The following is a 55,881-nucleotide window of genomic DNA, read 5'->3' as shown; positions in this document are numbered from 1 at the left end:
CCGTCGGGCGAGCCGATGGTCACCGGTTCGACGACATCCGTCGGAATCACCGTCGTGGCGAGATCCTTGAGCTCGCCGTTGACGCGCATTGCGACAACGGACCGGTCGGTGAATAGCTCAAAGCCGTCAGCCACGTGTATTACTCCTCAGTATTGTTCGAACCCCAATAACTTTAGCGGCGCGCCTCGACCACGACGGGCACGGCCATTTTGGGCAAAGAAAAACCCCCGGGTTACCGGGGGTTTGCCTGTGGGCGATACTGGGATCGAACCAGTGACCTCTTCCGTGTCAGGGAAGCGCGCTACCGCTGCGCCAATCGCCCATTCTCTGAAAAGACTTTCCAGAAGTGGAGGTGGATACGGGATTCGAACCCGTGTAGACGGCTTTGCAGGCCGCTGCCTCGCCTCTCGGCCAACCCACCACGTAAGATTCGTACCAAAAAGAACCGGCCTTGCGGCCGATTCCATTCGAGCGGATGACGAGATTCGAACTCGCGACCCTCACCTTGGCAAGGTGATGCGCTACCACTGCGCCACATCCGCACTTGTCAACGTTTCCGCTGACTTGAAAGACTCTAGCCGATTCCGGCCGAACCCGCCGCACCCTCCCCGGCGATTCATCGCGGCGAGCCCGAGGAAGGCCCGACTTCACCTGGATTTCCGGCGCTGTGCGGGCAAAAAAACCCCCACTTTACCGGGGGCTTATCTGTTTCCCAACTCTGTGGGCGATACTGGGATCGAACCAGTGACCTCTTCCGTGTCAGGGAAGCGCGCTACCGCTGCGCCAATCGCCCATTTCCTGAAAGTCATTCCTGTATTGTGACTTCCGGGATTGGAGGTGGATACGGGATTCGAACCCGTGTACACGGCTTTGCAGGCCGTTGCCTCGCCTCTCGGCCAACCCACCACTTGGGATTCATACCGAAAGGAACCGGCGTTTCGGCCGATTCCATTCGAGCGGATGACGAGATTCGAACTCGCGACCCTCACCTTGGCAAGGTGATGCGCTACCACTGCGCCACATCCGCAACTGCCCGCATTTCTGCGCGCTTGGAAGACTCTAGCCGATAGTCCTGTTCATATTCAAACCGAGTCGTTCCGGCGTGTTGAGGCCGCCACGATGTGCGCCTTCCACCCGGTCTGGGTTAGTATCGAGACTCGTGGTTACAGTACGAGGCCACAGGGGCGATTGGCGCAGTTGGTAGCGCGCTTCCTTCACACGGAAGAGGTCATCGGTTCGAGTCCGGTATCGCCCACAGCTAAGAAAAAGCCCCGGAGATCCGGGGTTTTTCCTTTTCTCGGTACGGGTCGGAGACTACCTGCGCGGCGCGGTCAGGCCCGCTTCCCGGAGATCACCCGGGCAAGCCAGACGATCAGCGCGATCACGGCGAGCACGATGCCAACCCAGATGAGGAAGTTGAGCGACTCGACGAACCCTCCGGTGAACAGAAGCGCGATGGCGATGATGGCAACGATGACGAGGAGTACGTTCATCCTGCTCGCCGTCCTTTCTTTTGATTGACGTGCACTGATGGTGTGGAGATGTGGATTCGACTCAATCCGTGACGGCGTCCTTGACGTTCTCTCCGGCCTGCTTGAGGTTTGCCCTGGCCTGTTCAGCCTTGCCCTCGGCTTCCAGCCGCTCGTTGTCGGTCAATTTGCCGGCGGCCTCCTTTGCCTTGCCCACGGCTTCCTCGGCCGTGTTCTTCATCTTGTCCGAAGCACTCATGGGGACCGTCCTTTCACTCGTATCCAGCTTTTGCGGTCAGTATAAAGCTCCCGCCCAAGGTAATCTAGGCTGAAATCCATGGACGGGCTTGTCGATCTCTGGGGGCAACTCTCCGCCCGAAACGAGCCTCTGCCCGCGGTCACGGCCTGGCTGACCATCGCGGCCGCTGCCGTGCTCGTGCTGGTTCCGGCCGCGTGGCGGGTCACCCGCCACGTCATCACGATCGCGCACGAGGGCGGCCATGCGGTGGTCGCGACGGTGAGCGGTCGCCGGCTCGGCGGTATCCGTCTGCATTCCGACACCTCGGGGTTGACCGTCAGCAGCGGACGCCCGCGCGGACCCGGCATGGTGCTGACCCTGCTGGCCGGCTATACCGCCCCTGCCCTGCTGGGGCTCGGCGCCGCACGGATGCTCAGCCTCGGCTACGACATCGGCCTGTTGTGGCTGTCGCTGGCGGCCCTGGCACTGCTGCTCGTGCAGATCCGCAACTGGTTCGGACTGTGGTCCGTCCTCGTTACCGCTGGTCTGGTCTTCGGCATCACCTGGTTCGGCACTCCTCCGGTGCAGAGCGTCTTCGCCCTGCTGATCACGGCGTTTCTGCTGCTCGGGGCTGTGCGCACCGTGGTCGAGCTCCAGCGGTCCCGGTCGCGGAGCCGCGGTACCGCCTCCGACGCCGACCAGCTGGCCCGTCTGACCCACATCCCGGGCGTGGTCTGGGTGGCCGTGTTCTTCACCGCGACGATCGCGTGCGCGGGGTCCGCCGGACGGCTCCTCGGCCTGCTTGCCTGATCCTGCCCCGCGGGGGTGCTGCCGTCAGGAGACCGTCGGCACGGCGTGTTTGAAGCCCACGTGGGACGCGGTGAAGCCCAGCCGTTCATAGAACCGGTGCGCGTCGACGCGCGCTGCGTCCGACGTGAGCTGGACGAGTTGAGCCCCGAAGGCCGGGGCATTCTGCACGGCCCACCGAATCATGGCTCCGCCGAGCCCGCGGCTCCTCTGATCCGAGCGAACCCGGACGGCCTCGATCTGCAACCGGGTGGACCCGACCCGGGCGAGCCCAGGGATGACGGTGAGCTGCATGGTGGCCAGCACCTCGCCCAGGAGCGACGTCGCGACCAGCAGCTGTTGGGCCGGATCTGCGTCGATTGCGGCGAATGCCCGTTCGTAGGCGACGCGATCTTCCGGTCGGTCGGCGTCGCCTCGGGAAGCGCTGATGGAGTCGTCGGCGAGAAGCCCCACGATTGCAGACAGGTCCTGGGACAGGGCGCGCCGAAGGAGCACAGCGCCGGCGGGAAGGGTGAGGGTGACGTCGACCATTCTCCGAGTATCCCAAATGCCGCCTTCGCGTCTGTGCTCAGGTGAGCTGGGCCCGGGTCTGGGCCCAAGCCCCAGCCCGAGTTCCAGCCCCAGCCCTCGCATGCTGACAACTGATCTCGCCCGACTCCAACGCGGCGCGGGCCAGCCCGAAGCGACGCCCCGCCTCGACCGGTTCCGCCCGCCGGGCGAACGCCCCGCCCTACCTTGCCTCGATAGGGTCGGCCCGCGACTCAGCCGGCGGCGCCGAACCAGGTGGTGACCCCGGGCGAATACAGCACGGAATCCGGCTCGCGTCCGGCCAGCCCGGGGAATCCCGCCACGGCGAGCAGGGTGTCGTCAAGGCTCACCAGTTCGGCCTCGAAGAGCTCCCACGGCTCATGGTGGTTGCGCAGGTGCACCGTGCGGCCACGCGTACGGGTGAATAGAGCCCAGCGGGCGGTCAGGAAATCGGCGAGCGGGTCGCCGACGACCGGGCGGGCAGTCGGCCGCACCACGATCTCGGTGTGCGCCCCGGCGGCCAGGTGGCGGCGCGCGGTGTAGCGGTACTCCCCCGCCCCGACCTCAAGCTTGGTGCGGGACCACATGTACGGGATCGAGAACAATGCCCGGGCCGCCAGCACAGCCGCCAGCCGGGAGGCCTCCAGCGAGACGAAGACCACGCCGCGGTGCCCGTTCGCATCCACCGCGTACAGGCGCACGTTCACCTCAACGAAGGTGCCGAAGTAGGGAATGGGCGGACTGCCGAAGACGGTGGCCCGGTCCAGCACGAACGGGATCAGCCCAACCCAGCTAGCGCCGTCGAATTCGTCGGGCACGAGACCGTCCGGCAGCAGCGGAGCCAGGAGAGCGGCGTCCACGCGCCAGTGCACGAACATCAGATTCGACCAGCGCTGGCTCGAGGACGCTCGCCCGGCCAGCAGGGGCGCAACGGCCGAGACCGGGTCCATCGCGGCATCCGTCATCTGGAAATCTCCCCTTGTTCCCGAGCCCATGCGGACCGGACTGCGGCATTCTGTGAACATCAACGGTACTCGCACCGGGACCAGGTCGACGCCTTCGAAATGCGAGCGATCCAGGCGCGAAGGCCTGAATCAGCGCCCGACCTGACTGCGCGCTATGCCTCGACGGCCGGCGCGGCCAGAGCGCTGTCGACGTCGGCCTGCTGGGCGGTCGTGAGTGAGGCCTGTGGCTTGGCGGTTTTGGTCGCGGCCGCTCCGACAGCGGCTCCACCGACGAGGTTGCCGAGCAGTTCCCGGATGCCGATACCCATGGTCGACTTGAGCACGCCGTCGACCTCGGTGATACCGGAAGCGACATTCTTGGTCAGTTGGCTGGCGCCATCCGTGGAGATGACCGTCAGGTTGTCGATGTTCGACATCGGAGCGGCCAGCTCGCGGGCGATCTCGGGCAGCATTTCCACCATGCGAAGCTGGATCAGCGCCTCACTCTGCTCGGCGACGGCCTCGGCGGACAGCCGGGTAGCGGTCGCCTCAGCGGTACCGCGGGCGAGGATGGCGTCGGCTTCGGCCTGCCCCTCCGCGCGGAGGGCCTCGGCGTTGGCGATGCGGCTGTCGCGGTCGGCGTTCGCGCCGGCCACGGCGGCCTCCGCCGCCGCGATGGCGGTCACCCGGATGCGGTACGCCTCGGCGTCGGCGATCGCGTTGACCTCGGACTCAAGCTCGGCCTTGCGGAGAGATGCGCGCCGCTGGGCGGTGAGCTCCTGCTCCTGCACGATGGCCTGCTGGGCCTTGGCCTCGGCCAGCGGCTTGGCCGCGGCGGCTTCGGCGGCGGCCTTGTCGGTGTCCAGCTGCAGCGCCGCTTTCCGAAGTGCGAGCGTGTTCTGGGCCTCGGCGATGGCCTGCTCGGCCAGAATGGCGGCCTCCTGTGCCTCCCGGTTGGCCGCGTGCTCGGCAACCTCGGCCTGGCGCCGCACCTTGGCCTGCTCGGCGCGTCCGAGGTCCCGGATGTAGTCGTTCTCGTCAGTGATGCCCTTAATCTCGAACGAGTCCACGTCGACGCCCTGGTTGGCCAGGGACTCCCGGGCGGTCGCCAGCACCGAGGAGCCGAGCTCGTCGCGCTTCTGAATGATGGTCATCACGTTCGTGCCACCGATCGACGACCGCAGAGATCCCGACAGTACTTCCTGTGCGAAGCCGTCGATGTTCTTGTCCTGGCCGAGAAACCTCTGCGCGGCGGCACGAATGGCGGCCGGGTCGTCGCCGACCTTCACAATGGCGACTGCTTCCACAGTGAGGGTGACGCCGTTCTGGTCCTGGGCGACGGCCGTGATCTCGATCGCCCGGCTGCGCAGGCTGATCTTGAACGCCTTCTGGAAGAACGGGGTGATGAACACACCCTGGCCGTGCACGACGCGTTGCCCGGATTCCTCCAGCGTGGCGCCGTCGACTATGGTCTTCTTCGATTTCTTGCCGGTGATGATCAGGGCTTCGTCCGGCCCGGCGTTCTTGTAGACGCTCTTGGCATAGAACAGGCCGATCAGGAAGACGACGATACCCAGCATGATGAGACCGGGGATGGGGCTGAGCAGGAATTCAAACATGGGGTCCTTCCGTTCCGCCGGCACGAAGATCATGCACGTGGCCTGGCACTTCGCGCGGCGCGCGCGGGCACGAGACCCTCGAAGCCTAGTGGTCCGGGTCAGGCGGAACCATTCCCATTTGGGGGGTGCAGGTCAGAGCAGGCCGCGCTCCTGAGCAATAGTCACGGCCCGGGCGCGGTCGGTGTCCTCAAGCTTCTGATAGATGTTGCGCAGATAAGTTTTGACGGTGTTCGGGCTCACATTGTGCTTGCGGGCGATGTCCGCCACGGATTGATGGAAGGGCAGCTCGCGCAGCAGCACCCGCTCCCGCTCGGTGAGCGGTGCGACCGGGGCAGGGGCCGGGGCTGGAGCTGGGCGATTCTCCCCCGGCGCCTGAGCGGACCGAGTCAGAATCCGGCTTGCAAAACCGTCGAGGTCCCCAACCGCCCGACCCTGGTGCCGAGAAGCGACACCCCGAGCCCGCCCACGGCCAGAAAGGCTCTCTCGACCCGCAGCTGCTCAGCCAGGCGCGGCGCCCGAGGAAGACGGGCATCCGCTTCGGCAGATCGTTCACCCTCCTCGGCGATGCCGGCGAGCACGATCCAGGCGCTCACGAGCGTGGACCCGCGCCAACACCGGGCGGCCGGCGTTGCGGCGGCTTCCAGCCGCCCACCGGCGCCGTGGCGGCCCGGGGCCGGCGGGTACGCGAGGGAGCGGAGCAGCACGGCCTCCAACGAGTCCGCACCCAGCACGTTCTCCACCAGGAGAGTGACACGTCGGGCCTCGGCCCGCCCGTCCAGCGCACCGGTCAGCTCGAACCAGGGAATGCAGCACAGGCTCAGCACACGCGGGTGGGCGTCCGCATTCTCCCGCATCAAGCCGTTCAGACTCTCGAGCACCGATCGCCGCCTCGGGTCCGCCGCCGGTGCCGACAGGGACAGGAAGGTCTGGGCGGGCACGATCAGTCCGGAATCGCACACTAGAGGGTCGGCCGTGACAAGCCGTTCCAGCACGCCCTGCTCGATCGGCTCGCAGCGTTCATACCGGCGGATCTGGAGCGAGACCGAGGCGCGGGCCGCTGCGCGGTCGAACGCCGCCCCCGCCACGGATGCCGAGGCACCCGTGGCCGGGCGCGCTGCGGCATCCGTCGCCCGAGCGAGTTGATCGTCGATGAGGCCGGCGCGGGCCCAGTCGCCCCGGCGGGAGGCCGACACGGCGGCGAGGTCGCCGGCAAGCAGGAACAGCCATTGGTTACCGGCATTCCGCGCGGTCACAGCCACCATTCGCAGTCCCGCTTCGGCTCGCTCCGCCTCGCCCAGACCGGCGCGGCACCAGGTCTCCGCGGTGGCGGCCAGCAGGTCGACACCGAGGTCTCCCCGCCGCCCCGGTGCGGTGCGGACGGCGCCCAGCCTGGCCAGACGGTCGCGGATTTCGTCAGGCGTCGCTGCGAAGAAGGCGGCAAGCGCGTCGATCACGACGGTCAAGATCTCCGCACTGCCGCCGGACGCAAGCCCCACCGCCTCGAGCTCCGCCAGCAGGTGGTCGGCCTGCCCCCGGTCGGGAAAGTAAGGCGCGTCCAGGAGCAGCCTCAGGGACGCCGCCACGGATGCACCTGGGTTCCCGGCGCGCGCGGCCGACTCTGCCAGGGCACGGAGGACGAGGTCTGGCGTTCCCCTGAGCACGAGATCGAGACCGAAAGCATCGAGCATCTCGGCGGCGAGGACGGGCAGCTCGGCAGCAAGCGCCTGCTCGAGAGCGTTTTGACCGTCGGCGCGGCGCGCGAACCACCGGGCCGCGGTCTCGTGAGCCGCCGCCGCCGCCACGAAGTCACGTCGCCGCGCCTCGCCCTGCAGATAGGCCAGCAGGATCGGGTGGATGCGATACGCCCTGGTGTCGTCGCCGCTCTCCCTGGTGATAAGTGCGCTGGGCCCGGCCAGCCGGTCCAGCACAGCCCCGGCATCCGCTCGCTTCGTCACCTCGACGGCCAGGTCGACCGAGAGGGCAGGCCTGACGGCGGCGCGCAGCATCGTGTTCTCGTCACCATCAGCTCAGCCGTCGATGATCTCCGACCGGAGGAAACCGGCCACCGCCGGATCGTCACCGTCGAAATCCACCACCAGCCGTGCGGAATCGTTCCTCCCGTGCAGGAACGGCACGATCAGCATCAGACCGGTCACCCATCCCGCGGTGCGCTGCAGCAGGATCGTCGTCTCCTCGTCCGTCAGGAGGAGACGATGCCCGGCGGCGAGCGCCAGCAGCTCGCTCCGATCGAACGCCAGGTCCGCCGGCGACCACGAGACGGATGTCCTCGGGCGCCGACGCGACCGGCTCGCCCACCAGCCCCGGCCGATCCGCTTCGACACGGTCCAACCCACCGATGAACACGTACCGGGTGTCCCCGTCGCCTGACACCCCCGAGCGCCGCCCGACCTGCCGCCAGACATCAGCGGGACGGAACCGGCCCGGCTGCGCGCGTACCCAGGTGACCGACTCCCCGTTCCGGTGAAGACGGCCAGCCCAGGAGGCCAGCAGGGTCATCTTCCCGGAGCCTGCCGCAGCCCAAACGCAGACGCAGCGCACTTCGCCGGCGATGAGCCGATGAAATGCACCATCAAGCCGCGGCCGTTCCACCTCAGCGGTCGACGGAGCCGGGATCGGCGTGCCGACCCCCGGTGACGGTGCAGCCGGTGACGACGCTGCAGGTGTCACGGCTCCCGGTGTCAGGGCTGCGCCCGGAAGCACCATCTGAGCCGGTACCCGATGCGAGGTCATAGAGACACGTCCTCCATTCGCGGTCCCGAGTGGTCGTTCAGCCTCGTCACCGTAGCTCTCGGCCTGCCCCACGGCTAGGGTGCCCGGTGCACGCCGCACCGCCTGCAGCGGGTTCGAACGTTTGGAATTCACCCGTTTCGGGTGAAGGTGGTCCGGCCGCCTGGACGTAGAACAGTGGCACCCGTCACATTGTGTCGTGGTCGACGCTCAACGCAGGAAAACGGCAGTGCCCGAAGATGAGGAGAAAGTGCCATGGACTTCTGGGAAAACCTGTGGGGGACGATCTGGTTCTTCTTCTGGACCTTCGCGATAGTTTCGTAATTCTTTGCTCTCTTCGGCGTCATCGTCGACCTGTTTCGGGACCGGCAGCTCGGCGGCTGGGCGAAGGCGGCGTGGTTCCTCGTCCTGTTCTTCGTTCCCTTCCTCACCGTGCTGATCTGCGTGATCGCCCGCGGCAAGGGCATGGCGGAACGCAGTTCCACGGAGTCGAGGGAGTACCAGGCGCAGACCGATCAGTACATCCGCAGTGTCGCCGGAACCAGTGCCGGGCCCACGGAGGAGATCGGCCGGGCGAAGGCCCTGCACGATGCGGGCGCGATCACCCCGGCCGAGTTCGACGCCCTGAAGTCCCAGGCGCTGTCGAGGTCGTCCTACACCGAATAGGACAGCCACCCAATAGGACAGCCACCGAATAGGACAGCACGCACAGAGCGGTGGCCTCATCCGTTGAACCGGATGCGCCCACCGCCCTGTGCGTGACCTGATCGAGTGGGGTGCTGCTTCATGGTTAGACGGCGTCGAGCGCGTAGCCCTCTTCACCGTGCACGATGGTGTCCACTCCGGCCACCTCGTCTTCGTTGTTGATTCGGAAGCCGATCGTCTTCTGAATGATCACGCCGATGCCGTAGGCCATCACGAAGGAGAAGATCGCGATGCCGAAGGCTGCGACAAACTGCACCCAGAGCTGGTTGAGGCTGCCGGTGTCGAGCAGGCCGATGCCCGACCCGAAGATACCGATGTAGAGCGTTCCGATCATGCCACCGATGAGGTGGATGCCCACCACGTCGAGCGAGTCGTCGAAGCCCCACTTGAACTTCAGGTCGATGGCAACCGCGCACACCGCTCCGACGAGGACTCCGAGGACGATCGCCCAGAACGGGGTAAGGATGTTACAGGCAGGGGTGACGGCGACGAGCCCGGCGACGGCACCCGAGGCGGCACCGATCGAGGTGGGCTTGCCGTCCTTGATCTTCTCGACGATCAGCCAGCCGAGAATACCGGCGGCGGGAGCGACGAGCGTGTTGATCCAGGCGAGGGCGGCGACACCGTCGACGGCGGCTTCGGAGCCGGCATTGAAACCGAACCAGCCGAACCACAGGAGCGAGGCACCGAGGAGGGTGAGCGGAACGTTGTGGGGCTTGGAGATGCCCTTCTTGAAACCCACCCGCTTGCCGAGCACCAAGGCGAGAGCCAGACCGGCTGCACCGGCGTTGATGTGCACGGCGGTGCCACCGGCGAAGTCGTTGACCCCGAGAGCGGCGGGAGCCCAGCCGTCGGCGAGGTTGAAGACCCAGTAGGCGACCGGGAAATACACCAGGGTCGACCACACGGCGGCGAAGATCAACCAGGCGCCGAACTTGGCACGGTCGGCGATCGCACCAGAGATCAGTGCGACGGTGATGATGGCGAAGGTGGCCTGGAAGCCGGCGAACGCCAGCCCGTTCAGGTCGGGAGAGAGAAATCCGTCTTCCCCGGCGCCGAGCAGCCCACTCAGGCCGAGCAGCCCGGACGGGTTGCCGAGGAAACCGGGGATCAGCGGCGGGCCGAAGACGAGCCCGTAGCCGTAGAGCACCCACAGCACACCGACAACGCCCATCGCGCCGAAGCTCATCATCATCATGCTGATGACGCTCTTCGCCTTCACCATTCCGCCGTAGAAGAAGGCAACACCGGGAGTCATCAGAAGCACGAGGGCGGCCGCGACGAGGAGCCACAGGGAATTGAGATTCAGGGCTATTTCATCAGTTGTGGCGTCCAACAGGACTGACAGTTCAACCATGGATATGGTTACCTCTCGCTACTAACAGTGATTGCCGTCGACGTGCACAGGGTGAGCGGTTGATCGTGTCTCGGCGGGTACAGAGTCAGTTTGGAGTTGTCAGGTTTCGGTGAGTGCGCGCGGATGTTTCGCCCGCGTTACGCGCCGAGCGACGGTGTTAACATCGCGTTTCCGGCAGGCAGAGCGGTGGTCCGGCCCCGATCAGTCGTGGATCAGTCGTGCGGTGGAAGCTCACCTGTGGTCAGCGCCACGAGACGGGACTGGGACCGCTGGTACTTCTTTCGGTAACCGCCGGAGAGCATCTCCTCGTCGAAGACCTCGTTCAGGGGCTGCCCGTTTGCGATGATCGGAATCTCCGCGTCGTAGACCCGGTCGATGAAGGCGACCAGCCTGAGGGCATCCGTCTGGTCGGTCAGCAGGTACACATCGGTCAGGGCGATGACGTCGATGCCGTGGATCAACTTGATGTACTTCGACGGATGCACCGTGCTGAGATGTCGGATCAGGTCGCCGAAGTCGTCCCGGGTCACCGTGGAGCCGCGTTCGACCAGGGCGGGCACCAGCTGGTCCACTTCGTCCCGGGGCACGGCGATGGCGTGGCCCTCGATGTCGCGCCTGCGGTAGTCGAGGCCGTCGATACGCACGATCTCGAAGTTCGCGGACATCGCCTGGATCTCGCGAAGGAAGTCGATCGCGGCGAAACGCCCCTCGCCCAGCGAATTCGGCGGCGTGTTCGACGTGGCGGCGACGCGGGTACCCGAGGCCACGAGCTCGCCCAGAAGCCGGGTCATCAGCATAGTGTCGCCCGGGTCGTCGAGTTCGAACTCGTCGATGCAGATCAGGCGGGCGCCGGAGAGCTGCCTGACGGTGGCTGCGTAGCCGAGTGCTCCCACCAGTGCGGTGTACTCGATGAAGGTGCCGAAGTATTTCGGTCCCGGGGCGGCATGCCAGAGCGCGGCCAGCAGGTGGGTCTTGCCGACGCCGAAACCACCGTCCAGGTAGATGCCCGGCAGCTCCGGCTTGGGCTTGCGGGTGCGGGAGAAGAAGCCGCTGGGCCGCTGGGCCAGCCAGGCTCCGGCAAAGGTGCCCAGCCGTTCCACGGCCTCGAGCTGCGAGGGGAAGTTCAGGTCAGGTCGGTACGACGCGAAGGAGGCGTGCTCGAACTGGGGCGGCGGAACCAACTCGGCCACGATCTCCGGCCCGGTGATGCTCGGAGAGCGATCGGCCAAACGTTGCACCTGGCTGAGAGCTTGTGGAGCCATGCTGTAGTACCCGGTTTCTGTGTCGGACTGATAGTCCCGGTCGGAGCATCATCGTTGAAGAACGACCGCGGATGCGATCAGGACCCATACCGCGTAGATTCGAAAACGCGGACCGGTAACCAGCCTAAGCCGCGCCCATTTGATTCCAGTGTCCATCGGACGCCACCAGGAGGTTCCCCCCATGTCTGTTGATCTCGATCCGGCACCGAAGTTCATGGCCTACGCCCACCCCGAACGTCTGGTCAGCACCGAGTGGCTGCAGGCGCATCTCGAAACCCCCGGTCTTGTTGTCGTCGAATCGGATGAAGACGTTCTGCTCTACGAAACCGGCCACATCCCGGGAGCCGTGAAAATCGACTGGCACACCGACCTCAATGATCCGGTCGAGCGCGACTTCGTCGACGGTGCCGCCTTCGCCGCAATGCTCGGTGCCAAGGGCATCTCCCGCGACACCACCGTGGTCATCTACGGCGACAAGAACAACTGGTGGGCGGCCTACGCCCTGTGGGTGTTCACCCTATTCGGCCACGAAGACGTCCGCCTGCTCGACGGCGGCCGTGACAAGTGGGTGGCCGAGGAACGAGGCCTCACCCGGGACAAGCCCGTTATCACCCCGACCGTGTACCCGGTCGCCCCGCGCAACGATTCCGCCATCCGCGCATTCCGCGAGGATGTCTTCGCGCACTTCGGGAACCCGCTGATCGACGTGCGCTCCCCCGAGGAGTACACCGGCGAACGCACCCACATGCCGGCCTACCCGGAGGAGGGCGCCCTGCGCGGCGGCCACATCCCGTCGGCAGCGTCGGTGCCGTGGGCGCGCGCCGCTGCACCGGACGCCACCTTCCGCACCCGCACCGAGCTGGACGCCATCTACCGTGACGAGGCCGGCCTCTCCGACGGCGACAACGTCATCGCCTACTGCCGGATCGGCGAGCGGTCCAGCCACACCTGGTTCGTCCTGACCCACCTTCTCGGCTTCGAAGGCGTGCGCAACTACGACGGGTCCTGGACCGAATGGGGTAACGCCGTGCACGTGCCGATCGCGATGGGCACGGAGCCGGGCGCCGCACCTCAGCCCCGCTGAGCCGGCCGGCCCACTCGGATTCCGGGGCCTCACGGCCCGCGCATGGCAGAATGAGTGTTGATGACCGCCACCGAACTTCCCGCCAAACTGGCCGAGATCCGCGATGACTTCCTCGAACTCGAGGAGTCCGACCGGCTGCTGCTGCTGCTTGAGTTCGCCGACGAGCTGCCGGCGCTTCCGCCGCGCTACGCGGAGCACCCGGACCTGCTCGAGCGGGTCGTTGAATGCCAGTCCCCCGTCTTCATGTTCGTCGAGGTGGACGACGAGTCCGCGGTGCACCTCTACGCGACCGCTCCCCGGGAGTCGCCGACGACCCGGGGCTTCGCCTCGATCCTGGCCCAAGGTCTGGATGGGCTCAGCGCCCAGGAGGTGCTCGATGTGCCGGATGACTATCCGAACACGATCGGATTGACGAAAGCGGTGTCTCCCCTGCGCATCCGCGGCATGTCAGCCATGCTCGCCCGCACCAAGCGCCGCCTACGCGAGGGCGCTGCGTGACCCTGACACGGGTGTTTCCGGAGCCGGACGCGGGCGGCGATACGGTCGACCTGCCGCGGAGCGTCGACGGGCTCGACCCGGACAGCCGGGATTGGCTGTTGCGGCGCTACGCCCCGGCGCCGGGCGCGTACCTGCGGGTCAACATGATCGCCAGCCTGAACGGCGGCGTGGCCGGGACCGATGGCACCTCGGATTCCCTCTCGAGCCGCCTCGATCGCCGCATCCTAGGTGTGATCAGGGAACTTGCCGACGTCGTCCTGGTCGGCGCCGGCAGTGTCCGTGCGGAGGGGTACGTCGTGCCGGCCCGGGCGGCCCTCGCGGTCGTCACCTCCAGCGGAAACCTGGCCGGTCATCGGCTCGAGCACTTTACGCACCGGGACTCCGCACACCCGGAATCCGCGCATCGGCAGCCGGTGTTCATCCTCTGTCCGCGCATCGCAGTCGGCCGGGTGGAGGCCGCCACGGTCGGGGCCCGCACGACCGTCGTGCCGCTCGACGATGAGAACGGTGTCCTCACTCCGTCCACGATTCTCGCGGCCCTCTGCGCCCTCGGCCTCCCGCGCATCGTCTGCGAGGGAGGTCCGGTGCTGGCCGGGCGATTCTTCGCGGCCGACCTGGTCGACGAATTCTGCCTGTCCACGAGCCCCCAGGTAGTGCTCGGCGGCCGGGGGTTGCTCGAATCGGCCACGGCCGGATCCACCGGATTCAGGTTGCGGCAACTTCTTCTGGACGACCAGGGAGCGACTTACGCTCGGTGGGAGCGATCTCGACCAGCCAGTTCGTGATGGCCTGATTCCAACCCTCGCGGTCGTAGTTCCACAGCTTCGTGTGCCGCGCCACCGCGAACGGCAGAAAGGTCACGATGTCGGGTCGGCGCCCGGCCAGGGCGCGGGAGCCGGTCGCGGGCACGAATCCGTCGTCGTCGCTGTGCATCAGGAGCACCGGTAGGTCGAGCTCGGCGGCGCGCGTGACGAAATCGAGGCGTCCGAAGTCGATCGGTTGGGTCTGACCGGTGACGATCTTGCCCCAACGCCGTCCCAGGACCTCCAGAGCACCGCTGGCGATGACCGCGGGCAGGCCGAGCAGGCCGCCGTGGAAGCGCGCGACATCCGCCCAGTCGATCACGGGCGAGTCGAGCACGATGCCGACGATCCGGTCGCGCAGCGTTGATCGCGTCGCGCTCTGCAGCACGATCGCGCCGCCCATGGACCACCCCATCAACACGATCTCGGTCGCACCGCGGTGCACCGCGAACGCGATCGCCGCATCGACATCCTGCCACTCCGCGTCTCCGAGGGAATACCGGCCGTCGCCGCTCCGCGGTGCCTCCCCGTCGTTGCGGTACGACACAAGCAGGGACGTGAAGCCCGCATCCCGGAAGACCGGCGCCGCTCGCAGCGTCTCCTGCCGCTGCACCCCGCGCCCGTGCACCTGGATCACCCAGCGGCCGTCCGGCTCCTCGGCCGGGATCAGCCAGGCCGGGGCGTCACCGGCGTCGGTAGAAACGAGCACGTCCTCGAAGGCGAAGCCGAGGTCCCAGGGCCCGAGGTACGAGTAGCCGCCGAGCCGGCCGCGCTCGGCCCGGGCCAGATCCCCGTGATCGACGCGCAGGATGCGCCGCGTCACCTTCGTGGGCGTGAGACGGAGGATCTCGCCCAGGTGGGCGTGTCCTGTATCACCCGAGAACCAGAAGCTGTAATCGCCCTGCAGTACGGAATCCGCCGTGGACTGCAGCGTAATCGTTTCCGCCGCGAGGTCGACGGAGTGGATCCGCACGTCGTCGGAGCGCGTGGTCGAGGGCGTCACAATCCGACGTGCCATCACGGCCGCCAAAACACCGCCCGCGACCCCCAGCAACACCGTTGCCCCGGCGACTGCGATCCCGCTCACCGCCAGAAAACGCCTCGGGTACCGCCCTGAGCCCGCCCGCTCACGCATGACTACCTCCCCTGTCCGGCGTGCCTGTCCGACTCCGCTCGAAAAAAACTCTAGTCTGCACACGTGCCCGAAACACAAGAAACGCTCCCGCCGGAGTTCGCCGCCGCCCGCGCATCCTTCGCACGTGCCCGCATCCGTACGGAGCTTGTGGTCAATGAGATTTCCGCACCCGGAAACCTCGCTCCGCACTCCATCGCCTTCTCGGCCGACGTGACCCCGGTACGTCACGGGAGCGACTCCGATCTCGGGACCGGACGCTTCATCCTGCTTTATGACCCGGCCGAGCCCGAGGAGTGGGGCGGCGCCTTCCGCGTCGTCTGCTTCGCCCAGGCTCCCCTGGAAACCGACATCGGCCTCGACCCGTTCGTCGCGGGGGTCACCTGGTCGTGGCTGGTCGATGCTCTCGACGCCCACGGGGCACGGTATACAGCGGCCTCGGGGACCGCTACTAAGATTATCTCGTCCGGCTTTGGCGAACTTGCCAAGCAGGGCGATGGCGCGCAGATCGAACTGCGAGCCTCGTGGACGCCGCTGGACCACAATCTCGCCGCCCACGTCGAAGGATGGGGCGAGCTGCTCTGCATGCTCGCAGGTCTTCCACCCACTGGCGAAGGAGTCAGCATGTTGTCCACACGCCGAACCGGTCGTGCTTGATCACCAGGTGATCGATACGCGGGACGCCTACCTCGCGGCGACCGCAGTCCTCAGCGCGGGCACGGGCCCGATCGGCATCGACGCTGAACGAGCCTCCGGCTTCACCTACTCCCAGCGCGCCTACTTGATCCAGATCTATCGGCGCGACGCTGGCACATTCCTGTTTGACCCGCCCGCGATCGGCGACTTCCACGAGCTCAACCAGGCTCTGCGCGATGACGAGTGGATTTTCCACGCCGCGAGCCAGGACCTGGCCTGCCTGCGCGAGGTTGGACTTGACCCCCGGCACATCTTCGACACTGAACTGGCCGCTCGCCTGCTCGGAATCCCCCGGGTCGGCCTCGGCACTGTGGTGGAAGAGCTGCTCGGCATCCATCTTGCCAAGGAACACTCCGCCGCCAACTGGTCGACCCGCCCACTGCCGGAGGCCTGGCTGGTCTACGGCGCGCTCGACGTGGAACTGCTTCCCGACCTGCGTGACCGTATGGTCGACATGCTCGCCACCGATTCCAAGACCGACATCGCCGCGCAGGAATTCGCCGCCGTGCTGGCGCGTGAGGCGAAGCCCGTCGGCCCCGAACCCTGGCGCCGCCTTTCCGGCGTGCACTCCATCCGGGGACAGCGCGGTCTGGCCGTGGCCCGGGAATTGTGGCTGGCTCGCGACGCTCTGGCGCAGGAGCTGGATGTGTCCCCCGGCCGGCTCGTGCCCGACGCGTCGCTGACGGCGGCAGCACGGGCAATGCCGGCGAACCGGCAGGCCCTGGCTGATCTGAGGGAGTTCAGCGGCCGTGCGAGCCGCAGCGAACTCGACCGCTGGTGGCGTGCCATCCAGAAGGGCCTGGCGTCAACCGACCTGCCGTCGCTTCGGGGAAACGGCGACCTGCTCCCGCCCCCGCGCGCCTGGTCCGACCGCAATCCCGAGGCTGACCTGCGCTACAAGGCCGCTCGCGCAGCCCTCACCGAGGTCTCCGAGGAGCTCGCCATCCCGCTGGAGAACCTCGTCACCCCGGACTATGTCCGCCGGGTAGCGTGGACGCCGCCCGAGAACGTCGACCCCGCATCCGTCGGTGAGGCGCTCGCGCACCTGGGTGCGCGCACCTGGCAAATTGAAGTGACCGCACAACGGATCGCCGATGCCTTTGTGGATGTCCACCAATCGATCGAGCTCTCTTCGGAAGCGGATTCGTAGGATCCGTCCAAGGATTCGACCCTCCACGGGAGCCCCTTTAGGATCGACCGACACCTGATCGATGATGGAGGCAAAGTGGCCGATAGAACAGAAGTCGTGTTTGTGGACGGGGTTCGTACCCCGTTCGGACGCGCCGGTGAAAAGGGCATGTACTGGAACACCCGGGCGGATGATCTCGTGGTCAAGGCCATGATCGGACTGCTGGAACGCAACCCGTCGGTCCCTGGGGAACGCATCGACGAGGTGGCGATTGCCGCCACCACCCAGACCGGCGACCAGGGCCTCACGCTCGGTCGCACGGCGGCACTGCTTTCCGGGTTGCCGAAGTCGGTACCCGGATTCGCCATTGACCGGATGTGCGCGGGCGCCATGACCGCCGTGACCACTCTCGGAGCCGGGATCGGATTTGGCGCCTACGACCTGGCCATCGCCGGCGGCGTCGAGCACATGGGACGCCACCCGATGGGTTCGGGCGTCGACCCGAATCCGCGTTTCCTGTCCGAGCGCCTGGTCAGCGAGGACGCCCTCAATATGGGTGCCACGGCCGAGCGCATCCACGACCGGTTCCCGGCGTACACCAAGGAGCGGTCCGACCGGTTCGCCCTGCGCAGCCAACAGAAGGTCGCCGCGGCCTATGCCGCCGAGAAGATACAGCCCGACCTGGTGTCGGTTGCGATCCGCAGCGATTCCGGCTGGGGTCTGGCGACCCGCGACGAGGCTCCCCGCCCCGAAACCACGATGGAGGGCCTCGCGACTCTCAAGACCCCCTTCCGTCCCCACGGACGGGTCACTGCCGGCAACGCGTCCGGGCTCAACGACGGTGCCAGCGCCTGCCTCCTCGCCAGCGGCAAGGCCGCCAAGGACCTCGGTCTCACCGTCAAAATGAAGATGGTCAGCTTCGCCTTCGCCGGCGTTGAGCCGGAGGTCATGGGACTCGGCCCGGTCCCCTCTACCGAGAAGGCCCTGCGCAAGGCCGGCCTCAGCATCACGGACATCGGCCTGTTCGAACTCAATGAGGCTTTCGCCGTGCAGGTCATCTCGTTCCTCGACCACTTCGGCATCGACGACGAGGACCCGCGGGTGAACGAGTACGGCGGCGCGATCGCCATCGGACATCCGCTCGCTTCCTCCGGCGTGCGCCTGATGAACCAGCTCGCCCGTCAGTTCAGCGAGCACCCGGAGGTGCGCTACGGCCTCACCGCCATGTGCATCGGCCTCGGCCAGGGCGGCACCGTGATTTGGGAGAACCCGAACTTCAACCGGAAGGCAAGCAAGCGATGAGCAACTACTCCCAACTCGATTTCACCCCGCTGGTCGAGCTGTCGGCCGACGAGGTCGTCACCCACTGCTACGTACACGATGTGCCTCTGTCCGGTGGAAGGACCCTGGCGCTGGTCACGCTCGACAATGGCCGGGACCACACCCGCCCGAACACGCTCGGCCCGAACACCCTGCTCGAGTTCGCCATGGCGATGGACCTTCTCCGGGAACGCGCCGCCCTCGGCGACATCCACGGCGTCGCCGTCACCGGCAAACCATTCATCCTCGCCGCCGGCGCCGACCTGAGCAAGGTCAGCGAGATCCCATCGCTCGCGACGGGCAAGCTGCTGGCCCAGTTGGGCCACTATGCGCTGGGCAAGCAGGCCGAACTGGGTGTGCCCTCCTTCGTGTTCATCAACGGGCTCGCACTGGGGGGCGGGCTGGAGATCGCCCTCAACGCCGATTACCGCACCGTCGACGCGACCGTGCCCGCGATCGCGCTGCCCGAGGTCTCCCTTGGGCTGATCCCGGGCTGGGGCGGCTCCTACCTGCTGCCCAACCTGATCGGCATCGAGAACGCGCTCAAGGTGATCATCGAGAATCCGCTCAAGCACCGCACGCTCAAAGCGGCGGATGCTCTCGAGCTGGGCATCGCCGACGTGCAGTTCGCCTCGGCCAGGTTCCTTGAACAGTCCATCGAGTGGGCCGATGGCGTGATCGCCGGAAAGACAAAGGTCGCCCGGCCCAATACGCCCGGCAAGGTCGAACGGCTCGTGAAATGGGATGTGGCCGTGGGCGTGGCCCGCAAGATGCTGGAAAACCGCATCGGAACCGTCGCCCGGTCGCCGTACATCGCCCTCGACCTGCTCAAAGCAGCCAAGAGCGGATCTCGCCAGGAAGGGTTCGAGCGGGAAGACGACTCCTTGGCCGAACTCATCGCCGGAGACCAGCTGCAGGCCAGTATTTACGCTTTCAACCTGGTGCAGAAGCGAGCCAAGCGGCCGGCCGGTGCGCCGGACAAAGCCCTTGCCCGCCCGATAAAGAAGGTAGGCGTCATCGGCGCCGGCCTGATGGCCAGCCAGTTCGCCCTTCTCTTCGTGCGTCGCCTGCGCGTGCCCGTAGTCATCACTGACCTCGACCAGGCCCGCGTCGACAAGGGCGTCGCGTACATCCACGGCGAGATCCTCACCCTGGAGACCAAGAACCGTATCTCCCCCGACGAGGCCAACCGGCTCCGCGCTCTGGTCACGGGAACGACAGACAAGGCACAGTTCGCCGACGCCGACTGGGTGATCGAGGCCGTCTTCGAGGAACTCGGAGTGAAGCAGGATGTCTTCGCCGAAATCGAGAAGCACATCTCTCCCGACGCCATCCTCGCCACCAACACCTCGTCCCTCTCGGTCGAACAGATCGGTGCGAAGCTGGCCCACCCCGAGCGCCTGGTCGGTTTCCACTTCTTCAACCCGGTGGCGATCATGCCGCTGATCGAGGTCGTGAACACCCCGCGGACCAACGACGCCACTCTCTCCACGGCGATGGTCGTGGCAGCCAAATTGCGAAAGAACGCGGTCATCACCCGGGACACCCCCGGGTTCGTCGTGAACCGCCTCCTGGCGAAGCTCCTGGGTGAGGCCATGCACGCCGTCGACACCGGAGCCCCGTTCGAGGTCGTCGATGGGTCACTGGCTCCGTTCGGGATGCCGATGACCCCTTTCGAGCTGCTCGAGCTGGTCGGCCTCAAGGTCGGCGCACACGTTCTGGACACCCACCATGCCGCATTCCCGGACCGGTTCTTCGAGAGCGCGAACCTGCATAAGCTGGCCGAGCACGGAACCATTCTGGAGCGCGACGCCAAGGGCAGGATCAAGGGCTTCGACAAGGGCGCCGTCAAGATCGTCGCGGGCGGGCAGACCCCGATGACAGCCGAGCAGATCCTACGCCGGATCGAGGACGGCCTCGCCGATGAAATCAAGCGGATGCTGGACGACGGCGTCGTGCACGCCGCGGAGGACATCGACCTGTGCATGATCCTCGGGGCCAACTGGCCGTTCCAGATGGGCGGGATCACGCCCTACCTCGACCGCGTCGGCGCGAGCGAACGGGTCTTCCAGGGCACGTTCCACACCCCACCGATCCGCGGCGTCGCTGCCGCGGCCCTGCCTGCCACCCGCACGACCGTAGGCGACTGACTGCATCCACTCCGCCGACCCGTAACCTCGGCTCCTTTCTCTTCACGGAAGGGGAGCCGAGGTCGTGGCTCGGCGCGGTGGTCGGCGGTATTTTTGTGCGGCCGGCGGGGCCGGAAGGGTGAGGCCCGCCAAGTGTGGGCGTTGGGGGTCGCACGGGCCGGGGTTTCCGAACCGGGCGTTTCCCTTGCCGACGTAGACGATCAGGGGACCTCGATGTGGGGTGGACGTGCAATCCACGCCCCATCCGAGTCCGGGCCCGGCCCGGCCCGACCAGCAACTCTGCCCTGAACGAATTCGACGGAGATTTTGGATTTTGGCGGATTTGGCCCACAAACCCCCGAGAAAGCGGTTTCCCCAGGATCTCCGTCGAATTGGCTCGACGCCGGGCACGGCACCCCGCCTGTGAAGAACAGCGACCACGGGGTGATCTCAGCCCCAGCCTTCCGGAAACGACACAACCATTCGATAGGGAATCACCTAGTCGTGCTGAAGGTTTGCCGGGATGCTGGCGGTGTCGGCGCGGTCCGCCGGCAGGGGCCGCGCATGCGGGATCTTGCTGCCGAGCACCATTGCGACGACATCGCGGGCGATGCGCTGCGGGGTCAGCCCAACACGGTCGAGGATCTCGGCGCGGGTGCCGTGGTCGAGGAATTCGTCGGGCAGCCCCAGTTCGGTGACCGCCGTGTCCACGCCGGCTTCACGCAGATCTTGGCGGACACGGGTGCCGACGCCGCCGACCCGGACGCCGTCCTCGATGGTCACGACGATGCGGTACTCCGCGGCCAGGGCCACGATGCTCCGCGGTACCGGGACGACCCAGCGCGGGTCGACGACGGTGGCTCCGATGCCCTGGGCTGCGAGCCGGTCCGCCACATCGAGACCGATCGTGGCCATCGGCCCGACGGTGACGATCAGCACGTCTTTCTGGGCTGATTCCAAGAGCACGTCTACGCCGTCGCCCAGGCGGCGCACGGCGTCGATTGGTGCGCTCACGCTGCCCTTGGGGAAACGCAGCACAGTGGGCGCGTCGTCGACGGCCACGGCCTCTTCGAGCTCCTCTGCCAGGCGCACCGAGTCCCGAGGTGCCGCGAGGCGGATCCCGGGGACGACCTGAAGGATCGCCAGGTCCCAGATGCCGTGATGGCTGGGACCGTCGGGCCCGGTCACCCCGGCCCGGTCGAGCACGAATGTGACGCCGGCCTTGTGCAGGGCGACATCCATCAGGACCTGGTCGAACGCCCGGTTGATGAAGGTGGCATAGAGCGCGACGACCGGGTGCAGGCCACCGAAGGCGAGGCCGGCGGCACTGGTGACCGCGTGCTGCTCGGCGATGCCCACGTCGTGCACCCGGGCGGGGAATCTCTCGGCCATCTTGTGCAGGCCGGTGGGACGGAGCATGGCCGCGGTGATGCCCACGATCTTCGGATCGAGTGTGGCAAGGCGCAGCAGCTCGTCGGCGAACACCGACGTCCAGGAGGGTGCGCCGGCGGATTCGGTGGACTCCCCTGTTTCCGGGTCGATCTGGCCGACCGCATGGAACTGGTCGGCGGTGTCCTGAACGGCCGGGTCGTAACCTTTACCCTTCTGGGTGATCGCGTGCACGATCACCGGCGCGCCGTAGCCCTTGGCCTGATGGAGCGCCTCGACCATCGCCGCCATGTCGTGGCCGTCGATCGGGCCGATGTACTTAATGTCGAGGTTGGAGTAGAGCGCCTCGTTGTTGGAGAACCGGGCGAGGAAGCCGTGCATGCCGCCGCGCACGCCGCGGAAGAACGCCCGGGCGGGCGCGCCCATCCGTTCGAAGGCCTGACGGCTGGTCAGATAGGCACTGTGGTACGCCTGTCGGGTGCGCACGGTGTTCAGGAAGCGGGCCATGCCGCCGATGGTGGGCGCGTAGGAGCGGCCGTTGTCATTCACGATGATGATCAGGCGACGGGTGTTGTCGTCGCTGATGTTGTTGAGGGCTTCCCAGGTCATGCCCCCGGTCAGGGAGCCGTCGCCGACGACCGCGATCACATGGCGGTCGCTCTGCCCGGTCATCTCGAAGGCTCGGGAGATACCGTCAGCCCAGGACAACGAGCTGGAGGCGTGGGAACTCTCCACGATGTCGTGCTCGGACTCGCGCCGCTGCGGGTAGCCGGCCAGGCCACCGGCCTGGCGGAGGAGGCTGAAGTCCTGGCGCCCGGTGAGCAGCTTGTGCACGTAGGCCTGGTGTCCGGTATCGAAGACAATGGCGTCACGCGGGGATTCGAAGACCCGGTGCAAAGCGATGGTCAGCTCGACCACGCCGAGGTTCGGACCAAGGTGCCCGCCGGTCTTGGAGACTTCCCGAACGAGGAACGCCCGCACCTCGGCCGCGAGCTGGACGAGCTGTTCCATCGAGAGGCGATCCAGATCTCTCGGCCCGAAAATCGTGTCCAGTAGCGCCATCGATAACACCTTTCACGTTGCGCTATCCGCCATCAGAAAACCGGCGCATAGATTCGGTCAAGCCGAGTCTACGCGCCGGTTTCGGTAGCTAGCCGAAAGGCTCCTGCGTGCTATGCGACCAGCGAACGCAGGACGTACTGCAGGATGCCGCCGTTGCGGTAGTAATCGGCCTCACCCGGAGTGTCGATGCGGACGACCGCGTCGAACTCGACCGTGGCCTTGCCGGCGGCAGACTGCGCACTCGGCGCCGCCGTGACGCGCACCGTCTTCGGGGTGACCCCGCTGTTCAGCTCGACGAGACCCTCGATTGTGACGACCTCCGTGCCGTCCAGTCCAAGTGACGCCCAGCTCTGGCCGGCCGGGAACTGCAGAGGCACGACGCCCATCCCGATCAGGTTCGAACGGTGGATGCGTTCGAAGCTCTCCGTGATGACGGCCTTCACCCCGAGGAGGCTGGTGCCCTTCGCGGCCCAGTCGCGGGACGAACCCGAACCGTATTCCTTGCCACCGAAGATGACCAGCGGCGTGCCGGCGGCCTGGTAGTTCTGCGAAGCGTCATAGATGAACGCCTGCGGAGCCCCGTCAACGGTGAAGTCGCGGGTGTAGCCACCCTCGACTCCGTCCAGCAGCTGGTTGCGGAGACGGATGTTCGCGAACGTGCCGCGGATCATGATCTCGTGGTTGCCGCGGCGCGAGCCGTAGGAGTTGAAGTCGCCCCGTTCGACGCCGTGCTCCAACAGGTAGGCGCCGGCCGGGCTGTCGGCCTTGATCGAACCAGCAGGGCTGATGTGGTCGGTCGTGACCGAGTCGCCCAGTTTGGCCAGCACACGGGCACCGACAATGTCGACCACCGGGGTAGTCTCCATGGTCATGCCGTCGAAGTATGGAGGCTTCCGCACATACGTGGACTCAGGGTCCCACTCGAAGACCTCGCTGTCCGGTGTCGGCAGGCCGCGCCAGCGCTCGTCGCCCTCGAAGACATGGCCGTACTGCTTCGTGAACATGCCGGTGTCGATCGAGCCGTCGATCGTGGACTGCACCTCGGCGGAGTCGGGCCAGATGTCCTTGAGGAACACCTCGTTGCCGTCGCTGCCGATGCCGAGCGCATCCGTCTCGAAGTCGAAGTTCATCGAGCCTGCGAGGGCGTAAGCGATGACCAGCGGCGGGCTGGCCAAGTAGTTCATCTTGACGTCGGGGCTGATCCGACCCTCGAAGTTGCGGTTGCCTGAGAGCACCGCGGTGACGGCGAGGTCGTTGTCGTTGATCGCGGTCGTGACCTCGTCGATGAGCGGGCCGGTGTTGCCGATGCAGACCGTGCAGCCGTAGCCGACGGTGTAGAAGCCGAGGGCCTCCAGGTCGCTGGTGAGGCCGGCCTTCTCGTAGTAGTCGGTGACGACCTTCGAGCCCGGAGCCAGGGTGGTCTTGACCCACGGCTTGCTCGTGAGGCCCTTCCTGACGGCGTTTCGGGCGAGCAGGCCCGCGGCGAGCATGACACTCGGATTGGACGTGTTCGTGCACGAGGTGATGGCCGCGACAGCGACCGCTCCGTGGTCGAGCGTGTAGTTCGCGCCGTCCTGCGTGGTGATCGCGACGGGCCTGGACACGCTGATCGGAGCGTGGCTCACATGGTTGTGTGAGGCCTTGTGGTCAAGGTTCTCGTCCTCGGCGGTAAAGCCGATCGGGTCTGAAGCAGGGAAAGAGGCCTCGACGGCCGCGTCCACAACAGTCCAGTCCTGCGTCGCGTAGCTCTGCAGGTCAAGTTCGAACTGCGACTTCGCCTCGGTGAGGATGACGCGGTCTTGCGGGCGCTTCGGGCCGGCAATCGATGGCACGACGGTGCCCAGGTCGAGCTCGAGGTACTCGCTGAAGACGGGTTCCTTGTCGGCATCGTGCCACAGGCCCTGCAGCTTCGAGTAGGCCTCGACGAGTGCAACCTGCTCGTCGCTGCGACCGGTCAGGCGCAGGTAGTCGAGGGTGACGTCGTCGATCGGGAACATCGCGGCCGTGGATCCGAACTCCGGGCTCATGTTGCCGATCGTGGCCCGGTTGGCCAGCGGAACCTGCGAGACACCCGCGCCGTAGAACTCGACGAACTTACCGACCACGCCGTGCTTGCGCAGAATCTGGGTGATGGTGAGCACGACATCCGTCGCGGTGACGCCGGTCGGAATGGAGCCGTTGAGCTTGAAGCCGACCACCTTGGGAATGAGCATCGAGATGGACTGGCCGAGCATGGCTGCCTCGGCTTCGATGCCGCCCACACCCCAGGCGAGCACGCCGAGGCCGTTGACCATGGTCGTGTGCGAGTCGGTTCCCACGCAGGTGTCGGGGTAGGCCTGGAGCACGTCGTTGCCCTCGGCGTCCGGCACGGTGCGGGTCATCGTGACGCGGGCCAGATACTCCAGGTTGACCTGGTGCACAATGCCGGTTCCGGGCGGCACGACCTTGAAATCGTTGAACGCGGTCTGGCCCCAGCGCAGGAACTGGTACCGCTCACCGTTGCGCTCGTACTCGATCTCCACGTTGCGCTCGAGGGCGTCCGCGGTTCCGAACAGGTCGGCGATGACGGAGTGGTCGATGACCAGCTCGGCCGGAGCCAGCGGGTTGATCTTCTTCGGGTCGCCGCCGAGTTCGGCGACGGCCTCGCGCATGGTGGCGAGGTCGACGATGCACGGCACGCCGGTGAAGTCCTGCATGACGACGCGGCCAGGGGTGAACTGGATCTCGGTGTCGGGTTCCGCCGTTGGGACCCACTCGCCCAGGGCGCGAATGTGGGCCTCGGTGATGTTGGCGCCGTCCTCGGTGCGAAGGAGGTTCTCCAGCAGCACTTTCAGGCTGAACGGAAGCTTCTCGTAGCCCGTTACCGCGTCGAGACGAAAGACCTCGTAGTCCGTCGACCCGACCCGCAGGGTGTCCTTGGCTCCAAAACTGTTTACGACCGCATTATTAAGCGCCGACACGATGCCCTCTCCTTCGTGGAAACCGACGGCGAAACCGTCCGCAATCCTCAATCCTGACGACCGGACGCCTGCCCCTGCCAGCAAGGGTAACCTAACCGGCGGATGCCACGTGCGGACGATGTCCAACGCCGAACTATCTTGACGTAGAGATAACTCTAGCGGTGCCACCGCGTTTCCCGCGCTTATTTCCGGCAGATGTCGCGGAATCGCGGTGAATTTATTCGGGCCGGCGACCCGCTGCGTCGTCGGTCTCCCGGTCGTCGACGCGGTAGACCGCCCGGACCACCAGCCACGAGATCACCAGGAGCGGCGCGTAGAGCGGAATCCCCATCAGGAGCTTGACGGCGCCGAGCCACTCCACGTTTCCGGAGTAGTAGAGGGGAAGCTGAACGGCCAGGCGCAGGGCGAACAAGCCCGCCCAGCAGAGCGTGAGAATGGTCAGCACCCGACGCCTGGACCGGTTCGACCGCCAGGCGATTCCCTCGCCCATCAGGAATCCGACAGCCAGCCCGATCAGCGGCCAGCCGACGACCGCCGAGATGAAGAGGGCACCGCCGTACAGTCCATTGGTCCAGAATCCGGGCAAAAAGAAGTCTTCGGCGCGGCCGGTGAACAGAGCGAGCACGGCGCTGACGATCAGTGCCACCAGGCCGCCGACGGCAGGCGTCACCGTTTGGCGACTAATCCGGCGCAGAACGATGAAAACGACGCCGATCAGCACCGGCACAACGAGGGACAGCACCAGCGACTGCTCGGGAAAAAGCTGCCGGGTGAAGGTGTAGGTGATCAGGAAGACGAGTCCGGGCAGCAGGGCCTCGACCAGTCCACGGATGCCGCCCATCGCGGCCAGCAGGGCGCGCCCGCTGATCGGATCACCCTCGGCCGCCGGCGTGAAGCCGGCCCGCCGGGCCGCCGCCGCCATGCCGTCGGCGAACGCGGCCGGCACGGGCGAGTCAGGCGCGTTCTCTGATGCGTCGGGCTCGCGGGCCTCGTCGGGGAGTGGTGCGTCCGTCATCCCGGCGTTCTTCAGGACTGGCCCGGCTCGGCCGCAGTGGCGGGGGTGGCCGGCATCCGCAGCGGAATGAGGTCACGCGGCGGCATCGGGGCGGATCCGCGCACCACGACGATGCTGCGGAACAGGTTTTCGATCTCAGTCGCGGCGTCGGTGTTGATGGCACCCTCGCCGGCAATCACGCCGCGCAGGAACCAGCGCGGGCCGTCGACTCCGATGAAGCGGGCCAGCCTGCTCGTTCCGTCGGATCCGTGACCCGCGGCCACGGGAATCTCGGCCACCAATTCGGGGCCGAACGGGCCTTCGCGCAGGGTCGTCGTTCCGCCCTGCTTGCCGATCTGATCGGCGATCTGGGCGCGGATTTCGTTCCACAGGCCACTTGAGCGGGGCGCGGCGAACGGCTGTACCTGGAGGGTGGAGCCGGCGTAGTCGAGCCCGATCGCCACGACCCGCTTGCTGCCCTCTTCGATCTCCAACCGTAGGTGAAGCCCCTCACGCGGGAGGATCTTGACCCCGCCGAGGTCCACGTAGGGCCGCACCGGGTTGGCTTCGGCTTCGTCGAGGGGACCCTCGGTCGCACGATCGTCCGGCGCCGACTTGGCCGTCTCGTCCGGGTTCTCCTCCGGGTTCGCGGTGTCGCTCACTGGTTGTCTCCTGACGTTGAGGTGCCCGTGCTGATGTTCCGGCTCAGGCCGGTGGACCCGAATCCGCCAACCCCGCGCTGGCTGCCGGGCAGCCGATCCACGGGAATAAACGTGGCCCGACTGACGGGCATGATGATGATCTGGGCGATGCGGTCGCCGATCGCGATCGCATGGGGCGTGGTCTGGTCGGTGTTGAGCAGCGTCACCTTGATCTCGCCGCGATACCCGGCGTCGACGGTGCCCGGCGCGTTCACGATCGTGATGCCGTGCTTGGACGCGAGACCGCTGCGGGGCACGACGAATGCCGCGAAACCGTCGGGCAGGGCGATCGACACGCCCGTGCCGACCAGTGCTCGTTCGCCGGGGGCCAGGACTAGAGCCTGGGAGGAATGAAGGTCCGCTCCCGCGTCACCCGGGTGCGCGTAGCTCGGGAGGATGGACGCGGTAATCAGGACTTCGACGCTTTCTGCCACGTGTCGAGGCTAGTGCAGAAGTCTGATCGAATAGACCCATGCCTGAATATCGCGAAAAACTCTGGGCCTCTCCCGCACCCTATGTGGCGACTGCGCTCATCATTCCTGCCAGCATCCTCGTGTTCGCACCGATTTCGATGCTGGCCGGGGTGCTGCTGGCCGCCGGTCTGTACGCCGCTTGCGTTCTGGCGCTGCTCTTGTCGGCACCGGTGGTGCAGGTGCGGGGCGGTGAGCTCACCGCCGGGCGCGCGAGCATATCGATCGATCTGGTTGGCGAGGTTCAGCCCTTCGACGGAGATGAGGCCGCCCTGGAACGTGGCCAACGGCTCGACGCCCGGGCCTGGCTGCTCATCCGCGGCTGGATTCGGCCCGTCGTGCGAATCCCGATCGTGGATGCGACGGATCCGGCGCCGTATTGGCTGGTGTCGACGCGGCGCCCACAGAAATTGGCCGCCGCGATCAACGGATCGCGACGACCAGCATCACATGATTGAGCGCGTTTAGGAGTCGCACTCCAGGCATACCAGGCCGAGCTTGGTCTCGTGCGACATCTGCGAACGGTGCTTCACCAGGAAGCACTCCACGCAGGTGAACTCGTCCGCCTGCGGAGGCAGAACGACGACATCGAGGTCGAGGTCGGACAGATCAGCGCCGGGAAGATCGAAACCACCGGGGTTGTCCGAGTCGTCGACATCTACGACACCGGACATCTTGTCGGGTACGCGCTCCTTGAGGGCCTCAATCGACTCTGAGTCGTCTTCGGTCTTCCGTGGTGCGTCGTAATCGGTTGCCATACCCATCCATTCAGTTACGCCGAGAAAGGATTTCGGCGGCCATAGTTTCCAACAATCCGGGCGGAATAGCAAACTACACGCCGCGTCATTTGCTCGGCACAGTCATCAACTTGCGGCACGCCCGGCGTATTCCCCGAAGATTCACTCTTTACATGGCATTCTTAGTCGCACTAGTGATGGCGAAAGGGCTTTCAACATGCAGGAATTGAAAGTTATTGGAGTCGAGAGCGGTGCGCTGCTCGCAGCGTCTGAAGAGGGAGACCGATTCAGGATCCCCATCGACGAAGTTCTCCAGTCCCGGCTTCGCCAGGCCCAGGTGGAACCAGCGTCGGGGCCGAAGCTGAGTCCCCGGGAAGTGCAGGCGCACATCCGTGCCGGCATGTCCGCCGAGGACGTCGCCGCGGTCACGGGTGCGTCCATCGATTTTGTGCGCCGCTTCGAGGGCCCGGTCGTCGCCGAACGCGACTACATGGTCTCCTGCGCGCTGAGCGTGCCGGTGCACACCGCCATCGACCTCGACCCGATCGAGGGCGGCGCCAACTTCGGCACCGTCATCCGTGAGCGTCTGGCCTCGCTCGGCGCCACGAACGAGCGCTGGGCCAGCTGGAAGGAACCCGGCGCCGGCTGGATCGTCAAACTGGCCTTCACCGCCGATGACATCGACCACGACGCCCGGTGGGGCTTCGAACCCAAGAAGAACTCGCTCTCTCCGGTCGGCAGTGAAGCCATCGCCTTGTCGCAGCAGGGTGAACTGAAGGGTGCCCTGATCCCGCGGCTGCGGGCCGTCGGCGCCGAGACCAGCCTCGCCGATGTGTCCCGCTTCGACAGTGGCGCCTTCACATTCAAGGAATCACTGTCCGAGGAGACGTTGCACGATACGGCGCCGCTTCTGGACCCGGTGCCGTATTCCCGGTCGGCCGGCACAACGGATGCCGTGTCCCGTGCAGCCATCAAGCGCGCCGACGAACCGCCGCAGAGCCTGAGCGAGACGGCCGACCTGCTGGCGTCACTGCGCCGCCGCCGCGGGGAGCGCGAAGCCGCCGCTTTCGAAAGCAACCAGGTCGAGAGCCACTCCAGCCACAGCAACCCCGCCAGCACCAGCCCGGCCCCGGGCATCCGATTGGTGGACCAGCCGGTCGAGGCCGCCGCGGAACCCCACGTCGCTCCCTCGGCTCTCGCCGCCCCGCCGACCGAGGCCCCCCGCAACGCCTGGTCTGCCCAGGCCGCCGGGGGTCAGTCACCGGCCGCGACTCCGCGAGCGTCGGGTCATGGCAAGCGCGGGCGGGCCTCGATGCCCAGCTGGGACGAAATCGTGTTCGGTGCCCGCACCGACGACGACCTGCCCTAGCACGCAGGGTTTCAACGGCACCGGCACCGGCACCGGTCCGACGAGCCTGTGCATACGACTCGCCCACGCATTCGACTACCCTAGGCAAGTGAGAATCAACACCCGGCTGCGATCCACAAGCCGGATTCCTCTGCTCCAGGCAGTGAAGACATCCGTGGCCGTCGCCCTCGGCTGGATCCTGTCGCAACTGCTACTGGACACGGAGCAGCTGCCCGTCTTCGCCGCGATCGCCGCCCTGCTGGTGGTGCAGCCGAACATCAACCAGACCCTCGGTCGCGCAGTCGAACGCAGCCTGGGTGTTATCGGCGGGGTCATCATCGCCTATGGCGTCGGTGTCGCATTCGGCCAGTCCAGCTGGGTCGTTCTCCTGGCCATCGTGTTCTGCATCATGCTGGCGTGGGCGCTTCGGCTGGCCCCCAGCTCGGCGAGCCAAATTCCGATCAGCGCCATGCTCCTACTCACAATCGGCACGGCTACGGCTGAATACGCGCGGGATCGCATCGTCGAAACCATCATCGGGGCGGCGGCCGCACTCCTCGTCAACGCCCTGATCGTGCCGCCAGTGCTTCTTCGCCCGGCGCACGCGGCTGTGATCCGACTTGCCTACGAGATCGCGGACACCCTCGACCGGATCGTCGACGCCCTGCGATTTCCGCAGAAGGCCAGCCAGATCGAAGAGATGATGATCAAGGTGCGTCTGCTGCGCCCCATGCTCGCCAAGGCGGATCAGGCGCTCAAGCAGGCCGAGGAGAGCCTCACGCTCAACCCGCGGCACGCGGTGAACCGGCGTCTCCTCGACATCGACGAGGAGCTCTTCGCCCGGCTGACCTCGCTCGTCGCACGCGCGATCGGCATGACCCGGTCCCTGCGCGACCACTACGACCATTCCCTGCACCTCGAGCCCACGGTGCTCGCGATCACTGTCGAGCTGAGCCGTGCCGCCCATGACCTGAGGCTCCTCGCCGAACAGGTGGACCACCCCGGCGTCCAGCAGGTCAGCCTGCCGCAGAGACCACCCACCCTGACCGCCCCCCTGATCATTGCGACGCCTCATCCGCAGCACTGGATCCTGATCGGATCCCTGATGGAGGACCTACGCCGGGTGCGTGAGGAGATCAAGGGCGAATAGCCGATGATTTCCGAGGTGCACAATATGCCCGTCGGATCGAAAGGGAGCGCGCGCGTTTCTGACCCCGAACGCCTGCGCTCGGCCCGAGCAGCGTGGTCTCTCATTCACGACCAATACCCCGGGGCGTAGAGGATCGGAGCGGCCGCGTCGGTACCCTGACCAAAGGTCAACACGAGAGGGACCTCACTCCCGTGGGGTCCCTCTCGTGTTCTTGTCCACCCTGCGCAGACCTCTGCGCGCGGATGACTACGCCTGGTTGAGCGCGGCCTGAAGTTCGATGGTGATGATGACCTTTTCGCCGAGCAGCATTCCGCCGGTCTCAAGGGCCGCGTTATAGGTGAGGCCGAAGTCGGCGCGGGTGACCTCGGTCTTCGCCGTGGCGCCGGCCTTGTAGTTGCCGTACGGGTCGGTGCCGAAGCCGCCGAACTCGAAGTCGAAGGTTACGGGCTTGGTGACGCCCTTGATGGTGAGGTTGCCGTCGACGAGGAAGTCGTCCTTGACCTGACGCACGCCGGTAGAGACGAAGTTGATGGTCGGGTAGGTCTCGGCGTCGAAGAAATCGCCGGTGCGCAGGTGGCCGTCGCGGTCCGCCTGGTTGGTGTTGATCGTCACGACCTGGGCCGTGGCCGTGACGGAGGAGTCGAGCGGGTTCTCGCCGGTGACGAAGGTCGCGTCGAACTTCTCGAACGTGCCCTTGACCTTGCTGATCATGAGGTGGCGGATGCTGAAACCGACCTCACTGTGGGTCGGGTCGATGGTCCAGGTTCCGGCCTTGTAGCCGGGTATGCTCGCTGCGGTGGTCTGAGTCATGGGTTCTCCTCAATTCGCGGAACGGTGGATTCTCGTCCTCATCTTTATGCAAGCGCATAGGAAAGTGAAATATTCCGAATCGGGGAGAGTTCTTTTCGACAGTGGTCCGGCCACTCCCGCCGGAATCCCTTGACTGCCTCCGGGGCCGAGGGTACCGTCGGTCGCTCAGGGGGCTGGTGCATGGGTGGAACGGAGGGCTGAAATGCGCTCACGGTTCTTGCTCCCCCCGGGTTTGCTGATCGCCCTGCTCGCCGGATGCGCGTCCCCGGCCCCTTCGTCTCCCTCCTCTGCTTCGGCGCCGGCAACCGAGAGCGTGGTAATGCGCCCCATCACCGAGGGCGGTCTGCCTGCCGCGGGCTTCACCGTCACCGAGGAGACGACCGTCACGCTCGAGTGTGGCAGCGCGTCGTTCGATGAACGGCCGTCCGCGGTCGCCGTCGACGACAACATCCACGCCTGCACACCGTCGAGCGCGTTCGCCGTAGCGTGCTGGCAGGATGCGGCGCCCGGCTTTGTGGCCTGCTACCGCGACCCGTGGACCACGGCGGTGGTGCGCCTGCCGAGCACCGGGAGCCTGCCGGCGGCCACCGCGCCCGAGCAGGCGCGACCGCTCGGGCTGTTGCTCAGCGACGGGGACCGCTGCCTGATTCGCAGCGGTGGCGTTTGGAACGACCTGACCGAGCACCCCGCCTGGTACGGCACCTACTCGTGCACGGAAGATGGGGCGGTCTGGGCGGAGAGCGCAGACGGCATCGATCGGTCAGGTCCCCGGTGGACGGTGCGCGTCGCGCCCATTTCGGGGGGAGATCCGCTCACCACCCGCGAGGTCGTCACGGCGTACTTCGTCGGCACGGCAGAGGGCTAGCGGACTGAGAGCTGACCGGGCGCCCGGCGTACTGGGTCATGACTTTGGTGACACCCAGCTGAGGACACTCCGGTGCCTCCGACGAAGACGAGAATGCGTGATTAGAGTGTGCCGGCATCCATGAGTTCCTACTCGGTGCGGTTCGCTGCACAATCAGGATTCGGGGTTCACTCCTGGGATGCGCTGAGGGCGGCCCGGCCGCGCAGCACCAGGAGCTTGTAGGCAGCATCATCGATCTGCTCCGGCGTGAGCCGCCCGGTATCGACCGCTTCGACGATTCTGCCGATCAGAACTGTGACATCGGTGCCGTACCGTGCGGGATTCGCCGGCAGAACGTAGAGCAGCATGGTGTTGCCCGCTGCCAGGGCGGCGATCCCGTTCTCGGCCGGATCGGCGTACTCCGGCAGGCCGGAGTCCTGGAGCATCAGCAGATCGTCGGTAATCGTGACTCCGTCGAAACCGAGTTCGGTGCGGAGGATCTCGTGCCAGGCCGGCGACAGGCTCGCCGGACGCGGATCGACGCTCGGGTCGGCCGTGAGGTCGGCGACGATGCCGAAGTTGACACTCACGCCGACGGACTGGAGCAGGGTCGACCAACTGCGGAAGGCATCCTCTGTGGCCGGTGCGGGAGCGTCTGCAGCTGGGCAGCCCGGGGCGCCAGGTCGGCGGGCAGCCGGGAGACCTCGCCGCCCTCCTGGTCGATGCCGATGAGCAGCGGGAGTTCCGGGTCGGGACTGAGGGCATCCGTCATTGCCCGCATTTCTTCCGGGGAGACCGGCACGTTGTCACCCATCAGGATGAGTCCACCGAGGCCGTTCGCCCCGGCGAAGGTGCGCAGCTCGGCCGCATCTGTTCCCGGCTGGTGCAGCATCAGTAGGCTCGCGACCTTCTCGGTCAGGGACATGGCGGCCAGGCGGCGAGTGGCGTCTTCGGCAACAGGGTCGGCCGACCAGCCGGGCCGGAGCGGGGCGGCGGTGCCGCTTTTCGCGTCCGTTCCGCGCGCCGCGGTGCAGCCGGAGAGGGTGAGGGCCAGCAGGGCCATGGCGGCGAGCGCCGCCAGGCGGGGGGCTGGGGCCGGGTGTCGTCGGCCGGAGATCACCGGTCCAGGCTAACCTGCCGGCAGCTACCGCGGCGAAGCGCCCATCCGCTTCACCGCCGGCGGCGTTAGAATCGGTCTTCGAGCGGGGAGGCGCGCATGCAGATGAGGGACATGGCCGGCGAGGCCGTGCTGATCGCCGCCGGCGGGCGGTCCATCCTCCTGCAGATCGCCGACCCGGCGATCGGCCACGGAATTGCGCACCACAGCGACTTCGCCTCCCGACCGCTCGATCGGCTGCGCGGCACCCTGACCTACGTGTACGCGGTCGTGTTCGGAACGCCGGAGGAGGCTGCCCGGGCACGACGCCGGGTCGATCACGCCCACGCCCCGGTGTCGGGCTTGGCCACCGAGGCTCGTCCGGCTTACACCGCCTTCACCCCGGAGCTGCAGCTCTGGGTGGCGGCGACCCTGTATGACTCCGCCATGACCATGCGGGAGCTGGTCTACGGCCCGCTCGACGGAGCCACGGCGGACGCGCTCTACCGGGAGTACGCCGTGCTGGGCACGGCGTTGCAGATGCCCGCGGAGCTGTGGCCGCCCAACCGGGCCGCCTTCGCCGCCTACTGGGACCGACGCGTCGGCGAGTTGCAGACGGATGCCGCCACGCGCGCCGTGGCACGCCAGCTGCTGCATCCCCGCACCGGGCCGCTCTGGCTGCGGCTGATGATGCCACTGGGCCGGTTCGTGACCGTCGGGCTGCTCCCCCGCTCGGTGCGGGAACTGTTCGGCCTGCCCTGGACCGCGGGGGCGCAGCGCCGCTTCGACCGGCTGATCCGGCTGACCATACGTGTCTATCCCCGGCTTCCGCGCCGGCTGCGCCATTGGCCCAAGAACCACTACCTGCGCGCGATGCGGTAGTCGCCTGCGCTGGCGGTAGTCTGAGGGTTTCCCCAGCCTGAGGATTCCAATGACGCAGCACTCGGCCCCCGCCGCCCCGGGCACGCCCGACGGTCTCGACGCTATCGACCGGCAGATCGTGGCCGAACTCAGCCGCGACGGCCGCCTGTCGATGCGCCAGCTGGCCGTGCTCGTGCACATTTCCCGCACCACCGCGCACACCCGGATGCAGAATCTCGTGCGTCACGGTGTGGTCACTGGATTCGGAGCACAGATCGACCGCCGGGCGCTCGGGCTCAGGGTCTCCGCCCTCGTGATCGTCAAGATCGGCGATGTCTCTTGGGCCGAGATGGCCCGGCGCCTGAGTGAACTGCCCTTCGTCGAAAAAGCTCAGGCCGTGAGCGGCGACATCGACATCATCCTCACCGTCAGCGCTCCGGACCACGAGCAGCTGAGCCAAGCCATCCTGCGCGATATCCACAGCATGCCCGGCGTGATCTCCACCCGGTCCCACCTCATCCTCGAGGAAATCACCGGCCTGCCCCCGGCCCGTGCCGCGGACAGCTGGCACTGAATGGTCGTTTTCCGCGGACGAATGGCCTGGCGCGACGCCGCTTCGGACCAATCGTTCGCATCCGTCGCCGGGGCATCGTCGACGGCGCGGAGATGCCCCACCATTGCGACATGAGCCTCAATGTCGAGAGCCTGGTTGAGAGCCCCCTCACCGCGCCGCGTCCCCTCCGCCTGATCGATGACACCGGTCGCGCCGCGCCACTCGATGAGGCCTTCGGGTTTACCCTGCCGGACCCGGCCACACTGCTCAATCTCTTCCGGCGCATGGTCGTCGCCCGCCGGTTCGACGTGCAGGTCACCGCGCTGACCCGGCAGGGACGCCTGGCAACGTACCCGTCAGCTCTCGGCCAGGAGGCCTGCGAGATCGCCGCGGTCGCCGCCCTCGGCGCCGAGGACTGGCTCTTCCCCACCTACCGGGACAGCATCGCCCTACTGACCCGCGGCGTGCCGCCCGAGCACATCCTGGCCTCGTTCCGCGGGGACTGGCACAGCGGCTACGACCAGAACGCCCACCGGATCGCCCCGCAGGCCACCCCTCTGGCTACCCAGGCGCTGCACGCCGTGGGGCTCGCGACCGCGTCCAAGCTCAAACGGGAGCGCACCGTCGCACTGACCCTGCTCGGCGACGGCGCCACCAGCGAGGGCGACGCCCACGAGGCGTTCAACTTTGCTGCCGTCTGGCAGGCCCCGGTCGTCTTCGTGGTGCAGAACAACCAGTACGCGATCAGCGTGCCGCTGGACAAGCAGATGCGCTGCCGCACCATCGCCGACAAGGCCATCGGCTACGGGATGCCCGGCTACTTCGTGGACGGCAACGACGTCGCCGCAATGTACGCGGTCACCTCGTCGGCAATGGAGAACGCCCGCGCCGGCCACGGCCCGACCCTGATCGAGGGTCTGACCTATCGGATGGAGGCACACACGAACTCCGACGACCCGAGCCGCTACCGCGATCCCGGGGATCTGGAGATCTGGCGACGCCGCGACCCGATCACCCGCCTGGACACCTACCTGTGCGAGATCGGTGCGCTGAGCGACGCGGAGCGTGCGGACATCCGTGCCGAGGCCGAGGATCTGGCGGCGGACACCCGCGAATGCATGACCCGGTCCGCCCCAGTGGATCCGCTGGAGCTGTTCGACCACGTCTACGCGACCCCGCGCGCCGCCCTGGCGGAACAACGAGCTTTCCTCGCAGCTGAGCTCGACGAGCACGCAGAGAACGCAGAGCACGCCGAGCACGCCGAGCACGCCGTCGCAGCATCCGTCGCCGCCCACTCAGGAGTCAACTCATGACGCTCCCCGACACCGCACCGACGCCCCTGCGCGCACCGGTCACTCTCACCATGGCGGCGGCGCTGAACGCCGCGATCCAGGACGCGATGCGCGACGATCCGACGGTCGTCCTGTTCGGTGAGGATGTCGGCCCGCTCGGCGGCGTCTTCCGTGTGACCGACGGGCTGTACGCCGAATTCGGGGAGAGCCGCGTGAGCGACTCGCCGCTGGCCGAATCGGGGATTGTGGGCACCGCGATCGGCATGGCCATGTACGGCCTGCGCCCGGTGGTCGAGATGCAGTTCGACGCGTTCAGTTACCCGGCGTTCGAGCAGATCGTTTCGCACGTGGCCAAGATGCGCAACCGCACCCGTGGGCGCATCCAGCTGCCCCTTGTGATCCGGATCCCCTACGCCGGCGACATCGGGGGTGTGGAACACCACTCCGATTCCTCCGAGGCCTACTGGACGGCCACGCCCGGCCTCACGGTGGTCTCGCCATCGAATCCGGCGGATGCCTATTCAATGCTCCGCGAGGCCATTGCTTGTGACGACCCGGTCATTTTCCTCGAACCCAAGAGCCGGTACTGGGCCAAAGCCGAGCTCAGCCTGCCTGTGCGCACCGCGCCGATGACCACTGCGGTCGTGCTGCGGGAGGGCACCGATGTCACGCTGATCGCCTACGGTCCGACCGTGAAAACGGCCCTCGCGACAGCCGAGCTGGCCGTCGCCGAGGGGCTCTCGATCGAGGTGATCGACCTGCGCAGCCTCTCCCCGTTCGACGACGAGACGGTGGGCGCCTCCCTGCGGAAGACCTCCCGCGCCGCTGTGCTGCACGAGGCGGCGCAGTTCGGCGGCTACGGGGCCGAGGTCGCCGCCCGGCTGACCGAGCGCAACTTCTTCCACCTAGCAGCGCCGATCCTGCGGATCACGGGTTTCGATATCCCCTATCCCTCCCCCAAGCTCGAGCAATACTTTCTGCCCACTCCCGACCGCATCCTGACCGCCCTCGGAACCTGGGAGTGGAACTGATGGGTCAGAATTTCATCCTGCCCGACCTCGGCGAAGGACTCACCGAAGCCGAAATCGTCTCCTGGCTGGTCGCCGTGGGCGACACCATCACCATCGACCAGCCCGTGGTGGAGGTCGAATCGGCCAAGTCCATCGTGGAGTTGCCGTCGCCGTTCGGCGGTGTGGTCGAGGCCCTGAACGGGGTCGCCGGCCAGATCATTCACGCCGGGCAGGTGCTGCTGACAGTGACGGATGCCGCCGAGGCCGACACCGCACGGCCGACCGCTCGGACTGCTGTTACGCCCGCAGCGATGGCAGCCGGGGTTCCGGTCGCGGAGGTCGACGGGTCGGCATCCGGTGCCGTGCTCATCGGCTACGGCACGAGGGAGAACACGCGTCCCGTGCGGCGCCCTGCCACTGCGCGCTTCGGCGTGCGACCCGGCTCAGCGGCTCCGGTCGTCGCGGCAATCGTCGAACCGGTCTCCGAGGTGACTCCGGCCACCCCGGTAACGGCTCCGGCCTCTCCGTCTTACCCGGCCGGCCGCTCCCCCGTGGTCTCACCGCTGGTGCGGCGTCTGGCCCGCGAAAACGGCCTCGACGCGACCCTGCTAATCGGCAGCGGGAGCAACGCGCTTGTGCTGCGCCGGGACGTGGAATCGGCAATCCGGGAACGGGCCGCAGCGGTTGAGTCCACACCGGTGGTCGAGCCCGCGGCACTGGCCCAACCTGCACCCGTGGCGGAGCCGGTCGGAACCCGGGCCGCACCCACCGACGACATCCGGATCCCGATCACCGGCCTACGCAGGGTGGTGTCGGAGCGGATGACCACCTCGCGCCGGGAAATCCCCGAGGCAACCGTCTGGCTCGATGTGGACGCCACCGAGGTCTTCGCCGCGCGGGACCGTCTCTTCGACGCCACAGGCGAACGCTTCAGCGTGACCGCGCTGATCGCCCGGTTCACGGTCGCCGGACTGCGCCGGTTTCCGCTGTTGAACTCCTCAGTCGACACGGCCAGCCAGGAGATCCTCCAACGCGGTGCCATCAACCTCGGGCTTGCCGCTCAGACCCCGCGGGGGCTGATGGTGCCGGTCGTGCACGACGCCCACTCACTGACCACCCGCGAACTCCGGGATGCGATCGCCGGTATCGTGACCCAGGCAACGGATGGCTCGTTTCCCCCATCTCGACTCAGCGGCGGCACCTTCACCCTGAACAACTTCGGTGCTCTGGGTGTCGACGGGTCAGCCGCGATCATCAACCACCCTGAGGCCGCCATTCTGGGCATCGGACGGATGATCGAGCGCCCCTGGGTGGTCAATCACGCCCTCGCGGTGCGCACTGTGGTCGAGCTGTCGCTGGTCTTCGACCACCGGGTCTGTGACGGAGGCACCGCCGCCGGTTTCCTCACCTACGTCGCACGCTGCATCGAGAACCCTGTGAGCATGCTCGCCGACCTCTGACCGAGCCGCAAACGGCCTCGACCCTGCTGTGGTGCCGCCTGGGGTCGAGGCGTGCGCCAGGTCGTCTACGACACGCCAGGACATCTCGTGGCAGGGGTTTCCTGCCGCTGGGGTTTGTTGCGGTCGACGCCCTCAAGTGCGAATCCTCACCGGGCGGGCTATCCGGGCGGGTTATCCGGGCGCTCCGCCCGGATGCGTTTGCTTCTGGCCCCGAATTCCGGGCCCGAGTGCGCTCAAGGTCCGGCTTGCGGGCAGCCTGGCGGGCCGTGCCGTTCGCAGGCGAGCGCGCTCGACTGCGCGCAGTTCAGCGCGACACGATTATCGAGCAAGTCTCTCGATATAACTCCGAGGCTGTGATCTGTATCGGAGTGCCATTCGGACACACCAGACCCAGTTGATCGTCCCGCACGGCAATACGATCCGGCTCGATGGCAGAGCCCGCACAGTCAGCGCCGACAACACCTGAAGTCAGCGCGGCAAGCATGACAAGGTATGCCAGCGCTGCGACTATTCGACTGTTAGAACCACCCCGACGGCCCTCCAGTGAATACCGAATCTGCCGGCGCGACGCGAGGTCGGACTGGTGGAGCTAGGAGCGTGGTTCTTACGCGAGCAAAAAGTCACGCAGGCCCAGACCGTTCATGGTGCGTTGGTTCGACCGGCGCCAGCACTTAACCCGACGCCGATAGAACTGTAGCCGTTGCGCATTCGAAACCGAACCAGCTTGTGCACTGGAACACGCGTGGAGCCGATAATGCGGTCAATCTCATTTCGACGGGACTTTCTCGGCGGAACACACTTTGTAGAAATGGACTTCCATGATCGTCAAAAATTCCGCTTTGGTTCTCGTTACCCTCGTCGGCCTCGCTACCGTCACCGGCGCGGCCGCACCATCACAGGCCGACATCGTGCTCGGCGAACCGCAGGATGCCGCCCATGCGCACAATGACTATGAGCATGAGCGTCCGTTATTTGATGCCCTCGAGCACGGATTCACCAGTGTGGAAGCCGATGTTTGGCTCGTAGATGGCGAGCTTCTCGTCGCTCACGATCTCGAGGATGTCCAGGCGGGGGTTACTCTCGAAAGCCTCTACCTGGATCCGCTCGACCGCCTCGTGGACGGCCGTGCTGGCAGTGTCTACTCTGGCTGGGATGGCAGCTTCCAACTTCTGATCGACATAAAGAGTGACGGCGAGAGTACCTACGCTGCGATCGAGGAAGACCTGGCTGAGCATCGCTCGATCATGACCAAGTACACGAACGGCAAAACCAAATCCGGACCGGTTGTCGCCGTGGTCAGCGGCAACCGCCCTCTAAAAACCATGCAAAATCTTGACTCACGGTTGGCTTTCTATGACGGCCGCTCCGGCGACCTGACATCTGGAATACCAGCCGATCTCATGCCGCTGGTCAGTGAGAATTGGAACAAGCTATTCGTGTGGCAGGGCGTCGGTCCGATGCCGGAAAGCGAAAAGGTCAAGCTGCGCGAATACGTGCAGTCGGCGCACTCCCAGGGCTACCGCGTCCGTTTCTGGGGGACCCTCGATGTTCCGGGCGAAGCCCGCGAAGCGATCTGGACTGAGCTGCACGAGGCCGGCGTTGACCACATAAATACGGATGACCTCGCCGCGCTGGAGGAGTTCCTGGGGAGCCGGAGCTAGCGGAAATCGCCATCCACTCGCCCGGACCTGAAAGAAGTTCTGTGTGCACAGTTGATATCGATCGGTGTCCCCAGTTCGCGAACGAATTCCGCCGTTAACGGCACTGGCCTCCACGGCAAAATCTCCCAACGGGCTGCTGGGAGATTCATGCGGAGACCGTTTCCAAAGGCCACTCCCCCGAGACGTCGGAACGGTCCTTGTTGCCCGAAGTCGGGCAAGGCCTGCAGCTTTCGGAAATGACGTCCGACCGTGTAAGGCCGACAGGGAACCGCCGCCTACCCTCCTGGGCCGCGGGGTCGATGGGCGCCTACCTAGTGTCAGTCGCCGAACTCATTGCGGCAGTGTCCGTGATGCGCGCCTTCGAACTGGGCGGCGGGACGGCCGCACCCGAAGCGATGGTTCTGCTCATCGTGGTTCTGACGTTGCCGTTATCTACTGCTTACTATGTCGTCGGTTCACTGGGTTCATCGCAAGTGTCCGGGCCAGCAGAATTCGCCGTCGAAGCATTGACCATGAGCGCGGCGTTGTACTACCTGGGATTCTTCCTCTTGGCTGCGATCAATGCTGCCATCTTCAGATGGATAGTTATCAGCACTCGCCGTCGGCGGGCGGAAGCTCAGTCTGATTCCTGACGGTCGACCGACGCGCTAAGGCCCGTGGATCCAGCGCGAAGCAGTGGCCTGGCGAGGACAAGCCCGCAAACCAGGCCAGCGAGGGCAACAGGGAAAGTCACCAAGGCGCTGAGGTGCGGGAGCAGAGAACCTCCAAAAAACAAGGTGAGGCCGCCGACAAGGACAGCCGGGGTTGCGACGAGGGCGCAGGACCAGATGGGGGCGTGCATCGACCGAGCCAGACCGCGGCAGCGAAAAGGGCGACCGAACCCACGAGAATGAGAATCTTCCCCACACGATCGCGTTCAAGAGCCTCACCGGTTGGCTCAAAATAAAACGCATTATCGAGACCTGTCCCCAACAGGACCAGCCCGACGAGGATGAGCGCGGACCATGCGACCAGGGCGGCAGCCCAGAGTGAGAGGCGGACCCAACTGGCTGTCATCGCTCCACTCATTTCTGTTGTAGGCATGTGCGGAACGTGAAATGCGCTTCTTGAAAGCCGCAGGTCGTCGAGTGTCATCTCGTCAGGTTCCCCCCCACTGGACGCGTCAACCGCGGGACCGAGGCCCGAGCCTACTGTTCAGAATCGCTATCCGCACCGCCCCATTCGGGGAAGAAGCCTCGGCGTTGCCCGACGCTTTGGTCTGACGATCGCGTGCAGAAGTGTCGCCAATGGGACGAATCTGACACCGGGCACCTGCTTCGCGCCTTCGGTGCCAACGATGACCTCGCAACCCAGGTCGGCGACACCGACCTGTCAACGCTCGAGCGCTGCCAGGAATTCATTGCACTTCAGCTCGCCCCATCCAGCCCGTCCGTGCGCAACTTCGCAATCAGCGTCGACGGCAAGGCTGTCGGCAACGTGGGCATCGGAAACATGGAGCATCGACACGACACCGGTAGGGTCTACTACTGGGTGTCCGCCGAGGCCCGAGGCCAAGGCCTCGCCTCACGCTCCCTCGCCTCGGCTACCGCTGGGCATTTGAAAGGCGCGACTTGCTCCGGCTCGAGCTCAAGCACAGGGTCAACAACCCGGCGTCCTGCATCGTCACACTGAAAGTGGGATTCAATATCGCACCCAGCGGGCTGCTGGAAGGTTGATGTGGAGACCGTTCTGCTATCGGCGTCTCTTTGCTCGGGCGGCGAACTCGTCAAGGACTTGAACGACGTCCTTGGCTAGCCAAATTCGATTTCGTCGTCCGTCTGTGATTTGGGTCAAAATGTTGGCGTCAACAAGGCGATCGATAGCGACCTGGGCATTGACGCTCGAAATACCGAGCTGAGCTGCGGCTGCGGCTGCGCCGATCACGGGTTGCCGAAGCAGAATACCCACGAGCCGGTGTACCGCTGAATCTCGTCTCGCGCTGATGCGCCCGCGCCACTCCACCTGCACGCTTTCCAGGTCAGCCACGAGGATTCGACCATTGTGCACCGCCGCGAACGACGCCTCCGCGATGGAACGGATGATCGGGGCGACATCCCCGGACCGGTACGCGCTCAGGGCATCGAAATATCGACCGGTGTCGTGAAGCAGCCCCGCGGAGACCGGAACGACAACGTTTTGAGTGAGCCCTCCAGAACGCAGCATCGCCTGGATGAGTGCGCGACCGACCCTTCCATTTCCGTCGGGGAACGGATGGATTGTTTCAAATTGCGCATGAGCGATCGCGGTCTGGGCAAGCACGGGAAGATCAACTCGATTGGCGAAGGCAACAAGGTCGTCCATGAGCGCGGGGACGCGGTCCTGATGGGGCGGGACAAACTGTGCGGTGTGCGGCCCAAAACTCCCGCCACCGATCCAGACCTGCTGGTCACGCCAGTGACCGACGATGTCAGGATTGCTTTGCTCAAGGAGAGCGCGATGCATCTCCAGGATGGCGTTGCCGTCGATCGACTCAGACGGGGCAAGTGCCGCTTGCATCGCTCGGACGTTGCCGACGATGAGCTGCGCATTCTTCGAGGCGTGCTCACCGAGCTCCGCCAAGGCGATCTGCCGAGCGCCGCTCGTGAGGTTCTCAATTTCGGAGCTGGAGGCACTCTCGGTTCGAAGGAGAATGGACGCAAATGGTGCAGCGATTTGCCCCACTTCTGCATCGAAGCGGGCAAGCTCGCTGGCGGCCTCTTCAGTCAGCGCATGCATCTCGCTGTCGAACGGTATGTCGAGATCAGAGATCAACGCGGGCACCGACGCCAAGTACGGACCTGACGCCAGACGCTTCTGGGTTCGTAGGCCATACTCGTCCTGGACGCTTCGCCACGGTCGTTCTTCACAGCCGATCAACGGCCAGACCGACTTCTTCTCAAACATGGACATGTATCAAGTATACCAATGCTTATTAGCATATCCATAGTTACGGATTCACTCTATTCTGACTTATTCCACTCGACTGCTCCGAAACCTTGCGAAACGCACTTTCCGAAGCCAAAGAGAAGTCAGTGAAGTGCAGCGCTAGCTGGCGGTGAATTCGCATCGCTCAATGGCGTGAATGAACGGGTGAGCACATAGGGGTTCTCGATCCGATCAACAGATCATTCTGACTGGCGTGAAATTCGCGACCTGCGCTCGGAGATGATTCGCGAGACGCCGACCGGTTGACTCTCCCTGTGCACGAGAACGCGCGCGCGCGACGGGCGTCCGAAAGTCGGGGCTTCGCGGCCACCGGGTACCGTGTCCCATACAACCTCGACACCAGCAGGAGCGAACTGAAAATGGTCAAGAAGCTCTAACGCTCAATTGCCACCTTTTCGGTGGTACTGGCGACGTTGGCCGGGCTCGCTCACGTCCAGGGTTCCGCTTGCAGCCTTTAGGTTTGTGGGATGGATGAAGAGGTTCTGGCCGGGGGAAACTCGAGCATTGTCGTGCGGGTAGGCGACACCGTTCACCGCCCCGCCGGTCCTTGGACTCCCGCGGTCCATCAACTTCTGAGCACACTCCGCGCGGCGGGAGTGACGGAAGTACCTGAGCCCTTGGGCCTGGACGAGCAGGGCCGCGAAGTGCTCTCTTACCTTCCGGGAATCGTCGGCCACCACCCAATGCCCGGCTGGATCTGGTCGCCCAAGATCCTGCACGAGGCCGGGTCCTTGCTCCGAAGGGTGCATGACGCCAGCGCGCCCCTCGCGCACTCGGCCGCCATATGGCAGCTGCCTGCGCATCAGCCAATCGAGGTGGTGTGCCTGAACGACATCGCACCGTACAACATGGTCTTCCAAGACGGGCACATCACGGGTCTGATCGACGTCGATATGGCCTCCCCCGGGCCTCGGATTTGGGACCTCGCGTACCTCGCATATCGGCTCGTCCCGCTCGGCGAGTACGCAGACCATGACGCTCCGGACTGGGATGCTCGCCTCGGCCGGCTCGATGCGCTCATCCGTGCGTACGGCTCTGAGTTCGATCAGGCTGCTGTGCTCCGTGCGGCAGCGCACCGGATGGAGGATCTTGCCGTTTTCACGGATCAACGTGCCACCGACACAAGTCGCAATGATTTCGTGGAGCATGCCGCACTCTACCGACGTGATCGCGACCGACTTTTTGATATGATCGCAAGCCTGCAGGCCTCATGAACGCGGATATCCAGGTAGTCCAAGTCAAACGCCGGCAGCATCCGCATGAATGAACATCTCGGCTATGCCATCGAAGAACGCTGGCTCAGCCTCACGATGCCGTGAAAGCACAAGAACACCCGCCCGGAAGAGGTTTCCGAATGCCACTCTTCCGGGACTTCGGAATCTCGGCAAATTGGTGCCGAGCCTGGGTCCATAGGCGTCCGACGAACGAGTCTGTCGTCAGCGCAGTTCACCTTGAAGTCACAACGCGGAAAGCGTCAGGTAGCCAGGCCTCGAAGTACGGGTGCCTGCTCGGTTGCCAGAAGTTCTGTGCAGGTCGAAGGAACCAAAAGGTGCCACCGTCGGCGCGGCCGCGCGAGCCGCCCAATATGCCACTTCGATAGTGAACTTCACCGCAGGTACTAAATGGAGCGCTGGCCGATAGCCGCGGCGGGTTCCAGGAGTCACTGGTCATCCACTCAGGGCACTTGGAGGCGCCTGGTAAATCCATTCCGCGCGACCGTTCTTGCGCGTACCATTCGATGCATCGCTAGACCGTGACCGGCGTGCCATGCTTGCCCGCGCGGAGCTATCCCAAAAGAGTGCACCATGCGTGCAACCAGCGACAACAACAGGCGTCCCGCATCGGAGAAAAACGGCGGTTGGGAACATAAATCGGTCAGCATTGCGCTCAGGTGGGATAGCGGTTATCGTCGCCGGGCGGTCAGGCATCGCGATGTTTACCCTTGAGCTGATGGGACCGGTTCTCGGTTTCGATGACACCGACAATCCCGCAGTGAGCCTCCATTATCTGCGCCAGTATCCGCAGTTTTACGCTTTGGCGGCGGTCGCAGTGTTTATCATGGCACTCGCGTACATCGTGGCGAGTTTCGCTATCTCAGATGTGCTTACGCCACGCACGAGTATGACCACGCGCCGAAGCCTGAGCGCGCTCGCACTTTTCGCGGCTGCGTTCTTGTCCATGCACGGGGTCTTGCGCGAGTCGGTGGGGCCGTTGCTCTACATCGACTCGGTCAATAGGGGATGGGGCGAGTCCGCATACCTCACCATTCAGATGTTGGGAACCCATGGTTTCCTTGCGGCGGGCCTCATTACGCTCGCTGTCTGGTCCGTGGGTATCTGTCTGGTCCGTGGGTATCTGTGTGGCCGGGGCTCACTCCCGCCCCCTTCCGATCTGGTTATGTGCCTTGGGATTAGTCGCAGGCCTCCGTCTCGTGATGCTCAAGGCTGGGCCATTGATGACGGCAGCAGCGATCGACCTGCCCGGGATCTGGCTCGCCTCCATGGCACTGATCCCTCTGGGAATGCTTTGGTGGCTGACCCTCGGCGTGGTGCTGCTTGTCAAGTCCCGCCGCAATCACGAGCAGCCACCTGTCAATTCAGCACAGTGAACCACACCGAGTAGATGCGTAATGAAACCTGTATGACGACAGCACGAGAATCACCCCGGCATACCATATCGTGCCGCAAACTCATCAGGGAAGTGCGCTCACCTCGTTCCATCGTCACCTCAGCGATCGAGGCAGTGGACGTGTTCGTCCGTTCGGAGGGGCCCGCCCCAAGCGCCTATGCCGAATTTCTGGACGACATCGCGAGGTTCACCAGCAACCTGCTCGATGGACGCCCAACCGGCGGCATCAAGTAGGTCCCGCCGGGAAGGTATGCCACCGGCGGCTGCCGCACTGCAACCCGCCCGCATGAAGTTCCGTTAGAGCAAATGACGCGCGGGAGCCTGACGCTTCTTTGCCCTCCGGACCTGGTGGAGGATCGGCTCGGTGTATCCGTTGGGTGAGGATGCACCGTCGATGATGAGTCGGCGGGCGGCCAGAAACGCGAGCCCAGGCCCGGTTCTGCCGATCAGCGCTTCATAGGTCGGGTCATCGGAATTCTGTGCATCGACGACCGCCGCCAGTCGCCCGAGGCTGGCGTCGACATCCGTCTTGCTGATGACGCCGTGGGTGAGCCAGTTCGCGAGGAGTTGACTGGAAATGCGCAGCGTCGCACGGTCCTCCATGAGCCCCACGCCGTGAATGTCCGGAACCTTGGAACACCCGACCCCCTGATCGACCCATCGAACGACGTAGCCGAGGATCGACTGAACGTTGTTGTTCAGCTCGGTCAGGCGCTCCTCATCGCTGAGGTCTCGCTCGGAGAGAGGGAGGACGAGAATCGGGTCCAGGGCCTGGCCTGTCCGCCCGGCCAGTTCGTGTTGACGGGCGGCCACGTCGACCTCGTGATAGTGGATCGCATGCAGCGTCGCCGCTGTGGGAGACGGGACCCAGGCTGTGGTTGCACCGGAACGGGGGTGCGAAATCTTCTGCTCGAGCATGTCGTGCATGAGATCGGGCATGGCCCACATGCCCTTGCCGATCTGGGCACGGCCGGGAAAGCCCGCCGCGAGACCGGCGTCGACGTTCGCGTTCTCGTAGGCAGCCATGAAGGGCATGGAACGTATCGAGCTCTTGGTGGCCACTGGCCCGGCGCGCATGGAGGTGTGGATCTCGTCGCCCGTGCGATCGAGGAATCCCGTGTTGATGAAGACGATTCGCTCGGCGGCAACGGCGATACAGGCCCGCAAGTTGAGCGTCGTTCGCCGTTCTTCGTCCATGATCCCGATCTTCACGGTGAGTGGGGGCAGGCCGAGGAGCTGCTCCACCCGGGCGAACAGGTCGACGGTGAACGCGACCTCGTGGGGGCCGTGCATTTTCGGCTTGACGATGTAAACCGAGCCGGTGCATGAGTTGCCGCCGCGGGCCTCGCCGACGAGGTCGGGGAACGAACCGAGAACGGTCAGCACCGCGTCGAGGATTCCTTCGAACACCTCGGCGCCGGACGCATCCCGCACGGTGTCGGTCTGCATCAGGTGCCCGACGTTGCGCACCAGCAGCAGGCTTCGGCCGCGCAGCGTCAACTCGCCGCCGGTAGGAACGGTGTAGACGCGGTCGCCGTTCATGGTGCGCATGAAGACGCCGGCGCCCTTCCTGACGGTCTCATTCAGTGTGCCGCGCATGAGTTCGCGCCAGTTGCGGTAGCCGAGTACCTTGTCGTCGGCGTCGACTGCGGCAACCGAGTCTTCGAGGTCCATGATCGTGGTGACAGCGGACTCGAGCACGATGTCCTGGATGCCCGCGCTGTCCGTGGCCCCGATAGGTGCGGTCCGATCAATGATCACGTCGAGGTGCAGTCCGTGATGTCGGAAGAGCACGGACGACGGTTCCAACGCCTCTCCCCTGTAGCCGACCAGCGCCGAGGGCGACGCCAGGACAGCGGATGATCCGTCTTTCAAAGCCACGATCAGCGCACCGTTCTCGACTCGGTAAGCGACGGCATCAGCGTGCGAGCCCCGTTCGAGTGGGATGGCCTGGTCAAGCAGAGCCCGTCCGCGCGCGATCACCCGTCCGCCGCGGACGGCGTTGTAGGAATCCGCCCGGGACGCACCGCCGTCATCGGATATCGCGTCAGTGCCGTACAGCGCGTCGTAAAGCGAACCCCAGCGGGCGTTCGCCGCGTTGACAGCGAACCGCGCGTTGAGCAGCGGAACGACAAGCTGGGGTCCCGCCTGCGACGCGATCTCCGCATCGACGTTCGAGGTGGTGATGGTGAAGTCCCCGGGTTCGGGCGCGAGGTACCCGATCCTGGTGAGGAAAGCACGGTACTCGCCCGGGTCAGGCTGGCCGGGGTTAGCCCGGTGAAAGGCATCGATCTGGGCCTGCAGGTCATCCCTGATGCCGAGCAACTCAGTGTTCCGGGGAGTGAGGTCGCTGATCAGCGTGCTCAGCCCAAGCCAAAAGGCGTCCGCGGTGATGCCGGTTCCCTGCAGCGCCTCGTTCTCGACGAACGCGGCGAATGAGGAGGCGACATCGAGATCTGCTCGTTCGACGCGGGCGGAGAGGCCAGTAGTAGGCGCTGGGACGGATGCTGTGGTGGGTGTGTTCATCGTTGAACTCCTTGGGCTAGTGCGGGTACGCCCGCTCGGCCGACTGTGTCTGGCCAGTCTCGCACCCCGGCGCCGCCGCTCCATGACACACTCACGTCGGGCAGGTCTCGTGCAATAGGGTTCAATTATCCGGCAGACGCTTCACCCTCAGTTCGCCGCCTGGTCACAAACGCTGAATTGGGAACCTGATGTCTGAAGTTCGCGCACGCCCCAGTCGATCCGAGCGATTGGATGCGCTGCCGTTCACCCGGGAGCACCGCCGTGTGCTTGTGGGTTCCGGCCTGGGCTGGGCTCTGGATGCGATGGACGTTGGACTCATTTCTTTCGTTCTCGCACAATTGGCGGTGCAATGGCAAGTCTCCGACGCGGAGCTGTCCTGGATCGCATCCGCCGGGTTCGTCGGTATGGCCATTGGTGCAGTTCTCGGTGGTTTGCTGGCCGACCGTATCGGCCGACGCCAGGTTTTCGCTCTCACCCTTCTCGTTTATGGTCTCGCGACGGGAGCGTCGGCACTGTCCGAGACTGTGGCCGTACTCATTGCATGGCGATTTATCGTGGGGCTCGGTCTTGGCGGTGAGCTCCCGGTCGCTTCGACGCTCGTGAGCGAGTTCGCGCCTCCACGAATTCGCGGCCGCATCATCGTCATCCTCGAATCCTTCTGGGCCATTGGCTGGACCGTTTCCGCAGTCATCGGGTACCTGGTCGTACCGTCATCGGCCGACGGCTGGCGCTGGGCACTGGCTGTCGGAGCGGTTCCGGCCGTGTACGCGGTGGTCGTGCGCCTTCGGCTGCCGGAATCGGTTCGCTTCCTCGAGTCGCGTGGCCGCCTCTCTGAGGCGGAGTCGACCGTCCGACGTTTCGAAAAGTCCGCCGGAATCACCGCCGGACCCCATGATTCTGCGTGCCCCGCAAAGACAGGTGAGGGGCCGATCAAAACCGGTTCCCGGACACGCGTCACCGCGCTGTGGTCGCGCGGCCTGCGTCGCCGAACCGGTGCGCTGTGGCTGGTCTGGTTCTGCGTGAACTTCTCCTACTATGGCGCCTTCATCTGGCTTCCGACCATCCTGGTCGCGTCGGGATACTCGCTCGTTCGCTCCTTCGCGTACACGCTGATCATCACCGTGGCCCAACTGCCGGGTTATGCCGCTTCGGCGTACCTCATCGAGCGTTGGGGACGGCGCAGGACACTGGCCGTATTCCTTGCCGGCTCGGCACTTGCGGCGGCGTTATTCGCGGTAGCCGGCGATGCCACCCAGGTGATCGGTGCCGGCATGCTGCTTTCCTTTTTTAACCTGGGTGCGTGGGGAGCGCTCTACGCAGTGACCCCGGAGCTGTACCCGACCCGCATCCGTGCCACCGGGGCCGGCTGGGCAGCCGGCGTTGGACGGATCGCCGCGATCCTGGCTCCGCTGACCGTGCCGATGCTGCGCGAGATGGGCGGGACCGCACTTCTTTTCACGGTCTTCGCAATGTTCTTCGTGGTCGCTGCACTCGGCGCTCTTGGACTCCCCGAGAAACGGGGCGAGGCTCTGGAGGACTGAAACGGCAGGAACGGTTGCGCGAGACACCGGGGTATGCCCGATCTGACTTTGCACGACGGCGGCGGTCGGTTTCCGTCTCCTCCTCGGTATTCAAGTGGTAGAGATTGCCGAAGAACGCGTCGAACCCGTGCACGGTGGGCAGGAACTCGTTCGGTGAAGGCGATACCCTCGTTGGCAACCCGAAATATGGATGAGATTGTTCGGCTTGGTGTTGGCCTAGTCCAACACCGCGAAACCGGAGAATCTGCAGTGTCTCGCAGAGCTCAGGGCTTCGGCGGAACCCACTTCACGAAAGCCTGCTGACACTGGCAGGCTTGAAGGATGAATAACGTGATGACGGCAGCCGTACTGACGAGATTCGGTGGCACCGAAGCATTGGAATTGCACCACGATTGGCTCCGGCCGCGGCCGCAGGACCACCAGGTGCTGGTGAAAGTAACAGCGGCTGCCGTCAACAACACAGACATTTGGACGCGCCAGGGAGCACATGGGTTGCCGGAAGATCCCACGGCGCAGGCCGGCTGGCTGGGTTCGTTTGATTTTCCGCGCATTCAGGGTGGGGATATCACCGGCATTGTCGTCGAGGTGGGTCATGGTGTGACCGAAGAACTGTCGAGTCGCCGGGTGCTTGTGGACCCGGCTATCTACGGATGCGAAAGCGAGAATGCGTCTCCGGTGGGATACCTGGGCAGCGAGGCCGATGGCGGGTTCGCGCAGTACGTCGCAGTGGATGTCACTCATGCTCATGACGTGCTGGATTCCCCGCTATCGGATGAGCAGCTGGCGTGCCTGCCTGTGGCATTCGGCACCGCGATCGGAATTCTCGAACGTGCCAACGTGCGAGGCGGCGAAACCGTGCTCGTGACGGGAGCATCCGGCGGGGTTGGACGTGGTTGCTGACATCGCCGGTGGACCGGGGGTCTCCACCATGATGCCGATGCTTCGGGACAACGGGTGCTGGGTGATCGCGGGTGCTGTGGCGGGGCCGGTGATCGACTTCGACCTCCGCCGCCTCTATCTTCACAATGTGCAGTTGATCGGATCCTCGATGCACACCCGGGTTCATTTTCGTCGGCTCGTCGAGCTTGCACGCGGCGGGCAGGTCAGTCCTCAGGTCAGCTGCACGTTTGCCCTGACCGAGATCGCCGAAGCCCAAACGGAGTTCTCCGAGCGACGACACATCGGCAAGATCGTCATCCTCCCCCACTGAGACCAACTGTTGGTACCCGAGGGAAAACTCTGATTGATGCACTAATAGTGCACTATCGTGCACTTGTGGAAAAAAGTGCTGCGGAACTTGCGACCGCCATCGGTGTACGCGTCAAACACGAACGCCAACAACGTCGGTGGACTCTTGACCAGCTGGCGGAAGGAACCGGGGTGAGTCGCCGAATGCTGGTCAACATCGAGCAGGGTGCCGCGAACCCGAGCGTAGGGACACTGCTCCGGATCAGTGGCGCCCTCGGCGTGGGCCTCCCCGATCTGGTCGAACCGCCCCGATCGAAGCCGATGAAAGTCATCCGAAGGGGCAAGGGCGCGGTGCTGTAGACCGGCGCGCACGGCGGGCGCGGAGCGCTCGTCGCGGTGACTATACCGCCGAACGTCGTCGAACTGTGGGACTGGACCCTCGAAGCAGGCGATCGACATGTGAGTGAACCGCATACGGCCGGCACGAAAAAGCTCGTGCAGGTGCACATGGGAACGATCTCGATTTCGTCGGGAGAACAGACGGTCACGCTCAACGATCGCGACGCGCTCTCCTTCCCCGGCGACGTAGCCCATTCCTACGTCAACGCCGGCCCGCACACAGCACGATTCTCACTGACAGTGTTTGACCCGGGCGTCGGCTCGGCTACCCGAACGGAACGCGTTGATGCCTGAGCAGACGGCCTTGAACACGTTCCTCGACGCCGCCCGAGTCGACGATGACGTCTTTGCGTTACGGCCCGACTACCGGGCGGTGTTGGTCGCTGTCGATGGACTCGAGCCCGGCCCGAGTGATGAGGCAAGCGAGGCGCTGCTCCTCGCGGCGGAAGAGGCCGCCCGCTCCACTCTCCAGCAACAGGCTGTCGAGGAGGTTCCGCACATTGCCGCGTGGCGCCAGGCGTACCGGGCGTTCGGTGCGAAGCCGCAGCGCACCCGCAACAGTCTGGAGGCGCTCATGCGCCGCGCGGCATCCGGGCTCCCCCGTGTGAATCGACTCACGGACCTGTACAACGCAATCTCGATTCTGCACGTGGTGCCGCTCGGCGGGGAGGTCGTGTGGACCGAAGCGGGCGGTGTGACGTGTCGACGCTGGAACTGGCGTCAAGCACGTCGCACCCAGCTCACCGACACCACCACCAGCGCCCTGTTCATCCTCGACGCACTCGAACCGCTCGACGACGACGCACTATTGGCAGCAGCTCGGGAGCTCGAGCGGGAGCTCACTCGTCTCGGCTCGAACGTTCAGGTCGCGCAGCGCCGACTCGGAGCAAACGCACTGTCCGGAAATGCCTGACATGAACCAACGCAGCATCCCGATTCCCGCCTCGGCGCTTGCTGTCACGGCCATGCTGTCTGTTCAGCTCGGCTCGGCGCTCTCCGTCGACCTGATCGCGACAGTCGGTGCTGCCGGAACGGCGTGGTTGCGCCTCATGGCCGGAGCGATCATCTTCGTCGTTCTCGCCGGAGCCGCCGCACAACGGGATGCACCGCGTGTTCCCGCACCCGTGTCCCAGACAGGAGCCCCCACATGTTCACCGGACTCAACGCCTTCCCGCTGACACCCCTCTGCGACGACGTGTTCCAGCAGGATGCGTATGCACGTCTCGTGACGCAGCTGAGCACCGCCGGCGTCGACTCGATCACCGCGCTCGGCTCCACTGGTTCCTATGCCTACCTCGACCGTGAGGAGCGCCGCCTCGTCGCTGACACCGCCGTTCAGGCTGCGGGGAGCACCCCCGTGATGGTCGGCATCGGCGCGCTGCGCACCTCTCGAGTGCAAGCACTGGCCGAGGACGCCCAGAACGCGGGGGCATCCGGCGTGCTCCTTGCCCCTATGTCGTATCAGACACTCACCGAGGACGACGTGTTCGGCCTCTACGAAGACGTCACGGCGGGGCTCTCCGTTCCGCTTGTGGTGTACGACAACCCGGGCACAACCCACTTCACCTTCTCCGACGAACTGTACGCACGCATCGGGACCCTGCCGAACGTGACGTCGATCAAGATTCCAGGCCTTCCCACCGTTCCCGATGAAGCACGGGCCCGTGTCGACGCGATTCGCTCGCTCGTTCCCGAGCACGTCACCGTCGGGATCTCTGGGGACAGCGCGGCCGCGACCGGGCTCAATGCGGGATGCGAGGTTTGGTACTCGGTGATCGGCGGCACACTCCCCGCACTGGCCCTCACGATCACCCGCGCAGCACAAGCAGGAGATACCGCTGCGGCCGACGCTGAATCGCAGCGTCTGCAGCCGCTCTGGGAGATGTTCGCCGCTCACGGCAGTCTGCGAGTGACGGCCACGATCGCGGAACACCTGGGGCTCGTTCCTCCCGCCTCGCTGCCGCGCCCCATCCGCGGCCTGAAAGTGGCAGCACGCACGCGAGTCGCCCACCTCGTCGAGGATCTCGACTTACGAAACTGACGACCGTGACGATGCGCCTCGGGCTCTTCGCAGCCATCCGAACCGAACAGGTGGATGAATCTTGGACTTCAGAATCGGAGATCGCCGCGCGGCATCACCACGATGAGGAAAGTTGCGATCGGCACAAGGACAAGGGATAACAACCACCAGAGCAGTCAACCGCGTCCTTTCGACTCAGCAAGCCCTGCATTCACGAGTGTCAGCGCAAACCAGCACCCGCCGATCGTTGCCTCATTACCCAAGTCCATGCACTCATGCTCGCAGACGCCCGGCCGCGTTCGGCGATCAGACACCGGAGGGATGGGTCCGGGTGAGCGATTTTCTCATCATGAGCCCTAATGCGCACCACGCGTTAACCTCACCGGTTTTTGGGTGCCCGGGCAAGGTCCGTGAGTAGTCTCAACGCATGATTGGGTTGGGTGAGTTCGTCATCGGCTTGCTCGCCCTGATCGGCGTCACGGTGGTCGCGGTCGGCACCATTTCTGCCGACGATCGTCGGCGCATGCGCTCTGATGTTGATCTTCGCCGGGGATGGGCTGCTCACGCGGCTCGACGGTGGAATCCTGCTACTCGTCGGCGTCGTCTACACCGTGCTCATAGTGCGTGCCGCTCGCCGTGAGGCCGCCGTCGTTCGCACCGAGTCCGCCCGCGAGTACGGCATCACGAAACGAGAGATCGCCTCCACCGCACAGCTGGTGCGCGACGTGCTCTGCTCGTCGTTCGGACCTGACAAGACAACGGGATGACCCGGTCTGTCACGCCCGACCAGCAAGCGTGTGGACAGGCCAGCGGCCGACTCGTGGGACGATGCCGTTGTGCGGATTGATGAGGCTCAGGCGGACGTTCGACGTGTCTACCGCGGCGGCTTCGTCGGTCAATTGGTTTCAGGCATACTGTGGCTGATCGCGGCGGCCGTGGCGACTTGATTGTCGCCATGCGCATCGATCGCAACGCTGTTCCTGGGTGGGATGCTGATTTTTCCCCTGACGACGCTCACGCTTCGAACCGCCGGCGGGCCAGCGGCATTGCCCAAGGGCCATCCGATGGCGGCGCTCGCGACGCAGATCGCATTCACCGTCCCTTCGGGCATGCTCGTGACCGTTGCCCTGGGACTGACCGAACCGAACCTGTTCTTCCCGGCAAGCATGATCATCGTCGGTGCGCATTATCTGCCGTTCGTTTTCCTTTACGGGATGCGTCTCTTCGCCGTGCTCGCCGGACTACTGATCCTGGTCGGAACAGTGCTTCTCCTGTGGCTACCGGTGGGCGCTCCGCTCGGCGGATGGTTCGCGGGTGCACTCCTGGTCGGTTTCGCGTATCTGCCGCGCGCGTCCTCAGAACGGCGTGGGCACCCCTGACTGGGCATCCCGGCCGGGTGGGGCGGGCGACGGTGTGGTCGACACCGAGCGGATGACCGTGGCCGGCTCACTCACGAACGTGCGCCCGGTCGGCGACGTCCACTCAAGCGTGCCGTCACCGAGGTGCAACACCCGCCACCCGGTCTCGCTCATCAACGCATGACACGCCGGACACAGATGCGCGAGGTTGTCGTGCGCGGTCAGGCCGTCGAACTGCCAATCCAGGGAATGGTCCAGGTCGCAATGCGCCGCCGACCGGTTGCAGCCCGGAAACCGGCAGGTTTTGTCTCGCACCCGGAGGAACCGTTTCAGGTCTTCCGGGACCGCGTACCGGTCCCGGCCTACCGACAGCACCGCCCCCGTCTCCGGC

The 55,881-nt window shown here is 65.6% G+C and carries 58 protein-coding genes and 7 tRNA genes (1 of these 65 only partly in view); 35 read left to right on the top strand and 30 right to left on the bottom strand.

Translation table 11 applies throughout. The features are described from left to right. The 7 genes from thrS to E3T40_RS02545 all read right to left on the bottom strand — a co-directional run. Positions 1-89 carry the 5' portion of a threonine--tRNA ligase gene (thrS, locus tag E3T40_RS02575; RefSeq protein WP_241981652.1) on the bottom strand. The gene continues 1,834 nt to the left of window position 1, outside the view, so 89 of the gene's 1,923 nt are visible here — the first part of the coding sequence; it begins with the start codon at positions 87-89; its stop codon lies beyond the left edge, outside the window. 161 nt (positions 90-250) lie between these two features. Further along, positions 251-322 (bottom strand) — tRNA-Val (locus tag E3T40_RS02570). 25 nt (positions 323-347) lie between these two features. Beyond that, positions 348-421: transfer RNA gene (locus E3T40_RS02565), tRNA-Cys, on the bottom strand. A gap of 49 nt (positions 422-470) precedes the next feature. Then, positions 471-542, bottom strand: a tRNA-Gly gene (locus tag E3T40_RS02560). A gap of 179 nt (positions 543-721) precedes the next feature. Continuing rightward, positions 722-793 (bottom strand) — tRNA-Val (locus E3T40_RS02555). A gap of 39 nt (positions 794-832) precedes the next feature. Next, positions 833-906: transfer RNA gene (locus tag E3T40_RS02550), tRNA-Cys, on the bottom strand. A gap of 49 nt (positions 907-955) precedes the next feature. Further along, positions 956-1,027 (bottom strand) — tRNA-Gly (locus E3T40_RS02545). Between the two features lie 155 nt (positions 1,028-1,182). Here E3T40_RS02545 and E3T40_RS02540 point away from each other — a divergent pair. Then, positions 1,183-1,255 (top strand) — tRNA-Val (locus tag E3T40_RS02540). A 76-nt stretch (positions 1,256-1,331) separates the two neighbouring features. Here the strand turns inward: E3T40_RS02540 and E3T40_RS16210 are convergent. Both E3T40_RS16210 and E3T40_RS02535 read right to left on the bottom strand, forming a co-directional pair. Further along, complete coding sequence (locus E3T40_RS16210; RefSeq protein ID WP_166786551.1) at positions 1,332-1,493, bottom strand: hypothetical protein; 162 nt, start codon at positions 1,491-1,493, stop codon at positions 1,332-1,334. Positions 1,494-1,554: 61 nt separating this feature from the next. Then, positions 1,555-1,728 carry a CsbD family protein gene (locus tag E3T40_RS02535; RefSeq protein WP_104171043.1) on the bottom strand — a complete coding sequence of 58 codons (174 nt, stop codon included), beginning with the start codon at positions 1,726-1,728 and terminating at the stop codon, positions 1,555-1,557. 78 nt (positions 1,729-1,806) lie between these two features. Here E3T40_RS02535 and E3T40_RS02530 point away from each other — a divergent pair, with 78 nt between their 5' ends. Next, positions 1,807-2,517, top strand: coding sequence for a M50 family metallopeptidase (locus E3T40_RS02530; protein WP_104194895.1), 711 nt, complete (start codon positions 1,807-1,809; stop codon positions 2,515-2,517). Between the two features lie 24 nt (positions 2,518-2,541). Here E3T40_RS02530 and E3T40_RS02525 read toward each other — a convergent pair whose 3' ends face one another. The 6 genes from E3T40_RS02525 to E3T40_RS02500 form a co-directional block, all read right to left on the bottom strand. Beyond that, positions 2,542-3,045, bottom strand: a complete 504-nt coding sequence (locus tag E3T40_RS02525) for a GNAT family N-acetyltransferase (protein ID WP_104171045.1) — start codon at positions 3,043-3,045, stop codon at positions 2,542-2,544. A gap of 230 nt (positions 3,046-3,275) precedes the next feature. Continuing rightward, positions 3,276-4,007 carry a YqjF family protein gene (locus E3T40_RS02520; RefSeq protein ID WP_104194897.1) on the bottom strand — a complete coding sequence of 244 codons (732 nt, stop codon included), beginning with the start codon at positions 4,005-4,007 and terminating at the stop codon, positions 3,276-3,278. 152 nt (positions 4,008-4,159) lie between these two features. Continuing rightward, entirely contained in the window at positions 4,160-5,605 is a 1,446-nt protein-coding gene (locus tag E3T40_RS02515) for a flotillin family protein (RefSeq protein WP_158250210.1), read from the bottom strand. A gap of 132 nt (positions 5,606-5,737) precedes the next feature. Continuing rightward, positions 5,738-5,995, bottom strand: a complete 258-nt coding sequence (locus tag E3T40_RS16650) for a response regulator transcription factor (protein WP_255408697.1) — start codon at positions 5,993-5,995, stop codon at positions 5,738-5,740. Further along, positions 5,992-7,611 carry a hypothetical protein gene (locus E3T40_RS02505; protein WP_134542591.1) on the bottom strand — a complete coding sequence of 540 codons (1,620 nt, stop codon included), beginning with the start codon at positions 7,609-7,611 and terminating at the stop codon, positions 5,992-5,994. Before E3T40_RS02505 ends, E3T40_RS16650 begins: the two co-directional genes overlap by 4 nt. A 21-nt stretch (positions 7,612-7,632) precedes the next feature. Continuing rightward, a complete protein-coding gene (locus E3T40_RS02500; protein WP_134542590.1) occupies positions 7,633-7,947 on the bottom strand; it encodes a hypothetical protein in 315 nt (104 codons plus the stop codon). A gap of 838 nt (positions 7,948-8,785) precedes the next feature. Here E3T40_RS02500 and E3T40_RS17485 point away from each other — a divergent pair. Beyond that, positions 8,786-9,019, top strand: a complete 234-nt coding sequence (locus tag E3T40_RS17485; RefSeq protein ID WP_369828380.1) for an SHOCT domain-containing protein — start codon at positions 8,786-8,788, stop codon at positions 9,017-9,019. Positions 9,020-9,143: 124 nt separating this feature from the next. Here E3T40_RS17485 and E3T40_RS02490 read toward each other — a convergent pair whose 3' ends face one another. Then, the gene (locus E3T40_RS02490; RefSeq protein WP_104194901.1) at positions 9,144-10,415 is read right to left on the bottom strand and encodes an ammonium transporter; all 1,272 of its coding nucleotides are present in this window, start codon (positions 10,413-10,415) and stop codon (positions 9,144-9,146) included. A gap of 212 nt (positions 10,416-10,627) precedes the next feature. Then, on the bottom strand, positions 10,628-11,677 hold the full coding sequence (zapE, locus tag E3T40_RS02485) for a cell division protein ZapE (protein ID WP_104169743.1): 1,050 nt from the start codon (positions 11,675-11,677) through the stop codon (positions 10,628-10,630). Between the two features lie 181 nt (positions 11,678-11,858). Here zapE and E3T40_RS02480 point away from each other — a divergent pair, with 181 nt between their 5' ends. From E3T40_RS02480 to E3T40_RS02470, 3 genes are read left to right on the top strand one after another with little or no spacing between them, the layout of a single operon-like run. Then, positions 11,859-12,761: a sulfurtransferase gene (locus E3T40_RS02480; protein ID WP_104169742.1), complete on the top strand. Its 903-nt coding sequence runs from the start codon at positions 11,859-11,861 to the stop codon at positions 12,759-12,761. A 60-nt stretch (positions 12,762-12,821) separates the two neighbouring features. Continuing rightward, positions 12,822-13,259, top strand: coding sequence for a SufE family protein (locus tag E3T40_RS02475; protein WP_104169741.1), 438 nt, complete (start codon positions 12,822-12,824; stop codon positions 13,257-13,259). Next, complete coding sequence (locus E3T40_RS02470; protein WP_241981647.1) at positions 13,256-14,044, top strand: dihydrofolate reductase family protein; 789 nt, start codon at positions 13,256-13,258, stop codon at positions 14,042-14,044. Before E3T40_RS02475 ends, E3T40_RS02470 begins: the two co-directional genes overlap by 4 nt. On the opposite strand, the gene E3T40_RS02465 is transcribed toward E3T40_RS02470, so the two are convergent. Next, entirely contained in the window at positions 13,965-15,149 is a 1,185-nt protein-coding gene (locus tag E3T40_RS02465; RefSeq protein ID WP_158252052.1) for a S9 family peptidase, read from the bottom strand. The genes E3T40_RS02470 and E3T40_RS02465 overlap by 80 nt on opposite strands. Before the next feature lie 111 nt (positions 15,150-15,260). Between E3T40_RS02465 and E3T40_RS02460 the strand changes: the two genes are divergently transcribed. The 4 genes from E3T40_RS02460 (at position 15,261) to E3T40_RS02445 (ending at position 20,489) form a co-directional block, all read left to right on the top strand. Further along, positions 15,261-15,851, top strand: coding sequence for a DUF3000 domain-containing protein (locus tag E3T40_RS02460; protein WP_104169739.1), 591 nt, complete (start codon positions 15,261-15,263; stop codon positions 15,849-15,851). Further along, on the top strand, positions 15,844-17,040 hold the full coding sequence (locus E3T40_RS02455; protein WP_104169738.1) for a ribonuclease D: 1,197 nt from the start codon (positions 15,844-15,846) through the stop codon (positions 17,038-17,040). The genes E3T40_RS02460 and E3T40_RS02455 overlap by 8 nt, the downstream gene beginning before the upstream one ends. A gap of 75 nt (positions 17,041-17,115) precedes the next feature. Continuing rightward, complete coding sequence (locus tag E3T40_RS02450; protein ID WP_104169737.1) at positions 17,116-18,321, top strand: thiolase family protein; 1,206 nt, start codon at positions 17,116-17,118, stop codon at positions 18,319-18,321. Further along, the gene (locus E3T40_RS02445) at positions 18,318-20,489 is read left to right on the top strand and encodes a 3-hydroxyacyl-CoA dehydrogenase NAD-binding domain-containing protein (protein WP_134542589.1); all 2,172 of its coding nucleotides are present in this window, start codon (positions 18,318-18,320) and stop codon (positions 20,487-20,489) included. Before E3T40_RS02450 ends, E3T40_RS02445 begins: the two co-directional genes overlap by 4 nt. Positions 20,490-20,966: 477 nt before the next feature. On the opposite strand, the gene dxs is transcribed toward E3T40_RS02445, so the two are convergent. The 5 genes from dxs to dut form a co-directional block, all read right to left on the bottom strand. Continuing rightward, positions 20,967-22,919, bottom strand: a complete 1,953-nt coding sequence (gene dxs, locus E3T40_RS02440; RefSeq protein WP_104169735.1) for a 1-deoxy-D-xylulose-5-phosphate synthase — start codon at positions 22,917-22,919, stop codon at positions 20,967-20,969. A gap of 110 nt (positions 22,920-23,029) precedes the next feature. Further along, positions 23,030-25,879 carry an aconitate hydratase AcnA gene (acnA, locus tag E3T40_RS02435; RefSeq protein ID WP_104194953.1) on the bottom strand — a complete coding sequence of 950 codons (2,850 nt, stop codon included), beginning with the start codon at positions 25,877-25,879 and terminating at the stop codon, positions 23,030-23,032. A gap of 217 nt (positions 25,880-26,096) precedes the next feature. Further along, positions 26,097-26,894, bottom strand: coding sequence for a DUF3159 domain-containing protein (locus E3T40_RS02430; RefSeq protein ID WP_134542588.1), 798 nt, complete (start codon positions 26,892-26,894; stop codon positions 26,097-26,099). A gap of 11 nt (positions 26,895-26,905) precedes the next feature. Further along, complete coding sequence (locus E3T40_RS02425; RefSeq protein ID WP_104169733.1) at positions 26,906-27,535, bottom strand: DUF3710 domain-containing protein; 630 nt, start codon at positions 27,533-27,535, stop codon at positions 26,906-26,908. Further along, positions 27,532-28,008 (bottom strand): dUTP diphosphatase, encoded by a 477-nt coding sequence (gene dut / locus E3T40_RS02420; RefSeq protein ID WP_104169732.1) that lies wholly within the window; start codon positions 28,006-28,008, stop codon positions 27,532-27,534. The genes E3T40_RS02425 and dut overlap by 4 nt, the downstream gene beginning before the upstream one ends. A 38-nt stretch (positions 28,009-28,046) precedes the next feature. Here dut and E3T40_RS02415 point away from each other — a divergent pair, with 38 nt between their 5' ends. Beyond that, positions 28,047-28,502 (top strand): DUF3093 domain-containing protein, encoded by a 456-nt coding sequence (locus E3T40_RS02415; RefSeq protein ID WP_104169731.1) that lies wholly within the window; start codon positions 28,047-28,049, stop codon positions 28,500-28,502. Positions 28,503-28,508: 6 nt separating this feature from the next. On the opposite strand, the gene E3T40_RS02410 is transcribed toward E3T40_RS02415, so the two are convergent. Further along, entirely contained in the window at positions 28,509-28,802 is a 294-nt protein-coding gene (locus E3T40_RS02410) for a DUF4193 domain-containing protein (RefSeq protein ID WP_104099606.1), read from the bottom strand. A 196-nt stretch (positions 28,803-28,998) separates the two neighbouring features. Between E3T40_RS02410 and sepH the strand changes: the two genes are divergently transcribed. Both sepH and E3T40_RS02400 read left to right on the top strand, forming a co-directional pair. Next, positions 28,999-30,150 carry a septation protein SepH gene (gene sepH / locus E3T40_RS02405; RefSeq protein WP_134542587.1) on the top strand — a complete coding sequence of 384 codons (1,152 nt, stop codon included), beginning with the start codon at positions 28,999-29,001 and terminating at the stop codon, positions 30,148-30,150. Positions 30,151-30,238: 88 nt separating this feature from the next. Then, a complete protein-coding gene (locus E3T40_RS02400; protein WP_166786550.1) occupies positions 30,239-31,279 on the top strand; it encodes an aromatic acid exporter family protein in 1,041 nt (346 codons plus the stop codon). A gap of 246 nt (positions 31,280-31,525) precedes the next feature. Here the strand turns inward: E3T40_RS02400 and E3T40_RS02395 are convergent, their stop codons facing one another. Beyond that, positions 31,526-32,089, bottom strand: a complete 564-nt coding sequence (locus E3T40_RS02395) for a YceI family protein (protein WP_104194909.1) — start codon at positions 32,087-32,089, stop codon at positions 31,526-31,528. A gap of 319 nt (positions 32,090-32,408) precedes the next feature. Here E3T40_RS02395 and E3T40_RS02390 point away from each other — a divergent pair, with 319 nt between their 5' ends. Further along, a complete protein-coding gene (locus E3T40_RS02390) occupies positions 32,409-32,954 on the top strand; it encodes a hypothetical protein (RefSeq protein WP_104169727.1) in 546 nt (181 codons plus the stop codon). Positions 32,955-33,121: 167 nt separating this feature from the next. Here the strand turns inward: E3T40_RS02390 and E3T40_RS02385 are convergent, their stop codons facing one another. Beyond that, on the bottom strand, positions 33,122-33,523 hold the full coding sequence (locus E3T40_RS02385; protein WP_166786549.1) for a glycoside hydrolase family 3 N-terminal domain-containing protein: 402 nt from the start codon (positions 33,521-33,523) through the stop codon (positions 33,122-33,124). After that, the gene (locus E3T40_RS02380; RefSeq protein WP_134542584.1) at positions 33,520-34,053 is read right to left on the bottom strand and encodes a glycoside hydrolase family 3 N-terminal domain-containing protein; all 534 of its coding nucleotides are present in this window, start codon (positions 34,051-34,053) and stop codon (positions 33,520-33,522) included. Before E3T40_RS02380 ends, E3T40_RS02385 begins: the two co-directional genes overlap by 4 nt. Before the next feature lie 96 nt (positions 34,054-34,149). Here E3T40_RS02380 and E3T40_RS02375 point away from each other — a divergent pair, with 96 nt between their 5' ends. From E3T40_RS02375 to E3T40_RS02335, 8 genes are all read left to right on the top strand, one after another. Continuing rightward, positions 34,150-34,911, top strand: a complete 762-nt coding sequence (locus E3T40_RS02375; RefSeq protein WP_241981646.1) for an oxygenase MpaB family protein — start codon at positions 34,150-34,152, stop codon at positions 34,909-34,911. Positions 34,912-34,960: 49 nt separating this feature from the next. Then, a complete protein-coding gene (locus E3T40_RS02370; protein WP_104169722.1) occupies positions 34,961-35,464 on the top strand; it encodes an Lrp/AsnC family transcriptional regulator in 504 nt (167 codons plus the stop codon). Positions 35,465-35,574: 110 nt separating this feature from the next. Further along, entirely contained in the window at positions 35,575-36,756 is a 1,182-nt protein-coding gene (gene pdhA, locus E3T40_RS02365) for a pyruvate dehydrogenase (acetyl-transferring) E1 component subunit alpha (RefSeq protein ID WP_134542583.1), read from the top strand. After that, positions 36,753-37,766: an alpha-ketoacid dehydrogenase subunit beta gene (locus E3T40_RS02360; protein ID WP_104169720.1), complete on the top strand. Its 1,014-nt coding sequence runs from the start codon at positions 36,753-36,755 to the stop codon at positions 37,764-37,766. Before pdhA ends, E3T40_RS02360 begins: the two co-directional genes overlap by 4 nt. Continuing rightward, positions 37,766-39,205: a dihydrolipoamide acetyltransferase family protein gene (locus E3T40_RS02355; RefSeq protein ID WP_134542582.1), complete on the top strand. Its 1,440-nt coding sequence runs from the start codon at positions 37,766-37,768 to the stop codon at positions 39,203-39,205. Before E3T40_RS02360 ends, E3T40_RS02355 begins: the two co-directional genes overlap by 1 nt. Before the next feature lie 818 nt (positions 39,206-40,023). After that, entirely contained in the window at positions 40,024-40,866 is an 843-nt protein-coding gene (locus E3T40_RS02345; protein ID WP_104169719.1) for a phosphatidylinositol-specific phospholipase C/glycerophosphodiester phosphodiesterase family protein, read from the top strand. 314 nt (positions 40,867-41,180) lie between these two features. Further along, positions 41,181-41,498 carry a hypothetical protein gene (locus tag E3T40_RS02340; protein ID WP_134542581.1) on the top strand — a complete coding sequence of 106 codons (318 nt, stop codon included), beginning with the start codon at positions 41,181-41,183 and terminating at the stop codon, positions 41,496-41,498. A gap of 637 nt (positions 41,499-42,135) precedes the next feature. Continuing rightward, positions 42,136-42,537, top strand: coding sequence for a GNAT family N-acetyltransferase (locus tag E3T40_RS02335; protein WP_134542580.1), 402 nt, complete (start codon positions 42,136-42,138; stop codon positions 42,535-42,537). 60 nt (positions 42,538-42,597) lie between these two features. Here the strand turns inward: E3T40_RS02335 and E3T40_RS02330 are convergent, their stop codons facing one another. Continuing rightward, a complete protein-coding gene (locus tag E3T40_RS02330) occupies positions 42,598-43,794 on the bottom strand; it encodes a Fic family protein (protein WP_134542579.1) in 1,197 nt (398 codons plus the stop codon). 503 nt (positions 43,795-44,297) lie between these two features. On the opposite strand from E3T40_RS02330, the gene E3T40_RS02325 reads away from it, so the two are divergent. The 3 genes from E3T40_RS02325 (at position 44,298) to E3T40_RS02320 (ending at position 46,692) form a co-directional block, all read left to right on the top strand. Beyond that, positions 44,298-45,044 carry a phosphotransferase gene (locus E3T40_RS02325; protein ID WP_134542578.1) on the top strand — a complete coding sequence of 249 codons (747 nt, stop codon included), beginning with the start codon at positions 44,298-44,300 and terminating at the stop codon, positions 45,042-45,044. Between the two features lie 1,241 nt (positions 45,045-46,285). Beyond that, on the top strand, positions 46,286-46,438 hold the full coding sequence (locus tag E3T40_RS16205) for a hypothetical protein (RefSeq protein WP_206750351.1): 153 nt from the start codon (positions 46,286-46,288) through the stop codon (positions 46,436-46,438). Positions 46,439-46,470: 32 nt separating this feature from the next. Then, complete coding sequence (locus tag E3T40_RS02320) at positions 46,471-46,692, top strand: hypothetical protein (protein ID WP_134542577.1); 222 nt, start codon at positions 46,471-46,473, stop codon at positions 46,690-46,692. A gap of 63 nt (positions 46,693-46,755) precedes the next feature. Here E3T40_RS02320 and E3T40_RS02315 read toward each other — a convergent pair whose 3' ends face one another. Next, on the bottom strand, positions 46,756-48,984 hold the full coding sequence (locus tag E3T40_RS02315; RefSeq protein ID WP_134542576.1) for a malate synthase G: 2,229 nt from the start codon (positions 48,982-48,984) through the stop codon (positions 46,756-46,758). 188 nt (positions 48,985-49,172) lie between these two features. On the opposite strand from E3T40_RS02315, the gene E3T40_RS02310 reads away from it, so the two are divergent. The 10 genes from E3T40_RS02310 to E3T40_RS02265 all read left to right on the top strand — a co-directional run bounded on the left by E3T40_RS02310 (position 49,173) and on the right by E3T40_RS02265 (position 55,511). Further along, positions 49,173-50,525, top strand: a complete 1,353-nt coding sequence (locus E3T40_RS02310) for an MFS transporter (protein ID WP_134542575.1) — start codon at positions 49,173-49,175, stop codon at positions 50,523-50,525. A gap of 321 nt (positions 50,526-50,846) precedes the next feature. Next, the gene (locus E3T40_RS16645) at positions 50,847-51,425 is read left to right on the top strand and encodes an alcohol dehydrogenase catalytic domain-containing protein (RefSeq protein ID WP_198411912.1); all 579 of its coding nucleotides are present in this window, start codon (positions 50,847-50,849) and stop codon (positions 51,423-51,425) included. Further along, the gene (locus tag E3T40_RS16640) at positions 51,415-51,735 is read left to right on the top strand and encodes a zinc-binding dehydrogenase (protein WP_198411911.1); all 321 of its coding nucleotides are present in this window, start codon (positions 51,415-51,417) and stop codon (positions 51,733-51,735) included. Before E3T40_RS16645 ends, E3T40_RS16640 begins: the two co-directional genes overlap by 11 nt. Before the next feature lie 47 nt (positions 51,736-51,782). Then, positions 51,783-52,073, top strand: coding sequence for a helix-turn-helix domain-containing protein (locus E3T40_RS17480; protein ID WP_370287854.1), 291 nt, complete (start codon positions 51,783-51,785; stop codon positions 52,071-52,073). 36 nt (positions 52,074-52,109) lie between these two features. After that, complete coding sequence (locus E3T40_RS17475) at positions 52,110-52,406, top strand: cupin domain-containing protein (protein ID WP_370287851.1); 297 nt, start codon at positions 52,110-52,112, stop codon at positions 52,404-52,406. Next, on the top strand, positions 52,399-53,025 hold the full coding sequence (locus tag E3T40_RS02290) for a B3/4 domain-containing protein (RefSeq protein WP_134542573.1): 627 nt from the start codon (positions 52,399-52,401) through the stop codon (positions 53,023-53,025). The genes E3T40_RS17475 and E3T40_RS02290 overlap by 8 nt, the downstream gene beginning before the upstream one ends. Then, the gene (locus E3T40_RS16865; protein WP_233194142.1) at positions 53,018-53,290 is read left to right on the top strand and encodes a hypothetical protein; all 273 of its coding nucleotides are present in this window, start codon (positions 53,018-53,020) and stop codon (positions 53,288-53,290) included. Before E3T40_RS02290 ends, E3T40_RS16865 begins: the two co-directional genes overlap by 8 nt. Further along, complete coding sequence (locus E3T40_RS02280; RefSeq protein WP_134542572.1) at positions 53,260-54,153, top strand: dihydrodipicolinate synthase family protein; 894 nt, start codon at positions 53,260-53,262, stop codon at positions 54,151-54,153. Before E3T40_RS16865 ends, E3T40_RS02280 begins: the two co-directional genes overlap by 31 nt. Positions 54,154-54,665: 512 nt before the next feature. Next, entirely contained in the window at positions 54,666-54,899 is a 234-nt protein-coding gene (locus E3T40_RS02270; RefSeq protein WP_104169709.1) for a hypothetical protein, read from the top strand. A gap of 222 nt (positions 54,900-55,121) precedes the next feature. Beyond that, on the top strand, positions 55,122-55,511 hold the full coding sequence (locus E3T40_RS02265) for a hypothetical protein (RefSeq protein ID WP_134542571.1): 390 nt from the start codon (positions 55,122-55,124) through the stop codon (positions 55,509-55,511). Here E3T40_RS02265 and E3T40_RS16500 read toward each other — a convergent pair. Further along, positions 55,488-55,881: HNH endonuclease signature motif containing protein (locus E3T40_RS16500; protein WP_206750350.1), on the bottom strand; the 394-nt coding region annotated here is incomplete at its 5' end. The two genes, E3T40_RS02265 and E3T40_RS16500, sit on opposite strands and share 24 nt — an antisense overlap.

It is taken from the genome of Cryobacterium sp. TMT1-19 (assembly GCF_004403055.1).
Taxonomy (GTDB): Bacteria; Actinomycetota; Actinomycetes; order Actinomycetales; family Microbacteriaceae; genus Cryobacterium; species Cryobacterium sandaracinum.
This window is presented reverse-complemented; position numbering and strand designations above follow the sequence as displayed.

What these genes read in the sequence shown, in the direction of transcription:
- sepH (WP_134542587.1), top strand. Translation starts at nt 28,999, where the DNA reads ATGCAGGAATTGAAAGTTATTGGAGTCGAGAGCGGTGCGCTGCTCGCA.
- E3T40_RS02480 (WP_104169742.1), top strand. Translation starts at nt 11,859, where the DNA reads ATGTCTGTTGATCTCGATCCGGCACCGAAGTTCATGGCCTACGCCCAC.
- E3T40_RS02320 (WP_134542577.1), top strand. Translation starts at nt 46,471, where the DNA reads ATGACGACAGCACGAGAATCACCCCGGCATACCATATCGTGCCGCAAA.
- E3T40_RS02490 (WP_104194901.1), bottom strand. Translation starts at nt 10,415, where the DNA reads ATGGTTGAACTGTCAGTCCTGTTGGACGCCACAACTGATGAAATAGCC.
- E3T40_RS02445 (WP_134542589.1), top strand. Translation starts at nt 18,318, where the DNA reads ATGAGCAACTACTCCCAACTCGATTTCACCCCGCTGGTCGAGCTGTCG.
- E3T40_RS02520 (WP_104194897.1), bottom strand. Translation starts at nt 4,007, where the DNA reads ATGACGGATGCCGCGATGGACCCGGTCTCGGCCGTTGCGCCCCTGCTG.
- E3T40_RS02360 (WP_104169720.1), top strand. Translation starts at nt 36,753, where the DNA reads ATGACGCTCCCCGACACCGCACCGACGCCCCTGCGCGCACCGGTCACT.
- E3T40_RS02475 (WP_104169741.1), top strand. Translation starts at nt 12,822, where the DNA reads ATGACCGCCACCGAACTTCCCGCCAAACTGGCCGAGATCCGCGATGAC.
- E3T40_RS02265 (WP_134542571.1), top strand. Translation starts at nt 55,122, where the DNA reads ATGCTGATTTTTCCCCTGACGACGCTCACGCTTCGAACCGCCGGCGGG.
- zapE (WP_104169743.1), bottom strand. Translation starts at nt 11,677, where the DNA reads ATGGCTCCACAAGCTCTCAGCCAGGTGCAACGTTTGGCCGATCGCTCT.
- E3T40_RS02280 (WP_134542572.1), top strand. Translation starts at nt 53,260, where the DNA reads ATGTTCACCGGACTCAACGCCTTCCCGCTGACACCCCTCTGCGACGAC.
- E3T40_RS02395 (WP_104194909.1), bottom strand. Translation starts at nt 32,089, where the DNA reads ATGACTCAGACCACCGCAGCGAGCATACCCGGCTACAAGGCCGGAACC.
- E3T40_RS02330 (WP_134542579.1), bottom strand. Translation starts at nt 43,794, where the DNA reads ATGTCCATGTTTGAGAAGAAGTCGGTCTGGCCGTTGATCGGCTGTGAA.
- E3T40_RS02375 (WP_241981646.1), top strand. Translation starts at nt 34,150, where the DNA reads ATGCAGATGAGGGACATGGCCGGCGAGGCCGTGCTGATCGCCGCCGGC.
- E3T40_RS02415 (WP_104169731.1), top strand. Translation starts at nt 28,047, where the DNA reads ATGCCTGAATATCGCGAAAAACTCTGGGCCTCTCCCGCACCCTATGTG.
- dxs (WP_104169735.1), bottom strand. Translation starts at nt 22,919, where the DNA reads ATGGCGCTACTGGACACGATTTTCGGGCCGAGAGATCTGGATCGCCTC.
- E3T40_RS02505 (WP_134542591.1), bottom strand. Translation starts at nt 7,611, where the DNA reads ATGCTGCGCGCCGCCGTCAGGCCTGCCCTCTCGGTCGACCTGGCCGTC.
- E3T40_RS02370 (WP_104169722.1), top strand. Translation starts at nt 34,961, where the DNA reads ATGACGCAGCACTCGGCCCCCGCCGCCCCGGGCACGCCCGACGGTCTC.
- E3T40_RS02355 (WP_134542582.1), top strand. Translation starts at nt 37,766, where the DNA reads ATGGGTCAGAATTTCATCCTGCCCGACCTCGGCGAAGGACTCACCGAA.
- E3T40_RS02535 (WP_104171043.1), bottom strand. Translation starts at nt 1,728, where the DNA reads ATGAGTGCTTCGGACAAGATGAAGAACACGGCCGAGGAAGCCGTGGGC.
- E3T40_RS16205 (WP_206750351.1), top strand. Translation starts at nt 46,286, where the DNA reads ATGACGGCAGCAGCGATCGACCTGCCCGGGATCTGGCTCGCCTCCATG.
- E3T40_RS02270 (WP_104169709.1), top strand. Translation starts at nt 54,666, where the DNA reads ATGTTGATCTTCGCCGGGGATGGGCTGCTCACGCGGCTCGACGGTGGA.
- E3T40_RS02310 (WP_134542575.1), top strand. Translation starts at nt 49,173, where the DNA reads ATGTCTGAAGTTCGCGCACGCCCCAGTCGATCCGAGCGATTGGATGCG.
- E3T40_RS02345 (WP_104169719.1), top strand. Translation starts at nt 40,024, where the DNA reads ATGATCGTCAAAAATTCCGCTTTGGTTCTCGTTACCCTCGTCGGCCTC.
- E3T40_RS02515 (WP_158250210.1), bottom strand. Translation starts at nt 5,605, where the DNA reads ATGTTTGAATTCCTGCTCAGCCCCATCCCCGGTCTCATCATGCTGGGT.
- E3T40_RS02430 (WP_134542588.1), bottom strand. Translation starts at nt 26,894, where the DNA reads ATGACGGACGCACCACTCCCCGACGAGGCCCGCGAGCCCGACGCATCA.
- E3T40_RS02390 (WP_104169727.1), top strand. Translation starts at nt 32,409, where the DNA reads ATGCGCCCCATCACCGAGGGCGGTCTGCCTGCCGCGGGCTTCACCGTC.
- E3T40_RS02410 (WP_104099606.1), bottom strand. Translation starts at nt 28,802, where the DNA reads ATGGCAACCGATTACGACGCACCACGGAAGACCGAAGACGACTCAGAG.
- E3T40_RS16210 (WP_166786551.1), bottom strand. Translation starts at nt 1,493, where the DNA reads ATGAACGTACTCCTCGTCATCGTTGCCATCATCGCCATCGCGCTTCTG.
- E3T40_RS16645 (WP_198411912.1), top strand. Translation starts at nt 50,847, where the DNA reads ATGAATAACGTGATGACGGCAGCCGTACTGACGAGATTCGGTGGCACC.
- E3T40_RS16865 (WP_233194142.1), top strand. Translation starts at nt 53,018, where the DNA reads ATGCCTGACATGAACCAACGCAGCATCCCGATTCCCGCCTCGGCGCTT.
- E3T40_RS02315 (WP_134542576.1), bottom strand. Translation starts at nt 48,984, where the DNA reads ATGAACACACCCACCACAGCATCCGTCCCAGCGCCTACTACTGGCCTC.
- pdhA (WP_134542583.1), top strand. Translation starts at nt 35,575, where the DNA reads ATGAGCCTCAATGTCGAGAGCCTGGTTGAGAGCCCCCTCACCGCGCCG.
- E3T40_RS02325 (WP_134542578.1), top strand. Translation starts at nt 44,298, where the DNA reads ATGGATGAAGAGGTTCTGGCCGGGGGAAACTCGAGCATTGTCGTGCGG.
- E3T40_RS02525 (WP_104171045.1), bottom strand. Translation starts at nt 3,045, where the DNA reads ATGGTCGACGTCACCCTCACCCTTCCCGCCGGCGCTGTGCTCCTTCGG.
- E3T40_RS02530 (WP_104194895.1), top strand. Translation starts at nt 1,807, where the DNA reads ATGGACGGGCTTGTCGATCTCTGGGGGCAACTCTCCGCCCGAAACGAG.
- E3T40_RS02290 (WP_134542573.1), top strand. Translation starts at nt 52,399, where the DNA reads ATGCCTGAGCAGACGGCCTTGAACACGTTCCTCGACGCCGCCCGAGTC.